This window comes from Hymenobacter fastidiosus, assembly GCF_039539565.1.
Lineage (GTDB): Bacteria > Bacteroidota > Bacteroidia > Cytophagales > Hymenobacteraceae > Hymenobacter > Hymenobacter fastidiosus.
In genome coordinates, this window is record NZ_BAABDJ010000040.1 from 1 (window position 1) to 56,145 (window position 56,145).

General features: G+C 61.4%; 53 protein-coding genes (1 of these 53 only partly in view). 22 read left to right on the top strand and 31 right to left on the bottom strand.

All coding sequences use genetic code 11. The features are described from left to right. Positions 1 to 427: 427 nt before the first annotated feature. The 5 genes from ABD833_RS18055 to ABD833_RS18075 all read right to left on the bottom strand — a co-directional run bounded on the left by ABD833_RS18055 (position 428) and on the right by ABD833_RS18075 (position 4,131). Entirely contained in the window at positions 428 to 1,165 is a 738-nt protein-coding gene (locus tag ABD833_RS18055) for an SAM-dependent methyltransferase (protein WP_345074911.1), read from the bottom strand. A gap of 210 nt (positions 1,166 to 1,375) precedes the next feature. Further along, positions 1,376 to 1,765, bottom strand: a complete 390-nt coding sequence (locus ABD833_RS18060; protein ID WP_345074912.1) for a hypothetical protein — start codon at positions 1,763 to 1,765, stop codon at positions 1,376 to 1,378. A gap of 153 nt (positions 1,766 to 1,918) precedes the next feature. Beyond that, positions 1,919 to 2,569 (bottom strand): hypothetical protein, encoded by a 651-nt coding sequence (locus tag ABD833_RS18065; RefSeq protein ID WP_345074913.1) that lies wholly within the window; start codon positions 2,567 to 2,569, stop codon positions 1,919 to 1,921. A gap of 159 nt (positions 2,570 to 2,728) precedes the next feature. Beyond that, positions 2,729 to 3,589, bottom strand: a complete 861-nt coding sequence (gene nadC, locus ABD833_RS18070) for a carboxylating nicotinate-nucleotide diphosphorylase (protein ID WP_345074914.1) — start codon at positions 3,587 to 3,589, stop codon at positions 2,729 to 2,731. Between the two features lie 143 nt (positions 3,590 to 3,732). After that, the gene (locus ABD833_RS18075; protein ID WP_345074915.1) at positions 3,733 to 4,131 is read right to left on the bottom strand and encodes a DUF4783 domain-containing protein; all 399 of its coding nucleotides are present in this window, start codon (positions 4,129 to 4,131) and stop codon (positions 3,733 to 3,735) included. Between the two features lie 163 nt (positions 4,132 to 4,294). On the opposite strand from ABD833_RS18075, the gene gpmI reads away from it, so the two are divergent. Continuing rightward, complete coding sequence (gpmI, locus tag ABD833_RS18080) at positions 4,295 to 5,854, top strand: 2,3-bisphosphoglycerate-independent phosphoglycerate mutase (protein WP_345074916.1); 1,560 nt, start codon at positions 4,295 to 4,297, stop codon at positions 5,852 to 5,854. Next, the gene (locus tag ABD833_RS18085; RefSeq protein ID WP_345074918.1) at positions 5,847 to 6,419 is read left to right on the top strand and encodes a hypothetical protein; all 573 of its coding nucleotides are present in this window, start codon (positions 5,847 to 5,849) and stop codon (positions 6,417 to 6,419) included. The genes gpmI and ABD833_RS18085 overlap by 8 nt, the downstream gene beginning before the upstream one ends. Before the next feature lie 12 nt (positions 6,420 to 6,431). On the opposite strand, the gene ABD833_RS18090 is transcribed toward ABD833_RS18085, so the two are convergent. From ABD833_RS18090 to prfA, 3 genes are all read right to left on the bottom strand, one after another. Beyond that, a complete protein-coding gene (locus tag ABD833_RS18090; protein WP_345074919.1) occupies positions 6,432 to 6,854 on the bottom strand; it encodes a secondary thiamine-phosphate synthase enzyme YjbQ in 423 nt (140 codons plus the stop codon). A gap of 274 nt (positions 6,855 to 7,128) precedes the next feature. Further along, on the bottom strand, positions 7,129 to 8,616 hold the full coding sequence (locus tag ABD833_RS18095; protein ID WP_345074920.1) for a hypothetical protein: 1,488 nt from the start codon (positions 8,614 to 8,616) through the stop codon (positions 7,129 to 7,131). Positions 8,617 to 8,729: 113 nt separating this feature from the next. Beyond that, on the bottom strand, positions 8,730 to 9,800 hold the full coding sequence (gene prfA / locus ABD833_RS18100; protein ID WP_345074921.1) for a peptide chain release factor 1: 1,071 nt from the start codon (positions 9,798 to 9,800) through the stop codon (positions 8,730 to 8,732). Positions 9,801 to 10,164: 364 nt separating this feature from the next. On the opposite strand from prfA, the gene thrA reads away from it, so the two are divergent. From thrA to ABD833_RS18125, 5 genes are all read left to right on the top strand, one after another. Continuing rightward, positions 10,165 to 12,609: a bifunctional aspartate kinase/homoserine dehydrogenase I gene (gene thrA, locus ABD833_RS18105; RefSeq protein WP_345074922.1), complete on the top strand. Its 2,445-nt coding sequence runs from the start codon at positions 10,165 to 10,167 to the stop codon at positions 12,607 to 12,609. Positions 12,610 to 12,823: 214 nt separating this feature from the next. Further along, positions 12,824 to 13,798 carry a homoserine kinase gene (locus ABD833_RS18110; RefSeq protein ID WP_345074923.1) on the top strand — a complete coding sequence of 325 codons (975 nt, stop codon included), beginning with the start codon at positions 12,824 to 12,826 and terminating at the stop codon, positions 13,796 to 13,798. 49 nt (positions 13,799 to 13,847) lie between these two features. Further along, a complete protein-coding gene (gene thrC, locus ABD833_RS18115) occupies positions 13,848 to 15,143 on the top strand; it encodes a threonine synthase (protein ID WP_345074925.1) in 1,296 nt (431 codons plus the stop codon). 84 nt (positions 15,144 to 15,227) lie between these two features. Next, complete coding sequence (locus ABD833_RS18120) at positions 15,228 to 15,932, top strand: c-type heme family protein (RefSeq protein WP_345074926.1); 705 nt, start codon at positions 15,228 to 15,230, stop codon at positions 15,930 to 15,932. A 313-nt stretch (positions 15,933 to 16,245) separates the two neighbouring features. Then, a complete protein-coding gene (locus tag ABD833_RS18125) occupies positions 16,246 to 17,508 on the top strand; it encodes a protoporphyrinogen/coproporphyrinogen oxidase (RefSeq protein ID WP_345074927.1) in 1,263 nt (420 codons plus the stop codon). Positions 17,509 to 17,551: 43 nt separating this feature from the next. Here the strand turns inward: ABD833_RS18125 and ABD833_RS18130 are convergent, their stop codons facing one another. The 3 genes from ABD833_RS18130 to ABD833_RS18140 form a co-directional block, all read right to left on the bottom strand. Next, positions 17,552 to 18,319 (bottom strand): exodeoxyribonuclease III, encoded by a 768-nt coding sequence (locus ABD833_RS18130; protein WP_345074928.1) that lies wholly within the window; start codon positions 18,317 to 18,319, stop codon positions 17,552 to 17,554. Between the two features lie 154 nt (positions 18,320 to 18,473). Next, on the bottom strand, positions 18,474 to 18,842 hold the full coding sequence (locus ABD833_RS18135) for a hypothetical protein (RefSeq protein ID WP_345074929.1): 369 nt from the start codon (positions 18,840 to 18,842) through the stop codon (positions 18,474 to 18,476). After that, positions 18,839 to 19,216 (bottom strand): carboxymuconolactone decarboxylase family protein, encoded by a 378-nt coding sequence (locus ABD833_RS18140; RefSeq protein WP_345074930.1) that lies wholly within the window; start codon positions 19,214 to 19,216, stop codon positions 18,839 to 18,841. Before ABD833_RS18140 ends, ABD833_RS18135 begins: the two co-directional genes overlap by 4 nt. 229 nt (positions 19,217 to 19,445) lie before the next feature. Here ABD833_RS18140 and ABD833_RS18145 point away from each other — a divergent pair, with 229 nt between their 5' ends. Continuing rightward, positions 19,446 to 20,150: a ComF family protein gene (locus ABD833_RS18145; RefSeq protein WP_345074931.1), complete on the top strand. Its 705-nt coding sequence runs from the start codon at positions 19,446 to 19,448 to the stop codon at positions 20,148 to 20,150. 161 nt (positions 20,151 to 20,311) lie between these two features. Here the strand turns inward: ABD833_RS18145 and ABD833_RS18150 are convergent, their stop codons facing one another. Both ABD833_RS18150 and ABD833_RS18155 read right to left on the bottom strand, forming a co-directional pair. Beyond that, on the bottom strand, positions 20,312 to 21,571 hold the full coding sequence (locus ABD833_RS18150; RefSeq protein WP_345074933.1) for an SUMF1/EgtB/PvdO family nonheme iron enzyme: 1,260 nt from the start codon (positions 21,569 to 21,571) through the stop codon (positions 20,312 to 20,314). A 68-nt stretch (positions 21,572 to 21,639) separates the two neighbouring features. Continuing rightward, complete coding sequence (locus ABD833_RS18155) at positions 21,640 to 22,701, bottom strand: PorP/SprF family type IX secretion system membrane protein (RefSeq protein WP_345074934.1); 1,062 nt, start codon at positions 22,699 to 22,701, stop codon at positions 21,640 to 21,642. A gap of 277 nt (positions 22,702 to 22,978) precedes the next feature. On the opposite strand from ABD833_RS18155, the gene ABD833_RS18160 reads away from it, so the two are divergent. The 3 genes from ABD833_RS18160 (at position 22,979) to ABD833_RS18170 (ending at position 27,818) form a co-directional block, all read left to right on the top strand. Further along, on the top strand, positions 22,979 to 26,059 hold the full coding sequence (locus tag ABD833_RS18160; RefSeq protein ID WP_345074935.1) for an AsmA family protein: 3,081 nt from the start codon (positions 22,979 to 22,981) through the stop codon (positions 26,057 to 26,059). 117 nt (positions 26,060 to 26,176) lie between these two features. Beyond that, positions 26,177 to 27,016, top strand: coding sequence for a DUF4382 domain-containing protein (locus tag ABD833_RS18165; RefSeq protein WP_345074936.1), 840 nt, complete (start codon positions 26,177 to 26,179; stop codon positions 27,014 to 27,016). A 265-nt stretch (positions 27,017 to 27,281) separates the two neighbouring features. Next, positions 27,282 to 27,818 (top strand): DUF4382 domain-containing protein, encoded by a 537-nt coding sequence (locus ABD833_RS18170; RefSeq protein WP_345074937.1) that lies wholly within the window; start codon positions 27,282 to 27,284, stop codon positions 27,816 to 27,818. A 290-nt stretch (positions 27,819 to 28,108) separates the two neighbouring features. Here the strand turns inward: ABD833_RS18170 and ABD833_RS18175 are convergent, their stop codons facing one another. From ABD833_RS18175 to fumC, 6 genes are all read right to left on the bottom strand, one after another. Next, complete coding sequence (locus ABD833_RS18175) at positions 28,109 to 28,738, bottom strand: thioredoxin family protein (RefSeq protein ID WP_345074939.1); 630 nt, start codon at positions 28,736 to 28,738, stop codon at positions 28,109 to 28,111. A gap of 97 nt (positions 28,739 to 28,835) precedes the next feature. Then, positions 28,836 to 29,333, bottom strand: coding sequence for a DinB family protein (locus ABD833_RS18180; protein ID WP_345074940.1), 498 nt, complete (start codon positions 29,331 to 29,333; stop codon positions 28,836 to 28,838). Between the two features lie 91 nt (positions 29,334 to 29,424). Then, positions 29,425 to 29,892 carry a DUF6970 domain-containing protein gene (locus ABD833_RS18185; RefSeq protein WP_345074942.1) on the bottom strand — a complete coding sequence of 156 codons (468 nt, stop codon included), beginning with the start codon at positions 29,890 to 29,892 and terminating at the stop codon, positions 29,425 to 29,427. Between the two features lie 156 nt (positions 29,893 to 30,048). Next, complete coding sequence (locus ABD833_RS18190) at positions 30,049 to 30,438, bottom strand: diacylglycerol kinase family protein (RefSeq protein WP_345074944.1); 390 nt, start codon at positions 30,436 to 30,438, stop codon at positions 30,049 to 30,051. Further along, on the bottom strand, positions 30,431 to 31,027 hold the full coding sequence (locus ABD833_RS18195; protein WP_345074945.1) for a GNAT family N-acetyltransferase: 597 nt from the start codon (positions 31,025 to 31,027) through the stop codon (positions 30,431 to 30,433). The genes ABD833_RS18190 and ABD833_RS18195 overlap by 8 nt, the downstream gene beginning before the upstream one ends. A 143-nt stretch (positions 31,028 to 31,170) precedes the next feature. Next, a complete protein-coding gene (gene fumC / locus ABD833_RS18200) occupies positions 31,171 to 32,577 on the bottom strand; it encodes a class II fumarate hydratase (RefSeq protein ID WP_345074946.1) in 1,407 nt (468 codons plus the stop codon). Between the two features lie 169 nt (positions 32,578 to 32,746). Here fumC and ABD833_RS18205 point away from each other — a divergent pair, with 169 nt between their 5' ends. Next, positions 32,747 to 32,986 carry a hypothetical protein gene (locus ABD833_RS18205; protein WP_345074947.1) on the top strand — a complete coding sequence of 80 codons (240 nt, stop codon included), beginning with the start codon at positions 32,747 to 32,749 and terminating at the stop codon, positions 32,984 to 32,986. A 260-nt stretch (positions 32,987 to 33,246) separates the two neighbouring features. On the opposite strand, the gene ABD833_RS18210 is transcribed toward ABD833_RS18205, so the two are convergent. Beyond that, positions 33,247 to 34,320 (bottom strand): energy transducer TonB, encoded by a 1,074-nt coding sequence (locus ABD833_RS18210; protein WP_345074948.1) that lies wholly within the window; start codon positions 34,318 to 34,320, stop codon positions 33,247 to 33,249. 10 nt (positions 34,321 to 34,330) lie between these two features. Then, the gene (locus ABD833_RS18215; RefSeq protein WP_345074950.1) at positions 34,331 to 34,984 is read right to left on the bottom strand and encodes an RNA polymerase sigma factor; all 654 of its coding nucleotides are present in this window, start codon (positions 34,982 to 34,984) and stop codon (positions 34,331 to 34,333) included. Positions 34,985 to 35,428: 444 nt separating this feature from the next. Between ABD833_RS18215 and ABD833_RS18220 the strand changes: the two genes are divergently transcribed. The 6 genes from ABD833_RS18220 (at position 35,429) to ABD833_RS18245 (ending at position 42,805) form a co-directional block, all read left to right on the top strand. After that, entirely contained in the window at positions 35,429 to 36,235 is an 807-nt protein-coding gene (locus ABD833_RS18220) for a carboxypeptidase-like regulatory domain-containing protein (protein ID WP_345074951.1), read from the top strand. A gap of 592 nt (positions 36,236 to 36,827) precedes the next feature. After that, positions 36,828 to 37,658: a prephenate dehydratase gene (locus ABD833_RS18225; RefSeq protein ID WP_345074953.1), complete on the top strand. Its 831-nt coding sequence runs from the start codon at positions 36,828 to 36,830 to the stop codon at positions 37,656 to 37,658. Between the two features lie 103 nt (positions 37,659 to 37,761). Beyond that, positions 37,762 to 38,934, top strand: coding sequence for a pyridoxal phosphate-dependent aminotransferase (locus tag ABD833_RS18230; protein WP_345074954.1), 1,173 nt, complete (start codon positions 37,762 to 37,764; stop codon positions 38,932 to 38,934). A 76-nt stretch (positions 38,935 to 39,010) separates the two neighbouring features. Beyond that, the gene (locus tag ABD833_RS18235; protein WP_345074955.1) at positions 39,011 to 39,853 is read left to right on the top strand and encodes a prephenate dehydrogenase; all 843 of its coding nucleotides are present in this window, start codon (positions 39,011 to 39,013) and stop codon (positions 39,851 to 39,853) included. A 174-nt stretch (positions 39,854 to 40,027) separates the two neighbouring features. Next, the gene (locus ABD833_RS18240) at positions 40,028 to 41,098 is read left to right on the top strand and encodes a chorismate mutase (RefSeq protein WP_345074956.1); all 1,071 of its coding nucleotides are present in this window, start codon (positions 40,028 to 40,030) and stop codon (positions 41,096 to 41,098) included. 297 nt (positions 41,099 to 41,395) lie between these two features. Next, positions 41,396 to 42,805 carry a lysophospholipid acyltransferase family protein gene (locus ABD833_RS18245; RefSeq protein ID WP_345074958.1) on the top strand — a complete coding sequence of 470 codons (1,410 nt, stop codon included), beginning with the start codon at positions 41,396 to 41,398 and terminating at the stop codon, positions 42,803 to 42,805. Positions 42,806 to 43,042: 237 nt separating this feature from the next. Here the strand turns inward: ABD833_RS18245 and ABD833_RS18250 are convergent, their stop codons facing one another. The 5 genes from ABD833_RS18250 to ABD833_RS18270 all read right to left on the bottom strand — a co-directional run bounded on the left by ABD833_RS18250 (position 43,043) and on the right by ABD833_RS18270 (position 46,263). Then, positions 43,043 to 43,435 carry a helix-turn-helix domain-containing protein gene (locus ABD833_RS18250; protein WP_345074960.1) on the bottom strand — a complete coding sequence of 131 codons (393 nt, stop codon included), beginning with the start codon at positions 43,433 to 43,435 and terminating at the stop codon, positions 43,043 to 43,045. A 22-nt stretch (positions 43,436 to 43,457) separates the two neighbouring features. Next, positions 43,458 to 43,685: a type II toxin-antitoxin system HigB family toxin gene (locus ABD833_RS19415; protein ID WP_425553715.1), complete on the bottom strand. Its 228-nt coding sequence runs from the start codon at positions 43,683 to 43,685 to the stop codon at positions 43,458 to 43,460. A 646-nt stretch (positions 43,686 to 44,331) separates the two neighbouring features. Beyond that, positions 44,332 to 44,961, bottom strand: a complete 630-nt coding sequence (locus tag ABD833_RS18260) for a hypothetical protein (RefSeq protein ID WP_345074963.1) — start codon at positions 44,959 to 44,961, stop codon at positions 44,332 to 44,334. Continuing rightward, positions 44,961 to 45,791, bottom strand: coding sequence for a metallophosphoesterase family protein (locus ABD833_RS18265; protein WP_345074964.1), 831 nt, complete (start codon positions 45,789 to 45,791; stop codon positions 44,961 to 44,963). Before ABD833_RS18265 ends, ABD833_RS18260 begins: the two co-directional genes overlap by 1 nt. Positions 45,792 to 46,035: 244 nt before the next feature. Next, entirely contained in the window at positions 46,036 to 46,263 is a 228-nt protein-coding gene (locus ABD833_RS18270; protein WP_345074965.1) for a hypothetical protein, read from the bottom strand. 445 nt (positions 46,264 to 46,708) lie between these two features. On the opposite strand from ABD833_RS18270, the gene radA reads away from it, so the two are divergent. From radA to ABD833_RS18285, 3 genes are all read left to right on the top strand, one after another. Beyond that, positions 46,709 to 48,094: a DNA repair protein RadA gene (radA, locus tag ABD833_RS18275; protein ID WP_345074966.1), complete on the top strand. Its 1,386-nt coding sequence runs from the start codon at positions 46,709 to 46,711 to the stop codon at positions 48,092 to 48,094. 287 nt (positions 48,095 to 48,381) lie between these two features. Next, the gene (locus tag ABD833_RS18280) at positions 48,382 to 49,851 is read left to right on the top strand and encodes a TlpA family protein disulfide reductase (RefSeq protein ID WP_345074968.1); all 1,470 of its coding nucleotides are present in this window, start codon (positions 48,382 to 48,384) and stop codon (positions 49,849 to 49,851) included. Between the two features lie 171 nt (positions 49,852 to 50,022). Beyond that, the gene (locus ABD833_RS18285) at positions 50,023 to 51,042 is read left to right on the top strand and encodes an SPASM domain-containing protein (protein ID WP_345074969.1); all 1,020 of its coding nucleotides are present in this window, start codon (positions 50,023 to 50,025) and stop codon (positions 51,040 to 51,042) included. Between the two features lie 201 nt (positions 51,043 to 51,243). Here ABD833_RS18285 and ABD833_RS18290 read toward each other — a convergent pair whose 3' ends face one another. From ABD833_RS18290 to rsmI, 5 genes are all read right to left on the bottom strand, one after another. Then, a complete protein-coding gene (locus tag ABD833_RS18290) occupies positions 51,244 to 51,585 on the bottom strand; it encodes a hypothetical protein (protein WP_345074970.1) in 342 nt (113 codons plus the stop codon). Between the two features lie 119 nt (positions 51,586 to 51,704). Further along, a complete protein-coding gene (locus ABD833_RS18295) occupies positions 51,705 to 51,902 on the bottom strand; it encodes a FeoB-associated Cys-rich membrane protein (protein WP_345074972.1) in 198 nt (65 codons plus the stop codon). Between the two features lie 132 nt (positions 51,903 to 52,034). Then, positions 52,035 to 52,847, bottom strand: coding sequence for an inositol monophosphatase family protein (locus ABD833_RS18300; protein ID WP_345074973.1), 813 nt, complete (start codon positions 52,845 to 52,847; stop codon positions 52,035 to 52,037). Positions 52,848 to 53,061: 214 nt separating this feature from the next. Then, positions 53,062 to 54,774, bottom strand: coding sequence for an apolipoprotein N-acyltransferase (gene lnt / locus ABD833_RS18305; protein WP_345074974.1), 1,713 nt, complete (start codon positions 54,772 to 54,774; stop codon positions 53,062 to 53,064). Continuing rightward, a complete protein-coding gene (gene rsmI, locus ABD833_RS18310) occupies positions 54,764 to 55,468 on the bottom strand; it encodes a 16S rRNA (cytidine(1402)-2'-O)-methyltransferase (RefSeq protein WP_345074975.1) in 705 nt (234 codons plus the stop codon). Before rsmI ends, lnt begins: the two co-directional genes overlap by 11 nt. Positions 55,469 to 55,853: 385 nt before the next feature. Between rsmI and ABD833_RS18315 the strand changes: the two genes are divergently transcribed. Beyond that, positions 55,854 to 56,145, top strand: partial view of a transposase gene (locus ABD833_RS18315; RefSeq protein WP_345074977.1) — the 5' portion only. The gene runs 212 nt beyond the window's last position; the window shows 292 of its 504 coding nt (coding positions 1-292); its start codon is at positions 55,854 to 55,856; its stop codon lies beyond the right edge, outside the window.

Genomic DNA, 56,145 nt, shown 5'->3' on the forward strand with positions numbered 1-56,145 from the left:
AATTCAAAACGGCGGATGCCCGCATCAAACTCGCTAAATTATACCCGACCCAATAAGGTTTCTCGACCACTAATGTGGAAATGTGCTGATGGGTTAATGTGCTGATGGGTTAATGGGAATAATGTGCTGATGTGGAAATGTGCTGATGTGGTGATGTGCTGATGTGGAAATGTGCTGATGTGATAATGCGGAAATGTGCTGATTTGCTGCAATGACCGTATCAGCAAGGCCCTGACAAGTTCGTTGACACGTTGACCCGCATCAGCCCATTGTTCACATTGTGCCCAGCGGCCCATTAGCACATTAGCACATCAGCACATCAGCACATCAGCACATTACTCCCATCAGCACATTACTCCCATCAGCACATTACTCCCATCAGCACATTATTCACATTTCCGCATTAGCACATTATTCCCATTAACCTCTATTTCTTCAGCACGAAAATCATGCGGGGGCTGGTGAGCTCGTCGTAGGGTGAGAGGTGGTAGTCGCCCAGGATTTCAGCCAGGCGGAGGCCCGCCATTTGGAAGTATTCCTCGAACTGCTCACGGCGTAAGGCCCGCACCCGCTCTTCAAAGTGGTGCTCCTGCCCGGCCCCATCCGTGAAGCGAATTTCCTTCACAATGAAGTCCTTGTCGAGATGACGGCGCAGGTCGAACTGGATGCCATCGACGACCTTTTCCTCGTGGAGGACCAACCCGGATACCGTCCGCTCGGTGTTCATGAAATCAATAACCATTTTGCCGCCCGGCCGCAAGGCCGCAGCCGCGGAGCGCAGCGCCACCACGTTTTCAGTTTCCTCGGCGAAGTAGCCAAAGCTCGTAAACAGGTTGAAAATCAGATCGAACGGGCCCCAGGGCAGCCCATCCCGCATATCGTGCACCTCGAAATGCAGCTGCGGCTGTTCAAACTGCCGGGCGTAGGCAATGCTCTCCGGCGAAAGATCCACGCCGGTAACCGCGTAGCCCTTTTCACTCAGGTAGATGGCGTGCCGCCCTTTACCACAAGCCAGATCCAGCAGGCGCGCGGCGGGTTTCGGGCGCAGATGCTCCAGTAGCGCGTCGATAAAGCCCTGCGCTTCCTGGTGGTTCCGGTCGCGGTACAGCAGGTGGTAGTAAGGCGAATCGAACCACGTACTAAACCATTCGGTTTCGGTTGGCATCAGCAGGAAATAAGGAAATCGTCAGCTTGTACCGGGCATAACGCCCGCGCTGAGCGGAAAAAGATGACGCGTTGGCGCAACACCGCCAAAAACCAGCGTGGGTTGCGGCCACCGGTCGAACCCGGTAGTGTCAGCCGCCCCAAATGATAGCTGCCGCCGCCCCCGGGCCAACGGCAGCTACAGATAGGTTAACCCGCTAATCGTCAACTACTAGTTCTTTTCCCGTTGGTTGCCCGTAGTGTCAGCGGGCATCTTATTAATTTCGGCTTTGATTTTGGTGGCATCCGAGCCTTTTTTCGTACGCTCCACTTCTTCCGCGTTGGCGCTTATGGTCTGTTCGGCCGCCGGCTTGTTGCGCACGTTCACATCCGACTCATCCACGGCGGTATTGGTGCTGATCGGCTGGGCAATGGCCCCGCCTTTGGCCTGGTGCGGTTCGGAAGCCGTACCATGGTCGTAGTTCTCGGAGCTGCGGGTGCCGGGTGGCACCATGTCGATGGACACTTTCTTATCCGCACGGTAATCCGAAGGTTCGCTGCTGCACGCGTTCAGGGTAAGCGTAGCCAGGGCCAGGCCGGAGAGCAAAAAGTTCTTAGTCATGGGTTGTAAGCAGTTAAACAGCCGTCAGGCGGCCGGGATTGAGGAGCACCACGGGCTGGTAGTGCGCAAAAGTACCCACGGGGAAATAAATACCCCGCCGGGGGGGCCGTCAGTTCTCCCTGAGCAATGGATACCTGCCGACGGCGCTAAAAGTTACGCGGCCGATGGACCACCGGCGGCCGGCCCCGCCGCAGCGGGAGCCTCCAGCGCGGGCAGCAGATTTTTGCGCCGCAGCATCGAATCGAACAGCTTGATGTCGTTGGGCGAGTTGAAGATGCGCAGGGGCAGGTGCAGGAACACCGGCACGGTGAACGTACGGCCCAGCCAGCCCCGGAAGCCTTTCAGGTCTTCGGCCGCCGCGGGCGGCTGGAGCCAGAGCAGGTAGGCATCAGCATCGCGGCGGGCTTTGCCGATCATGTCCCAGGTGAGGCCCATGCCTTTGGTTTCGTTCAGGCGCAGTAGAATCTGGCGGTTGTCTATTTCGTAGTTCATGCGCTCAAACAGGGCTTTACTCTGTTCCATCTGAGCCACGCCGGTGATCTGGGCCGACCGGAGCAGCACGTACAGCAGCGTGAGCAGCAAAGCCAGCCCCAGCCACCACCACGAAGGCCAGATGGCGGCCGGTAGCAGGCCCACGGCAAAGGGAACAAGGGCGTACCACCATTCTTTTTTCCACACCTGCGTCATGGCCATCCGCGTGTAGGTATCGGTGCTGAGCTGGTATTTTTTGGTCCGGATGGCCATCGGGGTTGGACCCTGGCCCTGTGCCTGGCGGTAGCCCCCGCGTTGATTAGGTTGTTGCATTGAACTGTAATGTGCTGATGGGGGAATGTGCTGATGTGCTGATGGGGCAGAATGTGCTGATGGGGCAGAATGTGCTGATGGGGGAATGGCTTTGTTTTTTCCACAAGCACATTCAATCACATTTCCACATTAGCACATTCTACCCCATTGAAAACATCTTTAAAAGGCTTTCAGGCTCAGGTCCAGGCTTTTCACGGAGTGCGTCAGGGCTCCCACGGAAATGAAGTCGACGCCGGTGCTGGCTACTTCCGCAATGGTCTGCTCGGTGATGCCGCCGGAGGCTTCCGTCGGGAAACGCCCCGCAATCAGGCTCACGGCTTCACGCAACCGCGCGGGGGCCATGTTATCGAGCATAATCCGGTCGATGCCGCCGGTATCCAGCACCTGCTGTACTTCGGCCAGGGTACGGGTTTCCACTACGATGGACAGTTGGCGGCCGGTGCGGGCCAGATAGGCCTGGGTCGCGTCGATAGCCGGCCGGATACCGCCAGCGAAATCGACGTGGTTGTCCTTGAGAATGATGCCATCGAAAAGACCGTAGCGGTGATTTACGCCGCCGCCAATGAGCACGGCCCACTTCTCGCAGAGGCGAAAGTTAGGCGTGGTTTTACGGGTATCGAGCAGCTTGGCTTTGGTGCCGGCCAGCAGGCTGGTGAGGTGGGCGGTGGCCGTGGCAATGGCGCTCATGCGCTGCATGCAGTTGAGGACCAGCCGCTCAGCAGTCAGGATGCTTTGCGACTTCCCTTCCACGATAAAGGCGACATCGCCGTGCTGTACGCGGACTCCGTCGGTGAGGTGCTGCTCCACGCGCAGCGCCGGATCTACTTCGCGGAAGATGAGGTGGGCCAGCTCAACGCCGGCCAGTACGCCTTCGCCTTTCACTAAAAGATGGGCGCGGTTGCGGGCCCCGGCAGGGATGGAAGCCAGCGAAGAATGGTCGCCGTCGCCGATATCTTCGGCCAGAGCCGTACGAATAAAGGTAGAGAGAGCTTCCGGGGTTAGGTAAGGAGCGTTTTGCACAATGCAAAAATAGACAAAGGCCCCGACTTGCGCCGGGGCCTTTGGGAAGAAAGCTGAAATGCGGGAGTTCTAACCCGAGGCAACCTATGTAGAAGAAGGCCTGGTAGCCAACGGCCAGCGGTATCCGCCAGTCGGGCAAATGCTTATTCCTTGGTGAAATCGATGGTGTCCACTACCAGGGCGCCCTTCGCCGACTTCATCTTGACGAACATGCGGTAAGCGCCGCTTTTGCTCACGTACTTGCCTACCGCGTAGGGGGTACCTTCATTGCTGCCCCCGTAGTGTACGAAATCGAAGCTGGCGGGGGCTTGCTTGGCAAAGAAGTCCTTCATCACGAACTCCGCCTGCGTGGCGCTGTAGCTCTGCTTGTCGCCGTCGAAGCTCAGCTCTACGGTAGAGCCGAAATACTGCGCCAGCTCCCTGGAAGAGCCGCCCCGGATAGCGTTGCGCACCGGAGCGAAAGCCTCCCCCTGGGCGCTTACCGTCAGGGAAAGAAGCATGAGCCAGACCAGGGCCAATGCGTGAAGGAAGTTACGTTTCATACTAGAGTAAGGAATGCCTGATCCTGTTTGCTAAAACTATGCCAAGAGAGCCCTAAGAATAAAACATTCCGGCGGCTGAACCGCCCAGGGGTCAAGATAACGTAAATGAACACAAACTAACTAAATGCGTACGTTCCGGGCCTTGGCCCCTATCTTTGCCGCTATGAACAAACAGGTAGTGTTGGTGATTCTGGACGGTTGGGGTTTAGCGCAGAACAAGGACGTGTCGGCGGTAGACAAAGCGCAGACCCCCTTTGTGGATTCGCTCTTCCAACGCTTCCCGCACAGCAAGCTGCAGGCTTCGGGCGAAGCCGTGGGGCTGCCCGACGGTCAGATGGGCAACTCCGAAGTGGGCCACATGAACATCGGGGCCGGCCGGGTGGTGTACCAGGATCTGGTGCGCATCAACAAAGCCATCCGCGAGCGGAAGCTGGGCACCATGCCCGCGCTGGAAAAGGCGTTTGAGTACGCCCGGGTCAATGGCAAGAGCGTCCATTTCATCGGCCTGCTCTCCGATGGCGGCGTGCATTCCCACATCGACCACCTCGAAGCCCTCTGCACCCTGGCCCACGACGCCGACGTGCACAAAGTGTTCATCCACGCTTTCACGGATGGCCGCGACACCGACCCCAAGGGCGGCGTGAACTATGTGAATGATCTGGAGCAATACCTGGAACGCAGCGGGGCCAAGATTGCCTCCATCGTGGGCCGTTACTATGCCATGGACCGCGACAACCGCTGGGAACGGGTGAAAGTGGCTTACGACCTGCTGGTAAACGCCCAAGGTACGCCCTCGCAGAACCTGATTCAGAGCATGCTCGATTCCTACAAGGAGGGCGTGACGGATGAGTTTCTGAAGCCCATCGTGAAAGTCGGAGCCGATGGCCAGCCGTTGGCCACGATTCAGGAAGGCGACGTGGTCATCTGCTTCAACTTCCGCACCGACCGGGGCCGGGAAATCACTCAGGCCCTGACGCAGCAGGATTTCCACGCCTTCCAGATGCACCGGCTGAACCTGCACTACCTCACCATGACGAACTACGACGCCACGTTTGTGGGCGTCACGCCGATATTCGACAAAGACAACCTGACCAACACCCTGGGTGAAGTGCTGGCCGCCCACGGCAAGACGCAGATCCGGATGGCCGAAACGGAAAAGTACCCCCACGTCACGTTCTTCTTCAGCGGCGGCCAGGAAACCGAATTCGCGGGCGAAACCCGCATCATGCGGGCCTCCCCCAAAGTAGCCACCTACGACCTGCAGCCCGAAATGAGCGCCTTTGACCTGCGCGACGCCCTGGTGCCGGAACTCCAGGCCCGGTCGGCCGACTTTATCGTGCTCAACTTCGCCAACCCCGACATGGTGGGCCATACCGGCGTGTTCGACGCAGTAGTGAAAGCCGTAGAAACGACCGACACCTGCGCCCGCGACGTGGTAGAGGCCGCCCTGGCCAACAACTATGCCTGCATCATCATTGCCGACCATGGTAATGCCGAGGTGATGCTGAACCCCAACGGTACGCCCAACACGGCCCACACCACCAACCTGGTGCCCTGTATCCTGGCCGACAACGACTACCAGGGCACCCTGGCCGATGGTAAGCTCGGCGACATCGCGCCCACTATTCTGGAGCTGATGGGCATTGCCCAGCCCGCCGATATGACGGGCCAGTCGTTGCTGCACGCCGATGCGGCCCTGGCCAATACCCCGACGAATGCGTAGCCGCTGGCTGGCGGCAGGCCTGCTGGTAGTAGCCGGAGCCTGCGGGCCGGATAACGCGGCGCGGCCGGGGCAGCCAGTTCGCAAGCCCCTTTATTTCGACGTGAAAGGCCTGCTCGATGTCCAAACGGCCTTACTGAAGCAGCAGAACCCAGCGGTGGAAAAGCAGGTGCAGCTCCGCGACGGTCAGCCGGAAACCGCCCGCGTGCCGCGCGTCGACTGGAGCAAGGAGCTGCAGATTTTCTACCAGGCCGACATCAACAAGTCGGCGCTGCGGGGCGCTTACTCGGTTTTGCCGCCCGTGCAGACTGCCCAGGGCACGCAGCAGACCTACGTGCGCAAGCCCGGCATTGAGAATGCCGTGGAGCGGCTGGCCGTGATTTTCAGCGGCCCGGCCGTGCGGGAGATATCCGCTGTTCTTACCCAGGACAACCCGCTGTTCTTCTCGCGCAAAAAGCTGGTTTTCACCTGCCTGGCGGGCAAGCTCCGCAGCTACCGGGTCGAGGGCCTGCAAAAGCTGGTGCTGTTCGATACCCTGCGCTACTCGGCTACGGCACGGGTGCTGTAAACGCTCAGCCGGCTACTCCCCCATGAGCGTGACGACCACCCAGCGCCGGCCGCCGTGGTTGCGGTGCTCCCCCAGGTAGATTCCCTGCCAGGTGCCCAGCGCCAGCTCTCCATTCGTAATCGGGATGGTGACGGATGCGCCCAGCAGCGCCGCTTTCAGGTGCGCGGGCATATCATCGGGGCCTTCCTGGGTGTGATGGAAGTAAGGGGCATTCTCGGGCGCGGTACGGTTGAAGAACTCCTCGAAATCGTGGCGTACCGTGGGGTCGGCATTTTCATTCAGGCTGAGGCTGGCTGAGGTGTGCTGAATGAAAAAATGCGCCGTGCCCACCTTCAGCTGCTCCAGCTCGGGCAGCTCGGCTACCAGCAGATCGGTGATGAGGTGAAAGCCCCGCCGCACGGCCGGCAGGCGCAGGCGTTTCTGAATCCAGGTCATTTTGGTGCTTAGTGTTTGGTGCTTGGTGCGTAGTGCCTCGTTTTTTGTCGTTTGTCATCCTGAGCAAAGCGAAGGACCTTCCCCGGAGTGAAGCGCACACCTCCTAAAAGGAGCAAAGCAGCTTGTCCGTCGGGCGGACAGGAAAGGCATTGAGCAGGGCCTGGCATTGCTGAAGAGGAAGGTCCTTCGCTCTGCTCAGGATGACAGACGACTTAACCCACCGCACCAGCACCAACCACCCACAACCAGGCACCAAGCACCAAGCACCAGACTATTACGGGTTTTTGCGTTCGTAAGCGCCCAGGTCAGGCGCCGGGCCGCGCTCCACATTGCGCAGGTCGTAGTCGAGCCGGGCGCCGCGGGCGGGCCGGTTGCTGGCCGGGGAAAGAGTATCGAGGCGGTAGTCGAACCGGTTGGCAAAGCCCCCGCCGGCGGGCCGCTTAAACTTGGGGTCGACGTTGATCAGGTTGTCGTTGACGTTCAGCGTGGTGCGGTAGGCCTTGGTGCGCAGGATGCTGTTCTGAATAGCAATCGGGTACCGGGTGCCGTTGTTCTCAAACACCAGCTCGTCTTCTATCGAACCCCAGACAATGGAGTTCTGAATCGTGACGCTGGTCTGAATCGGGTTGGCCAGGGTCGACCGGACGGCTTCGTTGGTGAAGGCCAGGGAGTTGGTTTCGCGCCGGAACTGGGGCGTGTAGTTGGCAATGGTGCAGAAGTTGAGGTCGTAGCGCCCCCCGCCAATGCCCCGGATGGCATACTCCCCGCAGTTGGTCAGCAGGCAGTTGCGCAGCACGAAATCCCCGGAGAAGCTGAAGATGCCGGCGCCGTCGAACCCCTGCCCTCCGTTGGCGAAGGAGATAGTGGCCCCGGAAATATTCCTGATCACCGTATTCTCCACCGTTACCGAGGGGCGGGGCTCCTGGTTGCCCGGATTGTAGACCAGCAGGCCAAAGGAGGCATTCTTGATTTCGGCGTAGCGCACCACGTTGTTGCGGCTGGTCGAATCGAACTGGATGCCGGCCCACTGGCCCGGCACCTCGTCGTAGAACGGCTCCAGACGGTCGGCGGCAAAGCGCACGATATTGCGGTCATCGGCCTTCAGCTCGCTGGTCGGCTTAAAATCCGGGTTCACGCGCAGCGTCCCCTTCACGATGATGGCGGCCCCGGCGTGCGAGTACACCCGCGTGCCGGGCAGCATGGTGAGGATGCACCCTTGCTTGACCAGCACCGCGCCGAAGATGACGTGGGGCTTGTCGTTTTTCCATTCCCCGATGCAGGGCAGCACCTCGTTGCGGTGGAAGTAGGCGTCGCGGCCGTAGGAAATCAGCCGCACGGCCTGGTCGTTGCCGTTGGTGCGGAACTTCAGCTGGTCTTCCACCAGAAATGGCTTATCCTGGGTTTGCTGGCCCGGGCCGAGCCGGGCGCGCACCAGAATCTGCAGACTATCCCCGCCTTTAATTTCCACGTTGTTGGCCGCCGGTCCTTCGTCGCCAGCGATGACGAGGGAATAGGGGGAGCCGCCGGGATTCGCCAGCGTAATCTGCTCCACCTTCACGGCCCGGCGGTTGCGGTTGTATACCCACAAGCGCTTCGTTACCGTACCCACCTGCGTGAAAACAGTATCGAACAGGACCGTGTCGCTCGAAAACTCCAGCGTGGCCCCCGGATCCGTCGTCAGCAGGTTTTCCTTGGGCTCGCAGCCCGGCAGCAGCGTGAGCAGAGCCGACAACACGAGCAGCAGGGGTAACAGGTAGCGCATAATTGGTTTCTGGTGGGTGGTTTTTGGTTTGTGGCCCGTCGCCCGGGCGGGCCGTTTACTCCGGTCACCCTCAACGACGAAAAACCAAAAACCAATCACCAAAAACGAATAGATTACGAAACGCCTTCCTTCAGCCGCTCCGCGCTTTCGGCGATGCGCAGCTGCTCCACGAAGTCGTCGATGTTGCCTTCCATCACGCTGGCCAGGTTGTGCACCGTGTAGCCGATGCGGTGGTCCGTCACGCGGCCCTGGGGGTAGTTGTAGGTGCGGATTTTGTCGCTGCGGTCGCCGCTGCCGATCATGCTCTTGCGCTGGGCTCCTTCGGCCTCGTTTTTCTTGGCCAGCTCAATTTCGTAGATGCGCGAGCGAAGTACCTGCAGGGCTTTATCGAAGTTTTTGAGCTGCGACTTCTGGTCCTGGCACTGGGCCACAAGGCCGGTGGGCAGGTGAGTCAGGCGCACGGCCGAGTAGGTCGTGTTGACCGACTGCCCGCCGGGGCCCGACGACATAAACAGGTCCTTGCGCACGTCGTTCATGTCGATCTGCACGTCCAGCTCCTCCGCTTCGGGCATCACCACGATGGAGGCCACCGAGGTGTGAATGCGGCCCTGGGTTTCGGTGGCCGGCACGCGCTGCACGCGGTGCACGCCGCTTTCAAACTTGAGCTTACCGTACACATCCTCGCCCTTCACGGCCAGGATAATTTCCTTGTAGCCGCCGCTGGTGCCTTCGGTAGCATCAATCAGGTCCATCTTCAGGCCCTGCTTTTCGGCGTAGCGCATGTACATGCGCTGCAGGTCGCCGGCGAAAATAGCCGCTTCGTCGCCGCCCGCGCCGGCCCGGATTTCCATGATGATATCCTTGGAGTCGTTGGGGTCGCGGGGCAGCAGCAGGTCTTTGATAACGGTTTCGAGGCGCTCCTGCTCGGGCAGCAGGCCTTCCAGCTCGTCCTTGGCCATCTGGCGGAAGTCTTCGTCCTTCTCGGTGGAAATAACTTCGCGGGCGCCTTCAATATTCGACAGCACCTCCTGGTAGCGGCGGTACTCCACCACGATTTTGCCGAGGTCCTTGTATTCCTTGTTCAGAGACTTGTAGCGCTTCATGTCGCTCATGGCCTCGGGCTGCATCAGCTGTTCGTTGACGTCTTCGTAGCGCTGGCGAATGGCTTCCAGTTTATCTAGCATCTTGCCTTCAGAGAGTTGTATTAGAGCCCAAAGATACGGAATCTAACACCACGAAACCGGCCCCGTATTCCGGCCAGTTAGCTGCCGGCCCACGGTTATATTTGCTCAGCACTGGCTTGGCCAACATATTTTACTACTTTGGCGGTCTAACCCCCGCGCAGATGCCTCAGCCCGCCGCCAGCCGCTTTCCCCTCGCCCTGACCGCTACCGCCGCAGTCCCGCCCACACCCATGGTCACGACCCGGTAGCGGGCTGCCCAACCTTCGCCTCTTCTTTTTCGAGTCAGCAGCCCGCCGCCCCCCGCATTCTCAGGAATGCGGCCGGACGAAGCGGGCTTTTTCATGCGCTTTTTACATCAGCGGTTATGCAGGTCTTAAAATTCGGCGGTACTTCCGTCGCCAACGCGGCGGCTATCAATCAGGTAATTGACATCGTGGCCACGGCGGCCCGGCACGATACCGTCGTCGTCGTGCTGTCGGCCCTGGGCGGCATCACCGACGCCCTCATCGAAGCCGGACAGCTGGCGGAAGCCGGCAACGAAGCCTACCAGGACCGCCTGCGCCACATCGAGCAGCGCCACCTGACGGCGGTGCAGGAGCTGATTCCGGTGGCTACCCGGAGCGCGGCCCTGAGCCAGATCAAGCAGCGCTGCAACGAGCTGGAGGCCATTTGCGACAGCGTGTTTGCCCTCGGGGAGCTGTCGGCGCGCACCCTGGACCGGCTGATGAGCTTTGGGGAGCTGATGTCGTCGCAGCTGGTAACGGAGCGGCTCCGGAGCCTGGGCATCGCCCACGCCTGGCAGGACAGCCGGCAGCTGATCCGCACCAACTCCCGCTTTGGCTTCGCCGAGGTCGATTTCGATACGACCAATCAGCAGATCCACGACTTCCTGGCGGCTACGCCCGCGCCTATCTACCTAGTGCCGGGCTTTATTGCCGCCGATGCCAGTGGGACCACCACCACGCTGGGCCGCGGCGGCTCCGACTACAGCGGGGCCATTTACGCGGCAGCGCTCCGGGCCCGCCGGCTCGAAATCTGGACCGACGTGAGCGGGATGATGACGGCTGACCCGCGCCTGGTGCGCCACGCCCGGCCCATTCCGCACATTTCCTACCAGGAGGCCATGGAGCTGTCGCACTTCGGGGCCAAGGTGCTTTATCCGCCCACTATTCAGCCGGTGATGCACCAGGGTATTCCCCTCTGGATCAAGAACACCTTCGCCCCCGCCGACCACGGTACGCTGGTAGAAGTGGCTCCGCCCCAAAACCACGATGTGGTCCGCGGCATTTCCAGCATCAGCAACCTGACCATGCTCAACCTCGAAGGCAGCGGCATGATCGGCATTCCGGGGTTCTCCAAGCGGCTGTTTGGGGCCCTGGCCGGGGAAAGAGTCAACGTCATCCTCATCACCCAAAGCTCGTCGGAGCACTCGATTTCGGTGGCCGTGGGCGCGGCTGATGCCGCCAGAGCCAAAACGGCAGTGGACGGCGAGTTTGCCCACGAAATCGATATGCGGCGCCTGGAGCCGCTGCGGCTGGAAACCGGCCTTGCCATCGTGGCGCTGGTGGGGGAAAGCATGAAAAACCACCCCGGCATCAGCGGCCGCCTGTTTGGGGCCCTGGGCCACAACGGGGTAAACATCCGCGCCATTGCCCAGGGCTCGTCGGAGAAGAATATCTCGACCGTGATTCAGGCCGCCGATGTTAAAAAGGCCATCAACGTGCTGCACGAAGCCTTCTTCGAGGTAGAGTATAAGCAGGTGAACGTGTTTGTGGTGGGCGTGGGCAACGTGGGCCGCAAGCTGCTGGAGCAGCTCCGGCAGCAGCAGCACTACCTCCTCGACAAGCTCCAGCTCCAGCTGCGCGTGGTGGGCCTGGCCAACAGCCGACAGTTCGTGCTGGACCCCAACGGCCTCGACCTCACTACCTGGCCGGAAGAGCTGGCCCGGGGCGAAGCGTTCCGGCTCGACCAGCTGGTGGAACAGATTCACGCCCTGAACCTGCGCAACTCGGTGTTCGTGGACGTGACGGCCAGCGCCGAGGTAGCCGGCTGCTACGCGGCGCTGCTGGCGAAAAGCGTGGCGGTAGTGGCCTGCAACAAGGTGGCCTGCTCGTCGGCCTACAGTACCTACGCCCGGCTGAAAGGACTGGCGCGGGAATTCAACGCCAACTTCCTGTTTGAAACCAACGTGGGAGCCGGCCTGCCCGTCATCGGCACGCTCAACGACCTGCTGCGCAGTGGCGACGTGGTGCAGCGCATCGAGGCAGTGCTCTCGGGGACGCTCAACTTCGTGTTCAACCACTACGATGGCCGCCGGCCGTTTGCCGAAGTAGTGCGCCAGGCGCAGGACGAAGGCTACACCGAGCCCGACCCGCGCCTCGACCTGAGCGGCACCGACGTAGCCCGCAAGATTCTGATCCTGGCCCGCGAAGCCGGGGTGGCCCTGGAAATGACGGACATCCAGAACACCTCTTTCCTGCCCGCGTCCTGCCTGGAAGGCGACGTAGCCGCGTTTTATGAGCAGCTGGCCGCGCACGAAAGCCACTTCCGCCAGCTCTACGACGAGGCTACGGCGGCGGGCAAAAAGCTACGTTTCGTGGCCCGCTACGCGGGTGGTCAGGCCGCCGTGGGCCTGCAGGCCGTGGGCCCCGACCACGACCTGTACACGCTGAAGGGCAAGGACAACGTGGTGCTCTTCTACACCAACCGCTACCCCGAACAGCCGCTGGTGATAAAAGGAGCCGGAGCCGGGGCCGACGTTACGGCTTCGGGCGTCTTCGCCGACATGATGCGCGCCGCCCGGGTTTAATTGAACTTTCCAATAAGACCGTCATGATCTGCTGTTGAAGCAGTTTGGAAAGTCGGTTTTTCTAAGCGTTTGTCATCCTGAGCTTGCGCAGGTCCTTATCCCGCCTGGTAGTTCAGCGAGCGGGTAGCGTTCAGCCGGGATAAGGTCCTGCGCTCTGCTCAGGATAACAGACTGCCTGACTTTCTAAACAGCTTCATTACCTGTATTTCCGCTTATGAATCCTGCTTCCTTTTCCGCCGAAACCATCACCATTCTGGCTCCCGGAACGGTGGCCAACGTCGTCTGCGGCTTCGACGTGCTCGGCTTCGCCCTCAGCCACCCCTACGACACCATGAAGATGCGCCGGACAACTGAGCCGGGCGTCGTCATCATCAACCGCGACGACTACAACCTGCCCACGGAGCCGACGCGCAACGTGGCCGGCGCGGCGCTGCTGGCTTTGCTGCGGGCCGTACCCGACGACGTGGGCTTCGAGGTAGAGATTACCAAGGGCATCAGGCCCGGCAGCGGCATTGGGTCCAGCGCCGCCAGCGCGGCCGGGGCCGTAGTGGGGGCCAACCGGCTGCTGGGCAATATATTCTCCCCGGCCGAGCTGGTGGAATTTGGCACCTACGGCGAGGAAGTGGCCTCCGGGGTGCGCCACGCCGACAACATCGCGCCCTGCATCTACGGTGGCGTCACCCTGATCCGCTCCACCACCCCGCTCGACATCATCCCGATTGCGGCCCCGCCGCTGTTCGTGACGGTGGTGCACCCGCAGATTGAGGTGAAAACTTCCGATGCCCGCCAGATTCTGAAAAAGCAGATTCTGCTCCGGGACGCCATCATCCAGTGGGGCAACGTGGGGGGCCTGATTGCGGGCCTGCTGCAATCGGACTACGACCTGATTGGCCGCTCCCTGCAAGACGTGATTATCGAGCCCGTGCGCAGCATTCTGATTCCGTGCTTTGCCGCCGTGAAAACCCGGAGCAAAGCGGCCGGAGCGCTGGGTGGCGGCATTTCCGGTTCGGGCCCATCCATCTTTATGCTGAGCCGGGACGAAGCCACGGCGCAGCGGGTCGAAAGCGTGATGCAGGAAATATACCGCGCGGCCGGCCTCGACTTCCACACCTACGTGAGCACCATCAACCCCGACGGGGTCCGGATTCTGCCCGCGGAAGCCGCCGTGCCGGTGGCTTCTTCCTTCTAAACGACCCTCGCGCTGCGCCTGGCGCAGCACGAGGGTCAGCCTTTCTGCTATGCTCTACTACAGTCTTCGCCACGCAGCGCCCCCGGTTGATTTTCGCCAGGCCACTGTTGCCGGCCAGGCCCCGGATGGCGGCCTGTACTTCCCGGCAACCATTCCGCGCTTCTCCCCTGATTTTCTGCGCGAGCTGAAAACTATGGATAAAGCCGCCGTGGCCTTTGCCGTAATGCAGCCCTACGTGGGCGACACTATCCCGGCGGACGTGCTGCGGCGGATCTGCGCGGAGGCCGTGGACTTCGATTTTCCGCTGGTGGAGGTGACGGCCCGCACCAGCGCCCTGGAGCTGTTTCACGGCCCCACCCTGGCCTTCAAGGACGTAGGGGCGCGGTTCATGAGCCGGTGCCTGGGCTACTTCTCCCGGCAGGGTCAGGCGCAAGTCACGGTTCTGGTAGCCACGTCCGGCGACACCGGCGGGGCCGTGGCCAGCGGCTTTCTGGGCGTGGCAGGCGTCGAAGTCATCATCCTGTATCCGGCGGGCAAGGTCAGCCCGGTGCAGGAGCTGCAGCTCACGACGTTGGGCCGGAACATTACGGCCCTGGAAGTGCAGGGCACCTTCGACGACTGCCAGCGGCTGGTGAAGCAGGCCTTTACGGACGCGGACCTGGCCCGCCGCTACGTGCTTACCTCGGCCAACTCCATCAACGTGGCCCGCTGGCTGCCCCAGCAGATTTACTACTGCTACGCCCTGCAGCAGTGGCCCCACATTGAGCCGCCGGTTTTCTCCGTTCCGAGCGGTAATTTCGGCAACCTCTGCGCCGGGCTGCTGGCCCACGTTTCGGGGCTGCCGGCCCGGCACTTTCTGGCCGCCTGCAACGCCAACGACGCCGTGCCGGACTATCTGCGGAGCGGGGAATTTACGCCCAAAGCGGCCGTGGCCACCATTTCCAACGCCATGGACGTGGGTCACCCTAGCAACTTCGCCCGCATTCTGGAGCTCTTCCAGCACGATTATGAGCCCATCCGCACCACCGTCAGCGGCTACTCCGTGACGGATGCCGCTACGGCTGCCACCATTCGGGCGGTGTATGAGCAGCACCACTACCTGCTTGATCCGCACGGGGCGGTGGCGTACGCGGCTTGGCAGCAGTATCTGGCGGAACACCCGACGGCGCGGGGCATCGTGCTGGAAACGGCCCACCCGGTGAAGTTCTACGACGTGGTGGAGCCGATTATAGCGGCCAAAGTACCCGTACCAACAGCCCTGGACGGACTGCTGACGCGCCAGAAGCAGAGCGTAGGGCTGGCGGCTGACTTCGCGGCGCTGAAGGAATACCTGCTGGGCCGATAACCCCCGGGCCCGGACGCGGGTTTATCTTTGAGCCTGGCCCGCGTTGGGTGTCTTTTTCGATTGGGCTTCTTTTTCCTGCTTCCTATGCGTTTCCGCTTTCGGGCCCCCGGCCCTGCGTTCAGTACCGTCGCCTTATTGCTGTTGCTGCTGCCGGCCTGCCGCCCCGACCAGATTGAGCACATCAAAAATGGGAAGCAGATTGCCACCACCCTCGAAAACATGGTGGTGAAGCGCATTCTGCCCGCCGCCCTGCTCCGTGCCGCCCGCTGGGCCGGCGACTCGCTGACCTACTCCGCCGACCGGGAACTGCGCCGCCAGCTCGCCACCCGGCTGCAAGCCGGGGGCGTAGCCGCGGCCCTCCCCTACTGCCGGCCCGAAGCCTACGCCTCCACCGATTCGCTGGCCCGCATCCTTAAAGCCACCCCGCGCCGCCGGACCAGCCGCCCCCGCAACCCAAACAACCAGGCCCGGCTCACGGCGACCCAGCTGCGCCCCGACACGACCACGGCCCACCTGGTGCGCCGCCTCGACGCCGAAACGTTCAGCTACCAGCGCCCTATCACTCTCAGCGATGCGCTGTGCCTGCGCTGCCACGGCGAAGTGGGCAAGGATATTTCGACGGCCGACTACGCGCTTATTAAGAAGCAGTATCCCGCCGACCAGGCCACCGGCTACCGGCTTGGCGAGGCCATGGGCGTGTGGCAGGTAAGCCTGCAGCGCGACGGTGTAGCCGAGCTCTACACCATGAAAACGCGCAAGGTGATGAAGAAGCGCAAGCCGCTGTTTTAACCGGCCTGGCAAGCAGGCCCGACCTTCCGCGCTTCAGGCGGCGTCAATCCGTCGTCTGCAATGGGTCTGATTTCTTTTTATGCTCCTCGCGAAGTGGTTCGCGAAAAGCAAGTAGGGTGCGGGGCTGGCCCCCGCCCGTCGTTGGACGAGCCACCAAGAGTTCGTGCAACGACGGGCGGGGGCCAGCCCCGCACCCTACCGCGACGAGTATAGCAGCCGGGCTTTCGGCGTTGCTCCGAACGAATTGCTTCGTCCCCGCAATGACCTTGCAATCTGCCGTAACCCTGCGCCTGGGTTTGCGGTTTGCCAGAGCATGACTGCTTCCGTTTCGCAAAAACCCATTATCATCATCGGGGCCGGCATGGCGGGCCTCACCTGCGCCAACTACCTGCACCGGGCCAGCCGGCCTATCCTGGTGCTCGACGCCGCCGATGCCGTGGGGGGCCGGGTGCGCACCGACGTGACGCCCGAAGGCTTCCGCCTCGACCGGGGCTTTCAGGTGCTGCTCACCAAATACCCCGAAGTGCAGCGTCTGCTCGATTATGGCGCCCTGAACCTGCGGGCCTTCCGCTCCGGGGCCGTTATCCGGCTGGAGGATGGCCGCGAAACCACTTTGCAGAATCCACTGCAGCAGCCCACGGCAGCCTTCACGGCCCTCACGGCTCCCATCGGCACGCTGGCCGATAAGCTTCGGATTCTGCGCTTCGTACTTAAGATCCAGCGCCGGACCAGTGCGCAGCTCCTCAGCCACGCTTCGGTAGACACGCTCACCTACCTGCGCCGCTATGGCTGGAGCGAGCAGATCATCAACCGCTTCTTCCGCCCCTTTTTTGGCGGCGTATTCCTGGACCGCGACCTGACCACGGCCAGCAACTTCTTCGAATTCGTGTTCCAGCAGTTCGTGCGGGGCGAGGCGGCCGTGCCGGCCCTGGGTATGCAGCAGATTCCCGAGCAGCTGGCCGCCCGCCTGCCCGCCGGGGTCGTGCGCCTGAACACCAAAGTAGAGGCCGTCGATGGGCTGACTGTCCGGCTGCCTAACGGCGAAACGCTGGAGGCCGCCGCGGTGGTGGTAGCCGTAGATGGGGAAGCGGCGGCCCGCCTGCTCCCGGCATCCCGGCAGCTGATTTCCACCGCCTGGCGGCGCACCACCTGCACCTACTTCGCCGCCGGCCACTCCCCCGGCCGCGCCGACAAGCTGCTGCGGCTCAATGCCGCGCCCCACAGCCTGGCCCACAACGTAGCTTTCCCCAGCGACGTAGCCCCGGATTACGCCCCGGCCGGCCGCGCCCTGATTTCCGTCAGCACCCACGGTTCCCAGACGCTGACAGATGACGAGCTGACGGCGCGGCTGCGCCCGGAGCTGACGGCCTGGTTCGGGGCCGAAGCTGCGCAGTGGCAGCATCTGCGCACCTATCACCTGCCCCACGCCCTGCCCACCTATGCCGCCGGGCAGCCCGCGCACCAGCCCCTGCAGCTTACCGATACGCTTTTCCGCTGCGGCGACTACACGGCTTACCCGTCGTTGAATGCAGCTATGGCTTCGGGCCGGGAAGTGGCGGAGCTGCTGCTGAGCTAAAAACAGAACGCTCTATCAGGCACAGCACGACGTGCCAAGCTTTCTATTCGCCCAGCTCTACGAACACCGGACAGTGGTCGGAATGCACGGCGTCGGGCAGGTGGCCGGCGGCGGTGATGCGCGGCTGCAGGCCCGAGTCAACCAGCAGGTGGTCGAGGCGCCAGCCCACGTTGCGGGCGCGGGCCCCGGAGCGAAACGTCCACCAGGAATAATGCCCCACGGCGTCGCCGTGGTGGTGGCGGAAGGCGTCCGTATAGCCGTCGGCCAGCAGGTCGGCGAACCAGGCGCGCTCCTCGGGGGTGAAGCCGGGGCTGTTCTGGTTGGCTTTGGCGTTGTGCAGGTCAATATCGCGCTGACAGCAGTTGAAGTCCCCACCGATAACCAGGCCGGGGACCGTAGCCTGCAGCTCCCGCACGTAGGCGCGGAAAAAGTGCAGCCACCCGATCTTAAATGCCTGCCGCTCCGGCCTACTCGTACCCGAGGGCATGTACGTATTCAGCACCGAGAAATCGTCGAAATCCAGGCGCAGCACGCGGCCCTCCGAATCGTAGCATTCCGTGCCGCAGCCGACAACGACGGCTTTGGGCGTGAGTTTGGTGAAGGTAGCTACCCCGCTGTAGCCGGGCTTGGCCGCCGGGTGCAGGTAAGCCTGGTAGCCCAGGGCTTCAAACCCCGAAACATCGAGCGGAGCCGTGCCGGCCTTTATTTCCTGCAGACAGAGCACGTCCGGGTCGGCTTCCCGCACCCAGTCCAGCAAGCCTTTGCTGAGGGCAGAGCGCAGCCCGTTGACGTTGTAGGTAATGATTTTCAAAAGCGTTGATTTTTCAGCCGGGATAAAAGGCCGGTCATCCTGAGCAGTGCGAAGGACCTTATGCCGGTTGAACGAGTCGTCCTTACGCCATAAGATCCTTGCGCTGCTCAGGATGACCGACGACCCAGGAGGTGAGGCGGGTTAGGCTACAGGGTTACTCTTCCTGCATAAAAGCGTCGAAGTACTCCAGGATGTGCCATTTCAGCATCCGCTCCTGCTCTTTGAGGTTGGCAAAAGGCACGGGGCGCACGAGCTGATAGTGGGGCCAGCCTTCGGCATCCACGCTGGCCAGCGCATAGTGGCCCGAGAGGCTGAACAGGCGGCAGGTGGCAATGTGCATCAGGTCCTGCTTCTGCTCCTTGGTGAACGGGCCGGCGCCCTGGCCCAGCTCCTGCACCCCAATGAGGAGCAGCAGCGCGTTCAGGTCGGGCTTTTTGCCAAAGCGTTCCTTCAGCTGGTTCATCAGCTCCCACCAGCGGGCCTCAAACTGGGCTTCGCTTTCGTCGACGTGGAGCTGGCTCATGCGTCGTGGTGATGCTCGGGGGCGGGCGCTACGGCTTCGTCCTTCAGAATTTCCCAGTACTCCACGGCGCGGCGGAAGTGGGGAATCACGATGCTGCCGCCGATGAGGTTGGCAATGGCGAAGACCTCGTAAATCTCCTCGTCGGTGAGCTTTTCCTCGAAGCACTTCCCGAGGTGGTACTTGATGCAGTCGTCGCAGCGCAATACCATGGAGCAGGCCAGACCCAGCATCTCCTTGGTTTTTACGTCCACGGCCCCGGCCTGGTAGGTGTTGGTGTCGAGGTTGAAGAAGCGCTTGATGACTTTATTATCGGCCGCCATGATCTTCTCGTTCATGCGCTGGCGGTACTCGTTGAATTCCGTAACCTGAGACATTGGTGCTGTATTGAGTTGTGAAGGCGGGAGCCGAACAGATCGGGCTACCCAAAGAAATGTAAGCCGGGCGGAGCTGAAGCAGTCCGGTCCGGCTTGGCGAAGTCGCGTTAAAACCTTAAAATTAAGGAGAAGTTCCGCGCCGTCCTGCCTGCGCTCTTTCCTGGAGCCGCTATCTACCTGTTGCTACGCCCGAATCGATTCCTCACTATGGTCTTGACTCCGCGAAGCTATGCTTATTCCGGCGGCGCTATCCGACTTCGTCTCCCTGATTTTTCCCCGCACCTGCCTGGCCTGCGTCGAGCCGCTGGCGCGGGGGGAGGACCACATCTGCACCAGCTGCCGCGCTCAACTGCCCTACACCGACTACCATAAGCTGCCGGAACCGGAAAATCCCCTGGCCCGCCGCTTCTGGGGCAAGCTGCCCGTCCGTCACGCCCTGAGCTACCTGCGCTTCCTGCGCCACGGCCGGGTGCAGCGCCTGCTGCATCAGCTCAAATACCAGGGCCAAAGTGAAGTAGGGCTGGTGCTGGGCCGCTGGTACGGGGCCGAATTGAGCAGCTATGGCCTGGCCGCTGATTTCGACCTGATCGTGCCCGTGCCGCTGCACTGGAAAAAGCTGGCCAAGCGTGGCTTCAATCAGGCCGACAGCTTTGCCGAAGGCTTGTCTACGGGCCTGGTAGTGCCGTGGCGCGCCCACGCCCTGCGCCGTACCGAGCATACCGCCTCTCAAACCCGAAAAACCCGCACCGAGCGGTGGCTGAACGTAGCCACCGTTTTCGAGGTAGCTGAACCGGCCGCGGTCATCGGCCAGCGGATATTGCTTGTCGATGACGTGCTGACCACCGGGGCCACGCTCGAAGCCTGCGCCATCGTGCTGCTGGCCGCCGGCTGCGCCGAAGTCAGCGTCGCCACCATCGCCTGCGCGGATCGCTGATTTCCACTGATTGGATTGATTTCCCTGATTTTTGACGCGACCGAGAAACCCATCCATGGATTAGGGTGTAAGGGCCGGCACAAAAAAAGCCGCCCGGCAAGGGCGGCTTCTTCATTAAAATCAACTCAGTGAAATCAACTCAATCAGTCAAAATCAGTGATTTACTTGTTCGAGCCGGCGTTGATCATGGCGCAGCGGAAGCCGATAGCGGCCGTAGCCGAGTCTTCGGCCATGAACCGACGCGTACCGGGCGACAGCCAGTAGGCTACGTCGCGCCACGAGCCGCCTTTGTAGACGCGGACGTGGTCATCGATCAGCGACTGGTAACCTTTCTTGTCGTACTTCTCGGCCGGGTCAAGATAGCCGTTCCGACGGAAGGGGTTCAGATCTTCCACGTCGTCGAAGGAGAGCGGGCGGTAGATATCCTGTACCCACTCGTTCACGTTGCCGGCCATGTTGTAGAGGCCGTAGTCGTTTGGCGGATAAGCATAGACGTACTCCGTAATCATGGCACCGTCGTTCAGGCTACCGGCAATACCGGCGTAGTCACCGCGGCCGCGCTTGAAGTTGGCGAGGAACGTGCCCTGGCTCTTGCCGTATGGGTTCCGCACCTGACGACCATCCCAAGGGTAAATGCGCTTGTTCTCCTGGTTTTCGTTGCCCGTTTCCTGAGTTCCGATGAGAGCCTGCGCGGCATATTCCCATTCGGCCTCGGTGGGCAGCCGGTAGTTGGGCAGGGTGTTGCCATTCTCGATGGAGATTCTGGTCTTGCCATCCCCATCAGCACCTTCGGCGGCATCAGGGGCGGCGTTCTTGCTCTTTCTTTTGAACAGCCCGCCGCCACCGCTGCTGCTGCTGCCGCTGTCATCTCCGTCACCGGCCAGCTTCTCGTTCACCTTAGCGGTCCGCCAGGTGCAATAGTCGTTGGCCTGCAGCCAGCTCACGCCCACTACGGGGAAGTAGCGGAAGCCGGGGTAACGCAGGTAGTAATCCACGTAAGGGTCGTTGAACGACAGCTCGCGGGCCCACACTGTGGTGTCGGGCAGCGCCGACTGGTAGAATTCCTCCGAGGAGTCTTTCCGGGCATAGTGCAGGTATTCGAGCCAGTGAATGTTGGCCACTTCGGCTTCGTCCATGTAGAACGAGGCGATGGTCACGGTACGCTCAATGTTGTCGTGCGTCATCGTCACGTCTTCCTCCTGCGAACCCAGCACCGTACGGCCGCCTTCGATGAAGATCAGACCGGGTCCTTCCGGAATACCCTGATAGTCGGCCACTTTCTGGCCTTCCTCGGTATTGTACTCCAGACCCGTAGTCGAGCTGTACTTACCGGGTTTGGTGGCCGTCGGTGGGCCACCTTTACACGAAGCCAGCGCACAGGCCCCTACTACCGCAAAACGCAGGTACTTGGAAAAATTCATGATCAAGTTGAAACTACCTGAGAGAAAATGATTTAGGAAAGGCAATTTGGATGCAAGTATACGCAAATTCAGAAGGCTGGGCAAGGTATTGACGGGTAATTCCGGCGTTTTAACCGCCGCCAGGCCGCTTCCAGCGCATTGAACTGCCGCAGGCTGAGGGATAATTCGTGAGCGCCGCCCAGGTCAGCACTTAGTTGACTCAGGCTCATATCGTAGCTGTAGCCGAGCCGTAGCGGCCCCACGCTAAGGCCCGCCACCGCCGTCAGAATTTGTTGCGGCTGCAGCGAACCGGGTAGTGGCACTCCCCGATAAACCACCCCCACCGTGAGAGGCGTTATGGTACCATAGAGCCCAACTTCGGCCCGTTGAGAGCCGCCCTGGCGGGTGTAGCTGCCGGTGGGGGAGAGGCTGATTTCGCGGTACACTTGTTTCTCGGTCTTTTGCACGAAGTAATGCTTGACGCCCCCGTTAAAGTTCAAGCGCAGAGGAAGTTTCGTTTGGGTGGCAAACCCCAGATCCGGCTGATTGACGTGGTGGGCCGCCGCGCCCACCCAGAAATTATCGTTGTACACCAGCAGGCCCGGGCTTATGGTAAGGTAATTCACCGGCTTGAAATCGAACCGCTCAGCCGACTGCCCGCTGACGCTTCCATCGTCGGACAGCTGGTCGCCGAAGATGAGGTTGCCGTAGCTGATGCGCTGGTTGCCGTAGCCGGCCTGCAGGGCTCCGCTCAGACTCAGCTGCTCGGTGAGGCGGGCGTGGTAGGCGTAGATTCCGCTGACTTCGAGCCGGGTGTAGCCGATTTCCCCGGCCCGGTCAGCATTGAGCAGCAGGCCCACGGCACTGCGCTGGTCGGCGAAGCGGTAGTCGGCTGCCAGCTGGCTGGTCTGGAACGTGCCGGCCAGGGTGGGAAACTGGTTGCGGTAGCTAAGCGTGAGGCTGTAGTCGTCGAGCAGGCCGGCGAAGGCGGGGTTGGTGTGCAGACGGGTGGCGTAGGGCTGGGCAAAGTATAAGTCCTGGGCCTGCGCAGCCGGCGGCCGGGCCCCGCCCAGCCCGGCGACCAGCCCCACGAGGGCCAACCGCCGACTCCGCCGGGTCAGGCATCGGGAAAGTATAACAGGAACAGACACGTACGGAGGCATAGGCTGATTCACTAACGCGGTTGACCGGGCGTTTGGTACGTTGGCGGCAACCAGCACCAGAGGTAAACGGCAGCCTTCTCTTCTATTCTAAACTACCCGCGGCCTTTCGGCAGCTAAGATAACAGTACATCACTACCATCCGGGGCGTTGTACGAGCGGGCTGGTGGTGCTGCCCCCGATATCTATTCTACTTTTGCCGGGCTGCCAGACCGTGGTAGTCACGCTTCAGAATTCGACTTTCCTCTTCGCCTTACCTTTTACTACGATGCGCAAATTCTTCCTGGGTCTGCTGATTTTTCTGGTGGTGCTGGTCGCGGCCGTGGCCTTGACTCCTGTTCTGTTCAAGGACAAGATCAAGCAGACGCTCGACCGGCAGCTGGCCCAGCGCGTGGCCGCCAGGGTGGAGTACGACCCCGGCAAAGTCAGCCTGAGCCTGTTCCGCACTTTCCCCGATCTGGCGCTGAGCATCGACGAGCTGCGCGTTATCGGCGTCGACTCTTTTTCCCGCGACACGCTGGCTTACCTGCCTTCCTTGCGGGTGGGGATGGATCTGATGAGCGTGATCCGGGGCGAGCAGATCCGGATCAAGTCCATTGAGCTCGACCAGCCCGACCTAAGTATCAAAGTGCTTAAAAGCGGGCGGGCCAACTGGGACATCATGATTTCGGACTCGGCGGCCGCGGCCAGGGGCCAGGATACGAGTCAGGTAAGTCTGGCCATCAAGGGCTGGGAAATCAAGAACGGCCGGCTGCGCTACGACGACCGCACCATCCCGTTTGCCATGCAGGCCCGGGGCGTAAACCACACCGGCTCCGGCGACTTTGCGCAGAACATCTTCGACATGGTGAGCCAGACCACGGCCGAGAGCTTCACCATGAACTACGCCGGCGTGGACTACATCAGCAACAAGAAGCTGGACGCGGCCGTGACGGTGGCCATGAACCTGGAGAAGATGCTCTTCACCTTTAAAGACAACCAGGTGAAGCTGAACGACTTTCCGGCGTCTTTCCAGGGTACGATTGGCCTGCCCAACGCGACCGACATCACTTACGACCTGACCTTCAAGGCCCTTGAAACCGACTTCAAAACCATCCTGAGCCTGGTGCCCGGCGTGTATACCGCGCAGTTCAAAGACGTGGAAGCCGACGGAAAAGTGGCCTTCGACGGCTACCTGAAAGGCGTGCAGAACGAGCTGCGCATGCCCGGTTATGGCGTGAACCTGCAGATTAGCAACGGCATGTTCCACTACCCGCAGCTGCCCCGGGCCGCCCGCAACATCAATGTAGACCTGAACGTGGACAACCCCTCGGGCTTTACCAACAACGTGAAGGTGAACGTGAAGCGGTTTCACCTCGACCTGGGCAAGAACCCTATTGATGGCAACGTCTTCATCGACGGGCTGGAGCCGATGAAGGTGGACGGCCGGGTGAAGGCCAACGTGGACCTGGCCGAGATGATGACGGTGTATCCGGTGCCGGACATGGTGCTGCGCGGCCGGCTCTTCGTGGATGCCACGGCTAAGGGCATCTACTCCAAAACCCGGATGCCCGTGGTGAATGCCCGGCTGAACCTGACCAATGGTTACGTGAAGAGCAGGCTGTTCCCGGCGCCCATCGAAAACCTGACCCTGAATGGCACCGTGGTTAACACCACCGGCCAGGTCAACGACACCCGCATCGACATTCCGCAGTTCCGGATGCTGCTCGACGGCGAGCCGCTGGAAGGCCGGGTGGCGGTGCAGAACATCGATCAGCCCGTATTCGACGCCAACGTGAAAGGCATCGTCGACCTGACCAAAATCACCAGGATATTCCCGCTGGAAGGCATGACCGTGACGGGTCGCCTGAACGGCAACGTGGCCGCCCAGGGCCGCATGGCCGACATTGAAGCCGGGCGCTACCAGAGCGTGGTGGCCTCGGGCACGGTGAACGCGCAGAACGTAACCTATAAAAGCCCGGACCTGCCCCAGGGCATGAAGGTGACGAAGGCCACGGCCACGTTCAACAACGACCAGATCGTGCTCCGGAACCTGAGCGGCTTCGTGGGCTCCAGCGACATTGCCGCTTCGGGCACCATCAGCAACTACCTGGGCTACCTCTTCACCCCCGGCCAGCCCCTGCGGGGCACCTTGAGCGTGAATTCGCAGCGCTTCAACGTGAACGAGTGGATGGTGGATGAGGTGTCGGCCCGGCCCACGGCCGGGGCCACCGCGGCGGCCAAAGCTCCCGCCGCCGCTACCAAAGCCGACGGCGTACTGCAGATTCCGAAGTTCTTCGACCTGACCCTGAACAGCACCGTGGGCCAGGTGGTGTACGACAACCTGAAGCTCGACAACGTGAAGGGCATCGTGACCGTGCGCGATGAAACCGCCAGGCTCAGCAACCTGACCTTTAACACCCTCGGTGGGAATTTCGCTACCAATGGCTCCTACAGCAGCAGGAACCTGGCGCACCCCAGGTTCGACTTCGGACTCAACATCAGGAACCTGAACTTCCAGAACGCCTTCGCCGCCTTCAACTCCATCAAGACCCTGGTGCCGCTGGCCGACAACCTGGAAGGCGTGTTCTCCACCAACTTCACCGTGAGCGGCGAAATGGGTCCCGACATGATGCCAAACTACAGCACCCTCACCGGCAAGGGCCTGTTTGAGGTGGTGCGGGCCGTGGTGGGCAACTCGCCGGTACTCAACAAAATCAGCACCCTCACCCAGTTTCAGGAGCTGAAGAGCTTTGTGGTCAACAACAAGGACGTGGCCGCCGAAATCATCAATGGCAACTTCATCGTGAAGCCTTTCGACCTGACGGTGGGTCAGATCAAAATGACCGTGGGCGGCTCGAACAACATCAGCAGCGGCGGCCTGGAATACGTGACGGCCCTCGACGTGCCCACCGGCAAAGTGGGCAGCGCGCTGAACAGCAAGCTCACCCAGCTCACCGGCGTGCAGAACATCAAGGGCACGGAGCGGGTGATGCTGGGCCTCAACATCGGCGGTACGGTAACCAACCCGCAGGTGAAGCTGACTTCCGGCGGGGCAAAAACCCAGGCCAAGGACCTGGCCAAAAGTCTGGTGCAGCGCGTAGTCCAGAGCAAGGTAGATGACGCTAAGCTTAAACTCGCGGCCAGGTCGCAGGTGGCCCAGGACAGCCTGAAGGGCGAATTGCAGCGCCAGCAGCAGGAGCTGGCCGGCAAAGCCCAGCTGGAAATCGAAAAGCGCCGTCTCGAAGCCCAGGCGAAATTGAAAGCCCAGGCCACCCAGGGCTTGAACAACCTGTTTGGCGGTAAGAAAAAGGCCCCTGTCAAAACGCCGGAGCCGACGCCGACCGACAGCACAAAATCCGGGCAATAGAACTTAATAAAGTAAATCAGCCAAAAAGTGGCCGAATAATTGCTCAAAACGAAGAGGCCGGGCTTAGGCCTGAGCCCTGCCTCTTCGTTTTTCACCACTTTCTAATTTTTCCTTCGGATGAAACTCAACCACTTCCTCTCTTTTGCCGCGCTAACCGCCCTGGCTCTTACTGGGTGTAGTAAAGACCCTGAATCCGACAACACCGCCAAGCTGGAAGTGCGCCTCACTGATGCGCCCGGTGACTTTCGGGCCGTGTCGCTGGACGTTCGCCAGATTGAAGTGCATCTGAAAGACGAGAAGGAGCCTGATGGCTGGCAGTTCCTGACGTTCAACCCGCAAATGGTTAACATTCTGGACTACGTCAACGGCAAGTCGGCACTGCTGGTCAGCACGGATTTTGCCCCCGGCGACATCAAGGAAATCCGTCTGATTTTGGGTCCCAACAGCACCGTGACGGGTACCGACGGCTTCGTCTACGACCTGAAAACCCCCAGTGGCGAGTCGTCCGGCGTGAAGCTGAAGCTGGATAAGGTAACGTTGCGTCAGAACGAAACCTTCCAGCTCCTGCTCGATTTCGATGTGGCCAGGTCCATCAAGGAGCGCGGCAACTGGGACAAGAACAAGAAGAAGCAAGAGCGCTACATCCTGAAGCCGGTTATCCGCTTAGTGGCCCAGGCGTTGTCGGGCGGCCTGCGCGGCACCGTGATGCCGGCCGCCGCCCTGCCGCAGATTCTGGCCATCCGCTCGTCGCTGACGCCCGCGGATACGTTCAGCACCGCCGCCGACGCCAGTGGGGCTTTCCGCCTGTTGGGGCTGCCTTCCGGCACGTACCGGGTCGAACTATACCCCACAACTACGGCACCGGCAAATGAGCCGGCTTACCGCAATGCGGTGCGCGCCGGCCTGGTTGTAACCAGCAACCAGGAAACGGTGCTGGCCCCGGTTTCTTTGAATTAATTCTTCTTGATTGTCTGCCAGCCAGAGATTCCCGTTCGTGTACGGGCGTCTCTGGCTATTTTTTAATCCAAACGGAATCATATAACCACGGAGAAATATTACCTTTGATAGCCTCATATAGCCCTGATCACTAGAAGGCTAACCGAAAATATTTTTCCCTAAGATTATTGATTGTTGGTAGGAATTTTCTAAGTTTGGATTGTCAAATTCTCGTCTTTCTCACCTTTGCACACTTTACATGAAAAATCACTTACTCTTGTCCGGCTTGCTAGCAAGCAGTTTGTTTTTTGTAGGCTGCCAAGATGCCCTGCAGGATGTAACCGTTCAGACTCAGACGGCGGCTTCCGACGCCAAGAAGAAAATCGAGACTTATCAGGCGGTAAACATTGACCTGCTCCGGGTAGAAGTAAGTCAGGCTGATGAGGAAAACGGCAATTGGACGTCGCTAACGGATGTATCGCCGGGAATGCGCAACCTGCTCCAGACGGGCAACGCCTCCACCCCGCTATTTACCAGCTCGCAATTTCAGGCCGGTACCCTGAAGCAGGCCCGGTTGGTTCTAGGTCCCAACAGCACCATACTGCTCTCTGATGGCCGCCTGCTGGCATTGGATACGCCCAGCGGTCAGACTTCCGGTTTAAAAGTGAAAGTAAATGCGCCGGTACTGGGCAACCAGGCCCAGTCCGTGCTGGTCACCATCGACCCCAACTGGCAGGTAGTAGCCCGCGGAAATGGCACCTATGGCCTCAAGCCGGTACTACAGGGTACCATTGCGACGGGGAATCCGTCAGGCGGCGGGTGATGGGATTATGCAATCCGGTACTACAAGGTGCCGTTGCGACGCCCCCAATCAGCAATGGATAGACCAAGCGAAGCAGCCAGCACTGAACGAGCAGAACCCTGGCCCGGCAACATCGGTCAGGCTTGCTTCCGGCAACACCTTCAGCTTACTGTGAGCTTAACTGCACACATCGGACCTACCTCCTACCAGAAAGGGCTTCTCCAAATGGGGAAGCCCTTTCTGGTAGGAGGCAAAGTAGCGTAGCTGAGTAGATACAGGCACAAACACCGGTCACCACGCACCCGGGCTTCCTACTCCGTTGCGGCCAGCACCTGCACCAGCCCCAGCAACTCATCCTGGATAGTTTGGGTTTTATCCTTGGCATACCAGCCGTGAACCTGCTCGGCATACTCCTCGTGGGTGGCGCCCTGCGCTTTCAGGTCGAGCAGCAGCTGTTGGGCGGGCACCGGGCGCGGGCCCCATTGGGCTATTTCCAGCAGTGTATCGGGGTTTAGCACGACCAGCTTGGGAACAGAGCGGGCCCCGTTGGTGAGGTAGCGGTCCATCAGGACCGGGTGCTCGTCGCGCAACACGTAATGGGTAGTGATTTTTCCGCCCGACGCCTGGGCCAGGGCTTCCAGCACCGGCACAATCTGGGAGGCGTCGCCGCACCAGCCTTCGGTGATGATGAGCCACGCGTAGCGCTGCTGCAGACCGTCCAGCGCCGCTTGCAGGGCGGGGAGCAGGTGAATTGTTTTGTCGAGCCGACGCATGCGCTGCACGTTCAGGCGGGTGTAGTTGGTCAGCAACTCCGACTGCTGCGGGCCGGTGGTCATATCCTGAGCCAGCAGGTCGTCGATGAGCTGACGGTACGCCGGGTAGGAATAGGCCGCCGCCAGCTGCGCGGCGGAGATAACGGGAACGGGGCTGGAAGATGACATGGGGCTAAAAAATGGTGGGAGTTCAGAGCCCTGTTAACCCCAAAAACCCCGGCCGGGTTGTGCCCGTCGGGGTTTCAGAGTAGGCTCGCTCCGATGCTTACAGGCTCACCGCCTCCTGGCCGGCCGCCGACAGCTCACGGCAGTAGGTGATGTAATCGGTGTTGACCGGCTCCAGCCCCTGCTCCCGCAGCTGGATGGCGACCTGACCCCGGTGGTAGTTGGCGTGAATGGGCAGGTGGGTGAAAATATCGGATACCTGGCTCGTAAAGGCTTCGCCTACCGAGTTGGTATAGCTGATCAGGCGGTGCAGTTCGTTTTCATCCGCCTCAATGGCCATCCGATACACCCGCCCCGTCGACTGCTCGTGCCAGTAGCGCAAACCCGCCAGGTCGTGTTCCTGCCATACTTTCACCGGGCTGGGCGTGTTGGTCAGGCGGCCAATCCAGATGGACTGGGCATTGAGCACGTGGCTGAACAGGCGCAGGACGTTGGCCGGAATAGGAGCCCCGCCGGCTTCCAGGCCGTCGAAGTGCTGGAGCAGCGTATCGTTGGCCCACACGTTGTAGGCCCCCAGTTTTTCAATCGTGTTAATCATTACTTGGGTATTCGGGTTTCAAGTCGTAGAAAGCGTTAGCGCGGATTCGGACGGGAAAATCGGGAGTATAACCGCGCAACGGCCGGATCTTCTACCGCGGGTCTTGCCAGACCAGCATTTCGCCGGTTCTTTTCTTAATAAAGTCCGCGCAGTTCCCGTCGCCGCGGCCGGTGATACCACCGTCGGGGTGGCAGAGCACTTTGCCCTTGCGGTCATACACCGTGCTGAACTGGTCGCAACAGGGGGCCGTTTCGAAATATACCACCTGGTTGTTGTACTGGTAGCGGTAGACGTGAACCGGTGGGTTTTGCTTCCGCTCGGTCAGGTGGTTCTGGATGCGGGTTTGCAGCCAGCCGGGTCGGGCCGTGGTATCGAACGTGGTGGCGCGGTTACGGGTCAGATTAGTCGTGTTGGCGCTGGTGGGGTTGGGCGTATGGGTACCACTCACGCTGCCGGTTACCGGCGGGTCGGTGGGCGTCGTCACCGCCACGTTGCGCTGACAGGCACCCGCAAGCAGCAGAGCAGCCGAGAAAAAGGCGAAAAACGGGGCAGAACTCATGAGGTCAGAGGTGAGAGGTCGATTAACAATTAACAATGAGCAATTAACAGTGACTCCATCGGAACCGGGAGCCGCTGGTCGTTGCTCAATCAGTTTACGCCGGGCCAAACCAATTGTTCCTGACGGGTCACGTTCCTCATTGGCAATTGTTCATTACTAATTGATCATTGCAACCAGCGGCGGGCCGAAGACCAGCAGCCCTACGACCAGCGCCGCCAGGGCCACGACCAGCACGGCCCCGGCCGCTACGTCCTTAGCCCGGCCGGCCAGCGGATGATACTCCGGCGACACCAGATCCGTCAGCGCCTCCAGGGCCGTGTTGAGCAGCTCCGCTGACCACACCGCGCCAATGGCCAGCGCTACCAGCGCCCACTCCAGCCGGGAAATGCGCAGGTAAAACCCCAGCCCTACCGCCGCCACCGTCGCCCCGGCATGGAAGCGCAGATGCACTTCCGAACGCAGGGCCGCCGCCACGCCCCGAAAGGCATGGCCGAAGCTGGCGACGCGGCGGCGCAGCGGGCTGGACTGGGGAGCAGGCTCAGCCACGGGCGTCGAATTCGCGGAACACGCTCAGAAGCAGCCCGTCCCATTCCGGTTTCAGCATACCGAAGTACACCGAGTCGCGGCGCCGCCCGCCCTGGGTGAGGCAGTGGCTGCGCAGGGTGCCTTCCTCCGTGGCCCCCATGCGCTGCAGGGCCTCGCGCGACTGCCAGTTGCGGGCGTCGGTTTTGAGCTCTACCCGCTCGCAGCCCAGCTCGCCAAACGCGTACTGGAGCAGCAGGTGCTTGGCCGCCCGGTTGAGGCCGGGGCGTTGAAAATCCCGGCTAATCCACGTCCCGCCGGTTTCCAGGCGCTTATCTTCCACAGCGAAGCTGCCGTAGCTGGTGCTGCCCACCACCCGGCCCGAGGCCCGGTCGATGATGGCGAAGGGATACCGCACCCCTTTTTCCCGGGCCTGCCCCGCCTCCGTCAGATAGGCCGCCAGGCCCACCGCGTCGCCGGGGGAAGGCGTGATGGTATAGCGCCAGATTTCCGGATCGAAAATGACGGCCTGCCGATCTTCGAAGTCCGTTGGGGCCAGCGGCCGCAGCCGCACGCGGCTGTTTTTGAGGGTAATGCAGCGGGAACAGTCCATTAGGAGCGGGAAGGTAAAGGGGCGGCGGTCAGGCTGAGCTGGTCGAAGCATCTCGCGGGGCGGTGTCAGGTTGCTAATCCCACAGCAGCACGCGAGATGCTTCGACCAGCTCAGCATGACGACCCGGTGAGGTAGCCGCTCAACTACTTCTTAATCTCCCCTACCATGTCCTCGGGCTTCAGCCACTCGTCGAACTCGGCTTCGGTGAGGTAGCCGAGCTGCAAGGCCGTTTCCTTCAGCGTGCTACCGTTTTTGTGGGCGGTCTGGGCTATTTCGGCGGCTTTGTAGTAGCCGATGTGGGGGTTCAGGGCCGTGACCAGCATCAGCGACGAATCGACGTGCTTCCGGATGTTGGCTTCGATAGGCTGAATACCCTCGGCGCACCGGTCGTTGAACGACACGCACACGTCGCCGATGAGGCGGGCCGAGTGCAGGAAGTTGTAGATCATCATCGGCTTGAACACGTTCAGCTCGAAGTGGCCGTTCATGCCACCGATGTTGATGGCCACGTCGTTGCCCATCACCTGGGCCGCTACCATCGTCATGGCCTCGCACTGGGTGGGGTTCACCTTGCCGGGCATGATGCTGGATCCGGGCTCATTATCGGGGATGTGCAGCTCGCCGATGCCGGCGCGGGGCCCCGAGGCCAGCAGGCGGATGTCGTTGGCAATCTTCATCAGCGAGGCCGCCACCGTTTTCAGGGCCCCGTGCGACTCTACAATAGCATCGTGGGCGGCCAGGGCCTCAAACTTGTTTTCGGCCGTGATGAAGGGCAGGCCCGTCAGGTCGGCAATGTGCCGGGCGACGTTTTCGGAGTAGCCGGGCGGGGTGTTGATGCCCGTGCCCACGGCGGTGCCGCCCAGGGCCAGCTCGCTCAGGTGGGCCAGCGTGTTGTGGATGGCGCGCAGGCCGTGGTCAAGCTGCGACACGTAGCCCGAAAACTCCTGCCCTACCGTCAGCGGCGTGGCGTCCATGAGGTGGGTGCGGCCAATCTTGACCACGTGCATGAACTCCGCGCTCTTGCGCCGGAGCGTGTCGCGCAGCTTCTCGAGGCCGGGAATGGTCACTTCCACCAGCGTTTTGTAGGCCGCGATGTGCATGGCCGTGGGGAAGGTATCGTTGGAGCTCTGGCTCTTGTTTACGTCGTCGTTGGGGGCCAGCACCTTCTTCTCATCGCTCAGCTTGCCGCCCTGCAACACGTGGCCGCGGTAGGCTACTACCTCGTTCACGTTCATGTTGCTCTGGGTGCCCGAGCCGGTTTGCCACACTACCAGCGGAAACTCCTGGTCCAGCTTGCCTTCCAGAATCTCGTCGCATACGCGCCCGATCAGCTCAGCTTTTTCGGCCGTCAGAATGCCGGCGTCGCGGTTGGTGAGGGCGGCAGCTTTCTTCAGATAAGCAAAGGCGCGGATGATTTCCTTAGGCATCCGGTTGATATCCCGGGCAATCTGGAAGTTATCGATGCTGCGCTGGGTCTGAGCGCCGAAGTAGGCGTCGGCCGGCACCTGCACGGTGCCCATGGTGTCTTTCTCGGTGCGAAACTGCGTCATGCTTCTGGGAAGGGAGAAGAGAATAAGGTAACAGGAACGGGGGCCGCAAGCCGGCACGCCCCAAAAGTACGCAACTACACCCCGTACGCCAGAGCTACCCCAAAATTCTGCGACATCCCCGGCCAGAGCCGCCCCGTATAGCCCCTTACCTCACCACCTCCGCCCGACCATGAAAAAGACCTTCGAAGACGAATCCGACGCCCTGTCAACCCGGCCCGACCAGCCCACTACCGCCCAGCCGGCTACCACCACCGCGCCGGCGGCCGACGCCCCCGCGGTGCCCAATGCCGGCAACGGCGCCCCCGACTACAGCCAGGTTCAGCTGAACACTCAGCCCGACCTGCCCCGCGACGTGGCGCCCGGCGGTAGCGCCACCGAGCCCGAAAGTGGCGGGGGCTACAGCGGCTAACGTAGGTTGTGCCAACAGCAGAAAAGCCGCCCGGTACCGGGCGGCTTTTCTGCTGTTGGCACAACCTCCTAAGGACGGGGGCTAGTGGTCTACCAGCATCCATCGACCAAACCGCCTAAAGCCCGGACGAAGGCTTGGGCCTGGCTAGTGAAACCACTGGCTCCCATTCTCTACCAGCCCATTCCGGCCGGGGCAGGAGGCTGGCTCCATCAACGAGCCCGGTGTTCCTGGCGTCTGCCGTTTCCGTCCGGGAGTAGCGCCTAGAAGCTGATGCTGATTTCCACTACCTGGTCGGCCCGGCGGCCGTTGGCTACTCCGGCCTGCCAGGCGGGGCCTTCACAGATCAGGCGGATGGCTTCGGCATCATAGTCGGCCCGCATGCCTTTCACCACCCGGAAGTTTTCCAGCTTGCCCGCCGCCGTCACCGTGAACTTCAGCCGCACCGCTCCCGGTAGCTGTCGGGCGGGGGACTCGGGAATAAATTTGTTTTCGCGGTTCAGGTACTCGCGCAGGGCCCGGTAGCCGCTCACCGGCTGCGGGCTGATGGTAAGGGCCGGGGGCAGGTTGGCTTTGCGGGCGGCTCCTTCCCCGGCCAGCGGCTTAGCCCTGGCGGCCGATACTACGGCGGTGTCGGCCGGAACAGGACTAGCCGGGCTCGCCCCCATATCGGCGGTCGGTGCCGCTGCCGGCGCTACTGTATTGGCGTCCGGGGCTGGCTGTCCGGCCCCGATCATAGCTGTTGCTGCCGCCGACTGATCCGGTGCTGTAACCGGAGCGGAGCGAGTTGGGCGCTTGGCTGCCACCGCCCGCTGCCGACCAACCCGTCGGGCTGCTACCGGGGCCGAAGCCCCGGTAGGCCGGTCAGGCGGGGTTAGTTCGGCTGAAGCAGCGGTGGCTGCCGCCTGGTTCGCTTCCACCGCTACGGGAGCCGACATCTTTGGCGCGACGCGACGCGGGGCCGCGGGCCTTGTCAGCGCTACTTGCTTACTCCCGACTAGCTCAGGGGTCGGCCGCAGGCCAAACCAGGCCATGGTGCTGAGCCCCAACAAAACCAGCACCGCGGCCATAGCCCGCCAGGCAATTACCTTGTCCCGGGGCGCGGCTTCCTGCGCGAGGCGCTGGTGCAGGCGCGTGCGCAGCGTGGCCAGGGCGGCATCGGTGGTAGCGAGGTCGGAAACGGCGAGGCCCTCGAGTACCTCAGCACAGCGGGAGCAGCTTTGGGCGTGGGCTTCGATGCGGTGCTGCCCGGCGGCCGGCAGCGTGCCGGCCACGTACTCCCGCAACACGGACAGCGGCAGGTGCCCGGCCGCATCGGCGGCAGGTAGCAAAGGCACGGGAGGCTGATTAGCGGCTGGCATTCGGGTTGGGAGCTGAGTCGAGGTGGCGTTTGAGGTTGCGGCGGCCGTTTTGCAGGTGGCTTTTCACGAGGCTGGGGTCGAAACCGGTTTCCCGGGCAATATCCCGGTAGCATTTTTTTTCGAGGTAGAATAGCTCCAGGCAGCGACGCTGGGCGGCGGGCAGGTCGGCCATAGCCTGCTCCAGGGCCTGCAAACGCGCTTCCGTGAGTTCCTGATCGGCGGCATCATCGGTCAGATGCGCGGGGCCTACCCATTCCACACCGGCGGCGGCGGGGAAATGCACTATCAGCGGGCCACTTTCCGGCCCGGCCCGCTGCCGGGCCCGCAGAATCATCAGGCAATGGTTGCGGGTGGTGGCGTGCAGCCAGGCCGGGAAGTTGTCGACCTCGTGGCGGCGCAGAGTGTCGAGCAACTTTTCGAACAGCTGCATCACGGCATCCTGGGCGTCTTCGTCGGGGCGCAGGTACTTGCGGCAGATGGCAAACACCGTGGGCATGTGCCGCTCGTAGAGCACGCCCAGGTCGGCCACCGCGCCCAGCTGGCGGTAGCGCGTGAGCAGCTCCGCATCGGAAAGCTCGGTGGGCGACGGAGGGCGGCGGTTGAAAAACATGAGCACGGGGCAGAGTCGAAATGTACGCATTTGACTGGGCCAACGCCCCAGGATCAAAGCAGCAATGCCCGTTTCCAAAGCCCATAGCGCGCTCAGGTCCCACGTCAGCTCCGTTCCTACCAACGCTGAAACCGGCCGGGGACAAAATATTTTCAACCGGTCTTGTGGAATGCAGCTGCCGGGGGCATCAGGCTTGTGCAACTCCGCCTCCTTCCCTGGGATCAGGCAAGAAACTATTTACCTCAGCGTTACCCCGGTCGCTACCGCCCGGCGGCTCACCAGCCGGCGCCCCCGGGGTCAGCCGGTTAGTCCATCGGCGGGGAGGCTGCGGATCGAGAGAAACCACCCGGCGCGGGCTGTTGCAGCAGCCGCGGCGACTGGCTCCGCACCTCCCCGCCCTGGCCCGGGCCACCGGACTATCAGGCATCTCTGGCTCTGATTCTGCTATTCCCCTCCTCTGTCTCCTGCCGTGCTATGCGTACTGCTTCCCTTCAAATTCCCACGCCCTGCGCCGAATCGTGGCCGGCCATGACGCCCCAGGGCGCAGGCCGGCATTGCGCCAGCTGCCAGACGGTCGTTATTGACTTCTCCCGGAAAACCGACGCCGAGATTCTGGCGGTTCTCAGCACTTCGGCGGGCCGGGTGTGCGGCCGCTTTGGGGACCGACAGCTGAACCGTACCCTCCGCCACCCCGAAGCCAGCGGCCGGGCCGGCTGGTGGCGGGCGGCGGTAGCGGCTACCGTGGCCCTGCTGGGTCTGCGCGAGCTGGTTGCCCCGGCCCCGGCCCGCGCCCAGACCCTCACAACTCAGCCCCCGGGTTTTGGACGTCACTCGCCCGAGCCGGAATTTGTGGCGCCCAGGCCCGCGCCGCAGCCAGACGCCGTTAGAATGGGTAAGGTTTCGTCGGCAATGGCAGGCGGCCATATTTCGCGTACCCAGATCAGCGGCAAGATAATAGATGGGAAAACCGGGGAGGGACTGCCCGGAGTAACCGTGCTTCTGCAAGGAACGCAGCACGGCGTTTCCACCAGCTTCGATGGCAGCTTTACCCTATCAGTAGAAAAATCGGAGCGGCACTGCGCCATTATGGTCAGCTCCATTGGGTACATCACTACCAGTATTCCACAGCCTACCGATAATCAGCCAGTACAGGTTGGTTTGGCGCAGGATTACAAGGAGCTTAGCGGGTTGATAATAGTTAATTGGCCTATCTACACCCCCCGCGGCGTGTGGGGCCGGTTGCGCAGCATTCCGCACCACCTGGCCAACCTGGTCCGGTAGGGCCAAAGCAGAACGTATGGCGCGGTGGTGCCACGACTTTTTGGTCGTGGTACCACTATCGGGGCTGGTGCCCGCCAGTCGAATAACGATAAATACCCATCCGACCCACACTCGGCTGTCCTTTCCCGGCACAGCCAGTCGTTCAACGATAGTGGTACCACGACGGAAAAAGTCGTGGCACCACCCCCACGTCAGCCCGGCGAAATTTATTTTCCCGGACTAACGCTTGTTATCCAGCAATCCTTTTTGACCTTTGGCTCGTTAAACGCCTAAACTTCCGATGCGCACTTCCCCGGCCCAGTATTACTTCAACTACTACTTTTTCTACGCCACCGCGTAGAACCGAGGCCGTATGTAGCATCCCAAGCATACTTCGAAAGAGCCTCTCGTACCCCGGGAGGCTCTTTTTTTACCCTTTTACCCCAAGCCCAAATGTCCGCTCCGCGCTGCTTTTTTTACGGGTATTACTCCTTCTGCTATCAGCAGCAGCCGCGGCCCCATTGCTTTGCCTGACCACCTCAGGACTCCCAGCAAACTACCAGGGCCCCACACAACGGAGGCCCTTTTTTAATGCCCTTGTCCATTTTCAGTTATGTCATCTTCCGTCGCCATTCAGGGTTTTGCCGGCAGCTTCCACGAAATAGCGGCCCGCCACTACTTCGGCCCCGCCACCCGTACCGCGCCCTGCGCCACGTTTGGGGAAGTGGTGCGCCAGGTAGCCGAGGGCACGGCGGGCAGCGGACTAATGGCAATTGAAAACTCCATTGCCGGCAGCATTCTGCCTAATTACACCCTGCTGCGCCAGGCTGATCTGCGCGTCACCGGCGAAGTGTACCTGCACATCCGGCAGCATCTGCTGGCTTTGCCCGGCCAGCGCCTGGCCGATATTGAAGAAGTTCACTCCCACCCCATGGCCCTGCTCCAGTGCGCCGATTTTCTGAACCAGCAGCGGCACTGGCGGCTGATCGAAACGGAGGATACGGCCCTGAGTGCCCAGCGCATCCGGGAAGGTAACCGGGTCGGCATTGCCGCCGTGGCCGGGGCCCGGGCCGCCGAGCTGTTCGGCCTTGAGATTCTGGCGGCCGACATTCACGCCGAACAGCAGAACTACACCCGCTTCCTGGTGCTGGCCCGGCCCGAAAACGCCCGCGCCGAAGCCCGGCCCAACAAGGCGTCGCTCTACTTCCACACCGTCCACACCCAGGGCAGCCTGGCCCGGGTGCTGGTGGGCATTGCCGAGCAGGGCATCAACCTTTCCAAGCTGCAGTCGTGCCCCAAGCCCGGCGGCACCTGGCACTACTACTTCCACGCCGACCTCGAATTCGACGACCCCGCCCAGCTCGACGCCGCGCTGCGCACCCTGCAGCCCCTGACGGAAATGGTGCAGGTGCTGGGCCGCTACCGTAAGGGCGAAACGCATTAGGGGCAATTAACAATTATCAATGAGTAATTATTAATGAGCAATGCCCCATACGAACAACAAAAGCACCAGGCACCAAATCCTAAGCACCAGATCCTAAGACCCGATGAGCATTTCCGTAGCCAGCCGCCTGCAGCATACCAGTGAGTACTACTTCTCCCGCAAGCTGCGCGAAATAGACGAGCTCAATAAAGCCGGGGCCCGGGTGATTAACCTTGGCATCGGCAGCCCCGACCTGCCGCCGCACCCGAGCGTGGTAGCGGCCCTGACCACGGCGGCGCAGCTGCCCGATACCCACGCCTACCAGAACTACAAAGGAGTGCCGGCCCTGCGCCAGGCCATGACGGCCTGGTACCAGCGGCAGTACGGCGTGACGCTGGACGCTGACGCCGAAATTCTGCCCCTGCTCGGCTCCAAGGAAGGCATCATGCACGTGAGCATGACGTTTCTGGAAGCCGGCGACGAAGTGCTGATTCCCAACCCCGGCTACCCGGCCTACCGCGCCGCCGCCCAGCTCAGCGGCGCCACGCCCGTCGATTACGACCTGACGGCAGCCAACAACTGGCTGCCCGACCTCGACGCCCTGGCCCAACGGGACCTGAGCCGGATGAAGCTGATGTGGGTGAACTACCCGCACATGCCCACCGGCACGCCCGCCGAGCCGGCGTTCTTCGCCCGGCTGGTCGCCTTTGCCACGGCCCACGACATCCTGCTGGTCCACGACAACCCGTACAGCTTCATTCTGAACAACGACCCGCCGCAGAGCCTGCTGGCGGTGCCGGGCGCCCGGGAAGTTGTGCTGGAGCTGAACTCGCTGAGCAAGTCGCACAACATGGCGGGCTGGCGCGTGGGTATGCTGGCGGGCCGCGCCGACCTGTTGCAGGAGGTGCTGCGCTTCAAGAGCAACCTCGACTCGGGCATGTTCCTGCCGGTGCAGCGGGCCGCCGTGGCCGCGCTGGCGCTGGACGACACGTGGTACGCCGAGCTGAACGCGCACTACCGGGCCCGGCGGGAGCTGGTGTTTGAGCTGCTGGAAACCATCGGCTGTACCTTTGCCCGCCAGCAGGTCGGGCTGTTCGTCTGGGCCGCCATTCCAGCCGGCTACGCCGATGGCTACGCCCTGAGCGACGAGCTGCTGCATCAGGCCAAGGTATTCCTGACGCCCGGCGGCATCTTCGGCTCCAACGGCAACGGCTTCATCCGGGTGAGTCTGTGCCAGACGACGGAGGTGCTGGAGGCCGCGCTGGCGAGGATTAAGAGTCAGATTGTGAAGTTGTGAAGTTGTGGGCCATTGCCCTCCCCTGCCACCTACCCCTTCTCCAAATTCACAACTTCATCACTTCACCACTTCACCTATGGTTGTCACGATAATCGGCCTCGGCCTGATTGGCGGCTCCCTCGCCATCAGCCTGAAAGAAAAAGGCCTCGCCACGCACTGCATCGGCGTAGACCTCAGCGCGGAAAACCGGCAGAAAGCCCTGGCCCTGCACCTCGTGGATGAAGCCAGCGCCGACCTGGCCGCCGCCGTGCGCCGCGCCGACCTGGTGGTGGTGGCCGTACCCATGGATGCCATGCTCACCGTGCTGCCCCAGGTGCTCGACGTAGTGGACCGGCAAGTGGTCATCGACGTAGGCTCCACCAAATCGATGCTGCTGGCCCGGGTGGCCGACCACCCGCAGCGCGGCCGGTTCGTAGCCGTCCACCCGATGGCGGGAACCGAGTTTTCGGGCCCGGAAGCGGCGGTGGCGGAGCTATTCGACGATAAAACCCTGGTCATCTGCGACGCCGACCAGAGCGACGCCGACGCCGTGACCCAGGTGGAAGCGCTGTTCCGGCTGCTCAACATGCGCCTCGAATACCTCGATGCCGCCGCCCACGACCTGCACACGGCCTACGTATCGCACATTTCCCACATCACCTCCTTTGCCCTGGCCCTCACGGTGCTGAAAAAGGAAAAGGAGGAGCAGCAGATTTTCGCGCTGGCCAGCGGCGGCTTTGCCTCCACGGTGCGCCTGGCCAAAAGCTCACCGGATATGTGGGTACCAATTTTCCGCCAGAACCGCGTAAACGTCCTCGACGTGCTCGACGAACACATCAAGCAGCTCCAGCACCTGCGCCAGCTCATTCATGCCGAAGACTTCGCCGCCGTGTACCAGCAGATTGAGCAGGCTAACCTGATCGGTAAAATCCTGAAGTGACCACAACGAAATAATCAGGCCGTCATTCCGAGCGAAGTCGAGGAATCTCGCGTGCTGATGTCTGATTGCTAATCTAACGACACCACGCGAGATGCTTCGACTTCGCGGACGCTAGATCAAGCATGACGGACGAATTTTTCCAACCAACCCGCAAAACTCAAACCCCCAATACTCATGCAATCCGCCCTTTTCAACCGCCAGCCCGACGACAAACCCTACCTGATTGCCGGGCCCTGCTCGGCCGAAACCGAGGAGCAGGTCCTCGATACCTGCCAGCGCCTGGCCGCTACCGGCAAGGTGCAGGCCCTGCGCGCCGGCATCTGGAAACCCCGCACCAAGCCCGGCGGCTTCGAGGGCGTGGGCACCAAGGGCCTGCCCTGGCTCAAGAAAGCCAGCGAGCTGACCGGCCTGCCCATTGCCGTGGAAGTAGCTACGGCCAAGCACGTGGAAGACTGCCTGGCCTTTGGCGTCGATATTCTGTGGGTGGGTGCCCGCACCACCGGCAACCCGTTCTCGGTGCAGGAAATTGCCAACGTACTGCGCGGTGTGCAGGTGCCGGTGCTGGTCAAGAACCCCATTCACCCCGAGCTGGAGCTGTGGGTAGGCGCCGTGGAGCGGCTGCAAAAGGCCGGCCTGGAGCAGGTGGGGCTCATTCACCGGGGCTTCAGCTCCTACGGCAACACCGACTTCCGCAACGCGCCCATGTGGCACCTGCCCATCGAAATGAAGCGGCGCCACCCCGATATGCCGATGCTCTGCGACCCCAGCCACATCTGCGGCCGCCGCGACACGCTGTTCACCGTGGCCCAGCAGGCCCTGAACCTGGGCTTCGAGGGCAACATGATTGAAAGCCACCAGGACCCCGACGCCGCCTGGAGCGACGCCAAGCAGCAAATCACCCCGGAAGTGCTGCGCGACCTGATTGAGGGTCTGGTGTGGCGGCACGAAACCACCAACCAGCGCGAGTTTCTCACGGCCCTGTCGGGCCTGCGGGAGCAGATCAACCAGATTGACGCCGAAATTATCCAGCTGCTGGGCCGCCGCATGGGCGTGGCCGAGAAAATCGGGCAGTACAAAAAGGAAAACGACATTACCATTCTGCAAACCAGCCGCTGGAACGAGGTGCTGGAGCGCGCCCAGCGCCAGGGTTCCTCGGTGGGCCTCACCCACGGGTTCGTGGAGCAGTACCTGGCCGCCGTCCACCTGGAGTCCATCAACCGCCAGAACAGCGTGATGGAGCAGTAGGCCTTTTTATAACGCCGGTCGTGCTGTGTAGCTGTCATCCTGAGCGGCGCGCAGCAAAGCGAAGGACCTTCCTCTTTCACCCCGGCAACCTCATTTCAATGCCCACAGCCCTTTACCGTTGCAGGGGTAAAGGGCTGTGGGCATTGAAATAGCGTCTCTGCTTAACTGAAGAGGAAGGTCCTTCGCTTTGCTGCGCGCCGCTCAGGAAGACCGACACAAAGGATGACCGACACACAGGAGGATAGAACGAATGTGCTCCCGGTTGCCCGTTTGTAAGGTTTGGCCGTACTTAGCCGCATGCTCTTCTTTACCGTTATGAAGCCCGTGGTGCAGGTGGCGCTGCGCGTGTTCTTCCGCCGCCTCGAAATCCGCCACCGCGAGCGGCTGGATCTGCCCGGGCCGCTGCTGCTGGTATCGAACCACCCCAACACGCTGATGGACCCGCTGGTAGTGGCGGCCAACCGGCGCGCGCCCATTGCCTTTCTGGCGAAGAGCACCTTTTTCAAGAACCCGGTTTCGCGGGCCATCTTCACCTCCGGCAACTGCATCCCGATCTACCGCCGCCAGGATGCCGAAAGCGACGCCACCGTGACGCCCGAGGAGCTGGCCCGGCGCAATGAGGCCGCCTTCGGGCAGTGCTACGACTATTTCGACCAGGGCGGCAGCATCCAGATTTTCCCCGAGGGCACCAGCGTGAGCGAGCGGCGGCTGCGTCCCCTCAAAACCGGGGCGGCCCGCATTACCCTGGGCGCCGAAGCCCGCCACGACTTTCAGCTGGGCCTGCGCATTCTGCCCATCGGCATCAACTATTTCGACCCCAGCCGCTTCCGCTCCGACGTGTTCGTGAACGTGGGCCAGCCCATTGTGGTAGCCGACTACGCCGCCGCCTACCGCGCCGACCCCGAAGCTGCCACCGACGCTCTGACCGAGGAAATCCGGCGGCGGCTCGAGCAGCGCCTCGTCATCACCCGCGACGCGGCCGAGGACGAGCTGGTGCTGCAGGTGGAGCGCACCTTCGGTGAGCACCTCATTCCCGACGACGAGGAAACGCTCTACGACAACTTTCAGCTGAGCCGGACCCTGCTCGAAGCGGTGCTCTACTTTGAGCAGCACGCCCCCGTCCGCCTTACTGAGCTGCGCGGCAAGCTCAACAACTATCTGCTCGACCTCGACCGCCTGCGCCTGACCGACAAAGACCTGGAATCGGGCCAGGGCCCGGGCCACCGCTGGACGCGGGCCACGGTATCGGGAATCAACCTGGGGCTGGGCTTTCCGCTGTATCTGTATGGCTTGGTCAACAACTATATTCCCTACATTCTGCCCTCCCTCATTGCCCGGCGCGCCACCAAAGACCTGGAGTTCGTGGCCCCCATTATGATGGTGACCGGCATGCTGACCTTCGGCTTCTGGTATGCCGTGCAGATCGGGCTGGTCCACCATTTCACCCAAAGCTGGGGCTGGACGGCACTATATGCGCTGAGTCTGGCGCCGGCGGGCTTCTACGCCCTGAGCTACTGGAACAACCTGGCCGCCCGCCTGCGCCGGCTGCGGGCGCTGAAGCTGCTGCGCACCGAGCAGCCTGCCATGGAAGGCCTGCTGCGCCAGCGCCACGATATTCTGCTTTTGCTCAGCGAGTTACGGGAGGCCTACCGGGTGGGCCTACCGGGCCTTATCCCCAACCCCTCTCCCGGGGAGAGGGGAGCCTGATGGCACAAACGGGCAAAAGCCCCTGCTTTGCCGCTCTTGTCCTTACCCAAAACTCAAAAGCCCTTCCGGCCAGGTAGCTGGCAGGGCTTTTTGTATGATTTCATCCCCGGTTTATTTCTTGTTAGGCAGCGCTAATTGCTAGCAAACACCCTTTTAGGCCCTGGAGGAAGCTGGAAAAAGATTTGGGGAAGGACAGGCCGGTAAGGGCTGGGGCTTTTGAGATGGAGCGTCCTGCTGCTATTGCAAGCTCAAAAGCTCGTTTGCTGGGATATGCAGCTCAGTGTGCATCTTTTTAACCAGTTCCAAGCTAGGAGTCCGTTTACCGCACAAGATTTCGCTTAAGCGTGATTCAGGGATACCCAGAATTACAGCCAGTTGTTTTTGCTTTAGGCGATGCTTGAACATTTCAAGTTCCAAGCGGCCAGCGTACGAAGTTGGAAAAGCAGGTTCGTGGCCCTGGGCATTTTCGTACCCGTCAATTGCATTGCGCAGTTCAATCAGACGCAGCATGTTTTCCTTTTGGCCGGCAAGAGCAAGTTGCTCAAACTCGGCAAGGGCAACATTGTAGTCGGAGGTGGAGGCGATGTTCATTTTTCCTTTGTTACGTGTTGGGAAGATTTCGGGAAGCAAAGCAAGCAGGCCAGTGAGTGGCCTATAGGGTGGGGAGCCGGGGGCGGAGTTTATCGTATTCGGGATGGGTCATGATTCTGCGAATAAAGATGGTTCGCACATCAAAAAACACCATAGCCAGCACTCGAAAGCTTTTGACGTTGAACACAAACCGGTCATTGCCGATATAGTCCGCATCGGGCATATCCTCTCGCAGTGCATTGAAGTCTTTCCAGTCGGCCAGCTTGACGATGTGATACCAAGTATTCAATGGCTCAGTGGAGGCGGCGTGCTTCAGGGCAAATTAATTGATTGCTGTTTTGGACAGGGTTACCATAGCTCAAAGGCAGATAAGTAGGTGGCGAAAATCGTTTTGCATTAAAAAGAACGTCATGCTGAGCTTGTCGAAGCATCTCTACCGCACACTAAACCAATCGTTTAACGACTAGTTAGAGATGCTTCGACAAGCTCAGCATGACGTTCCAAATAGGTCAAACTAATTCTTGTTGGGTACTTAAGGCTATTACATAATCTGTAATTTTATTACAAATTATGTAATAATAAGGTTTCTAGGAAGTAAAAAAAGCCCCGCCTCAGTTTCTTGTTCTTACCCAAAACTCAAAAGCCCTTCCGGCCAAGTGGCTGGAAGGGCTTTTTGTATGATTTCATTCCCGGTTTATTTCTTGTTAGGCAGCGCTAATCGCTAGCAAACACCCTTTTAGGCCCTGGAGGAAGCTGGAAAAAGATTTGGGGAAAGACAGGCAGCTGGTGGCTTTTGGGTTCTTCCGAATTCAACAAAGTTCTCTCGTCGGTAGCAGCTTGGGCGAGAGCCGACGTTGCGCTGCAAATCGTCTGCCTCCCCTCTCCTCGCGATAATGCGGATAAAGCATTTGCGGGCCGGGAATGAGGCCAATCGGCTAAAAATCGGCTTTTACACCGATGGCCAGCGTCAGCACCTGCCCAAAGCTGAGGCCTTTTCTGTTCTGGGCGTAGCTGATCAGGTACAGATCGTTGGAACCCAGCTCGTAGTAGAGCGATACGGCCTTGGGGGCGGAGCCATTGCGCCCCGGCCGCAGGTACGACAGGCGGCTGCCCGCCAGCGGACCGTAGCGCGTATCGGTCGAAAACCAGTAGTAGTCCTTCGTGTACTGCCCGCGCTCCTCATCGTTGAGGGTCCCGTGGGTATAGCTCAGATAGGCTCCTACCGTCAGCGGCTTAACCTGCCACTGGTCGGTGATGCGGAGGGTGAAGGGCGAATACAGCAGCTTGACCGAGGCCAGCGACAGCGTGGAGCCGGCAAAGCGCTTGGGCACGTAGCCCAGCAGGATGTCGGTTTCTACCTTATTGTTGGCATAGCTGTAGCCCGCGCCAACGGCAACCATGCCGAGGCCGCCGCCGGTTTGCACCATCAGATGGCGCGGCCGATACCAGGGGTGGGCGGCTTTAGCCTTGGGCGCCGGGGCCACCTCCGGATCAGAGGCCTGCGCGGCAGGAGCCGACAGCAGCGTGACGACGGCAGCGCAAAGAAGGGGTAAAGACCGTAGCATTAGAATTTCACTTGTTTGAGGCGGAACTCCTTATCACCCCAGACGGTCATCACCACGTAGGCCCGCTCCGAAAAGGCGTAGGAATTGATGTAAGTGACGCCGTCGTTGAAAGGCTGGCCGATGCTGAAGCTGTGGCGGTGGCCATTCATCTCGAAGGCCAGTTTTGGAGCTTCGCGCAGGGCTCCGGCGTAGCTGTCGCGCAGAGCCGGGTCGAAATCTGCATCCTGGGGGGGCACGTGCGAAATGATGATCTGGCGGCGGGCCCCGCTCAGGTCGGCGAGCTGCTGCCGCACCCACGGCATATTGGGCGTAGAGCCGTCGAAATTGGCTTCGCGGCCGTTGGTGTCAGTCATAATAAACTTCGTGTCGCCGTACACGAAGGAGTAGTTCAGGGCGCCGAAGATGTGCTGATAGGCCTCGCGGCCATTGCCGATGGCGTCGTGGTTGCCGATAACGGTCACGTAAGGCATCTTGAGCGTGCGCAGCTTGTCATCTACCCAGCGCATCTCCCGGCCAAAGCCGAAGTCCGAAATGTCGCCGGCCACCACAAACAGGGAGATACCCGCAAGCTGGTTCACACTGGCGACGAGGTCGTCGGCTTCGTCGTAGAACCGCTGGGAGTCGCCGGTAAAGACAAACCGCAGGGTGTCGCCGGCGGGCAGGGGCTGCTGGCGCAGGCGCGCCAGATTTTTCGCCGTCAGGTCGGTTTGCGCCTTGGGGGAGCGGTAATCATTGGGGCTGAATTCCAGCATCTCGCAGCCCCCCAGGGAGAGGACCGTAACGGCGGCAAGCAGGAAGTTTCGGGGGCGGAAGCGTAAACGGTTCACCATTCTCTCGGCACTAAAAGCAGCTGACAATCCCTCCTACGCGGACGGGTTCGGCGCTTTATACCGCTTAGCGGGCCCGGGTGTTTTTGGCAGAAGTCGCTGGCTGCTGTTGTGTTTCCAGTCAAAACCTGCTTCACAAGCCCGTAAAGCAGGTTTTTGAGGCGAAAGTAATGCTGATTTATTTCTGAGTTTCCACCACCGAATCAGCGCGGCGGCCGCCTGAGTACGGGCGACCGTCCCTTCACCACTATTCGTCCAGGTACTGATGCACGAACTTGATGGCCATGCTGCCCTCGCCTACCGCCGAGGCGCCCCGGGCCATGGTGCCGGCGGCGGAGATACCGGGCACGCAGGTTTCGAGCAGCAGCGGTTCCCGGGTATGCTTCCGGCTGGTGGCACAGCGCGGGTCGGCCCTCAGGTAGCAGCCGGTGAGCAGGACGCCTTTGCCGTCGCAGAGCACGTGTTGCAGATCCACCCGGGGCTGGGCCGGGCCCCGATGAACACAAACAGGGCGCGGGCGGGCCGGGCTTCGGTCTGGCCACGGTTATTGAGCACCACTTCCTCCAAATGGTCCTGCCCCGCACTTCAACTACCTGCGCGAACGGCAGAATTCCGATGGTGGCCGTCCGGGCAATCTGCTCGATCAGGTAGGCCGACATCGACGCCGCCAACGACTCAGTGCGGATGACGACGAACACCCGGCGGGGGTAGAGCAGCGGGCATGGCGGACGGGGGTTGGAGACCGGGATATAAAGCAAGCGCCCCGGGGCCGGCGCCGGTTTACCGGCCTACGATCACCCGCCGGTACCCAATAGCCCGCTTCGAAAAGGCAAGCGGGGTGGGGAGCCCCGCAAAAACCCGTTTCTTGCCAAACTTTTTAGCCCGGCCCGGCATTCTTTAGTTTCTCCTTTCTACCATTCATGGCCAAGCTCAAGACCTTATATCTCTGCCAGAACTGCGGCGCCCAGTCGGCCAAGTGGATTGGCCGCTGCCCCAGCTGCGGCGAGTGGAACACCTACGTGGAGGAAGTTATTCAGAAGGACGACACCCAGGCCGCCGGCTCCTGGAAACCGCCCACCACCGGCCCCGGCACCAAAGCCGTGAGTAAGCCGCGCGTCATCGGCGAAATCCATTTCGAGGAAGAGTCCCGGTTCGACACCAACGACGGCGAGCTGAACCGGGTGCTGGGCGGCGGCCTCGTGCCGGGCTCTCTGGTGCTTATCGGCGGCGAGCCGGGCATCGGCAAAAGCACGCTCATGCTGCAGATTGCCATGAGCCTCAAGCAGATGAAGGTGCTTTACATTTCGGGCGAGGAAAGTGAGCAGCAGATCAAGATGCGGGCTGAGCGGCTCGGGCCCCAGCACCCGCAGTGCTACATCCTGACCGAAACCAACACCCAGAACATCTTCAGGCAGATCGACCAGCTCCAGCCCAACGTGGTCATCGTCGACTCCATCCAGACCCTGCACTCGGGGCTGGTCGAGTCGGGGGCGGGGTCGGTGAGCCAGGTGCGCGAGTGTACCGCCGAGCTGCTCAAGTACGCCAAGGAAACCGGCGTGCCGGTGCTGCTCATCGGCCACATCACCAAGGACGGCTCCATCGCCGGCCCCAAGATTCTGGAGCATATGGTCGACACGGTGCTGCAATTTGAGGGCGACCGGCACCTCTCCTACCGCATTCTGCGCACCACCAAAAACCGTTTTGGCAGCACCTCCGAGCTGGGCATCTACGAAATGCAGGGCACGGGCCTGCGGCAGGTGAGCAACCCCTCCGAAATCCTGCTCAGCCAGCGCACCGAAAGCCTGAGCGGCATGGCCATCGGGGCCACGCTGGAAGGCAACCGGCCCCTGCTGGTGGAAGTGCAGGCCCTCGTGACCCCCGCCACCTACGGCACGCCCCAGCGCAGCGCCACCGGCTTCGATGCCAAGCGCCTGAACATGCTGCTGGCCGTGCTCGAAAAGCGCAGCGGCCTGCGCCTGGGCCAGCACGACGTGTTCCTCAACATTGCTGGCGGCCTGCGCCTCGACGACCCCGCGCTGGATGTGGCCGTATGCGCCGCCGTGGTATCGTCGCTCAATGACCTGCCGATTCCCGGCGACGTGTGTCTGGCGGCGGAAGTGGGGCTGAGCGGGGAAATCCGGGCCGTGAGCCGGCTCGACCAGCGGCTGAGCGAGGCCGAGAAGCTGGGCTTCAAGGAAATGTACATCTCCCAGTTCAATGCCCGGGGCCTGGACCTGGCCCGCTATGGCATCCGGGCCCAGCCGGTCGGACGGCTGGACGAGGTGCTGAGCGGGTTGTTCGGATAGAATTTATAGATGATTATGGGGCAGCTTAGGAACCTGTCTCCACCGTCGGTTAGCCCGATGGCCGGAGGCTTTTTTCTTGCCGATAAGTGCCTCTAAAACAGCGCTAACTCACATTAAGGGTAGCGGTTACGAAAAAAGACAAAATCCGGATTGGTCAACCTACAGGCGAATGCCGTATCTTCGGTAACCAATTTGGCTTTTCCCGCGAATAACTTGCCATCCTCGTTGGAACTGGCAAAGCGGATAAGGCAGCCCGTTTGTATCCGTACCGACTGACTTTTCTTCTGATGGCATATTCTATTCGTATTCCGGGCCTGGTGGTGGCCGTGCTGCTGGCCACCGCTCCCCTGGCCAGCCGCGCGCAGGGTACCGTGACCCTGACGGGCAAGGTCAGTGGCAAGACGGCCGATTCGGTGGCTGTCTCCATCCGGGAAAATCTACTCGATCCTAAAGAGCACATCATCTACGCCGCCGTAAGCGACCGGGGTGAATTCCGGCTGGCCGTGAAGGTGAACGGCCCCACCCGCGCCGACCTGGTGTATGACGACGACGTAGCCGACCTGTTTCTGGAGCCCGGCATGGCCCTGGAAATCAAATTCAAGGGCAATGACCTGGCCGCCACCATTCGCTACAAAGGAAAAGGCGCGGAGCCCAATACCTACCTGGCCGACGTAGACGAGCGGTTCAACCAGATTGATGGGTTTCAGGTGCTGCCCGAAAACATCATGTTCTACGAACCCGGTTTTCTGACCTTCCTCGATTACCGGCGCAAAGAGCAGCGCAAGTTCTACGAAAGCACCGTCGACGGTGAGTCGTATTCCCGGGCGTTTCGCGACTACGCCACGGCCGAAATCGATTACAGCTACGCCAACGACCGCCTGACTTACCAGGATCTGCGCGAGCAGGTGGTAGCCACCGAGGGCCGGCTGAAAATGACGCCCACCTACTACGATTTCCTCAACGAGAAAACGCTGATCAACAACCCGGCCGCCCTGAACAGCGAGCTGCACCAGGAGTTCCTGCTCAATTACGTGCATTACATGGTCACGACCAGTGGCCGCCCGCGCACCGACCCCAGCTTTTATCAGGCCTGCTACGACCTGGCTAAAAGCCAGCTTACCGGCCCTACCCGACCCATCGTCATGGGGCGGGTGTTGCAGGAGTCGTTCCGCTTCGGCCACGTGAAGCAGTCGGCGGCAATGCTGCAGGATTTCCGCGCGGCCGACCCCAGGAATGAGTACTACCCGGTGCTGACGCAGGATTTTGAAACGCATAAAGCCTTCGCCATTGGGGCCCCGGCCCCCAACTTTCACTTCCTCACCGCAACCGGCGACTCGGTTTCGCTGCAAAGCTTCGCCGGCAAGCTGATCTATATCAACTTCTGGCGCACCACCAGCGGCCTGGCCCTGCGTGACCTGCCCTACGCCGCGGATCTGATCAAGAAATTCGACGGCAAGAACATTGTGTTCCTCAACGTGGCCCTCGATGAAAACGAGCCGGCCTGGAAGCAGCTGGTTATCGGCAAAAAGCTCCCCGGCATCCACGTGCGGGCCGCCGGCGGCATGCGCTCGGCCATGGCCAAAGCCTACGCTCTGCAGGACGTGCCGGCGTATTTTTTGCTGGCTGAAGACGGCACTTTCCTGAACACCAAGCCCAAGCGCCTGAGCAGCCGCGCCGCCGTCGACGAAATCAAGCAGTCGTTTGGCAAGGCCAGCACCTACAGCAGCACCATGCCCGCTGCGAACGAGCGGAAGTAGCCCGGCTCGATCCGTCTAAATCCGTATAAAGAAGTGCCGGCCAGATCCTCTGGGCGGCACTTTTATTTGTAAGCCACTGGCTGTTAAAGCCTAGTGACGGGGACTAAACTCTTTGGCGCGCCGCCGGGTTACGAACCGCACTTCGCCGCCTATTGCCGACCTTTGCTCCCCATGGCTTCCCTCCTGACCGACGGTCTGAATTTCGTTTCCAAGCTTACTCCGCTTCGCGCCCTGAATGCGGCGCAGGTAGTGGGCAGCTACGCCCTGAGTAAGGTAACCGGCCAGGCCCGGCACTGGGGCCTGCCGCTGGCGCTGAGCTTCGAGCCCACCACCAGCTGCAACCTGCGGTGCCCGGAGTGCCCCAGCGGCCTGCGCTCCTTCACGCGCCCCACCGGCATGCTGCCCGACGCACTATTCAAGCGCACCATCGATGAGCTGCACCAGCGGCTGTGGTACCTGATCTTCTACTTTCAGGGCGAGCCCTACCTGCACCCGAATTTCCTGGACCTGGTGCAGTACGCCGCCGATAAGGGTATCTACACCGCCACCAGCACTAATGCCCACTACCTCAACGACCACAACGCCCGCCGCACCGTGGAGTCGGGTCTCGACCGGCTGATCATTTCCCTCGACGGCACCACCCAGGAAGTGTACCAGCAGTACCGCGTGGGGGGCAAGCTGGATAAGGTGCTGGAGGGCACCCGCAACGTGGTGAAGTGGCGCAAGGAGCTGAAGTCCAGCACCCCCCGTATCGTGTTTCAGTTTCTGGTCGTGCGCCCCAACGAGCACCAGATCGAGGAGGCCAAAACCTTAGCGAAGGAAATGGGCGTGGACGACGTCTGGTTCAAGACGGCCCAGATCTACGACTACCAGAACGGCTCCCCCCTCATTCCCACCATCGACTACTACTCGCGCTACGAGAACAACGGCGGGACCTGGAACATTAAGAACAAGCTGCTGAATCACTGCTGGAAAATGTGGCACAGCTGCGTCGTCACCTGGGATGGCCTCGTGGTACCGTGCTGCTTCGATAAGGATGCTGAGTACCGGCAGGGGGATCTGAAAACCGAAACCTTCCGCCAGCTCTGGCACGGCCCCCAATACCGCGGCTTCCGCGCCTCCCTGCTCAAAGGCCGCGACCAGATCGACATGTGCCGTAACTGCACCCAGGGCACCAAGGTGTGGGGGTGATATTTAATTAGTAATGAATAATTAGTAATTAAGAATTGGCTGCCCCGGCATCCAGTCGATGGACATCAGAACAGCCAATTCTTAATTACTAATTCCTAATTAGTAATTAAGAATTGGCTGCCCCGGCATCCAGTCGATGGACATCAGAACAGTCAATTCTTAATTACTAATTCCTAATTAGTAATTAAGAATTGGCGCAGCCTACTTGTGGGCTTTCTTCAGGTTCTTGCCCAGGTCGTCTACTTTCTTCAGGAAATCGTCGGTGTTGGCGTCAGCGTAGGTGCCGAACGAGTTGGAGATAGTGCCGCGCACCCCGTCGGCGCACTCGATAGCGTAGAGAATGGACATGTCATCCGGGTCGCTTTCCCCTTCGAAGCGGTAGAAGTCCACGATGGTAACATCCTCGGCGCCGTAGCTCTTTTTCGAGTCGGTGCTCATGGTTTGCAGGCGGCCGTCGCACACGTTGAAGTCCTGCGTAAAGCCGTCACTGCTCAACTTTTTCTCGACGTTAATCAGCGAGCGTTCTTCTTCTTTGTCTTGCATTGTAGTAGTGTTTGGGGTAGGGAGCTGGGAGCAGCGGGGGCCCAAAATAAAGCCCCCAGACCGGCTATACGCAGCCGGTACGGGGGCAGGTTGTCGGAAGTTTGCCGGGGGTCCGGGCGCTACTGGGCGCCGGCGCGGGCCGCGGCCGTTTCAATGGTGCGTTGCAGCCGATCTACGTCGATAGCACCGCAGGCACTGCCGCAGCCTTTAGCGCAGCCGCTGGCCGTTTTGACGAAGAATGCCCGCCAGAAGATCCGGCCCACGTAGAACGTGGCCGCCAGGAACAGCAGGCCGATGATGAGGTATTGGAAGATCATAACGCAGGGAAAACTAACGTCGGCCAGGAAAAGTTTGCTGGTCCGCAACCGTAACGCGAAGTTTCACTTCGCGTTACGGTTGCCCGATAATCGTTGCCCCGGCACCGGCGACCCGCGAAGTATCGCTTCGCGCTACGTCCAGAACTCCCGGATGAGGCCCTGCATTTCCCCGTGCAGGGGGCCGTTGGAAGCGACTACCTCGCGCCCGAACACCGGGTCGCCGTCGTGCAGAAACTGGGTGACGTGGCCCCCGGCTTCGCGCACCAGCAGGATACCGGCCGCCACGTCGTAGGAGTTGATGTTGAACTCGAAGTAGCCATCGAAACGACCGGCGGCCACCCAGGCCAGGTCCACGGCGGCTGAGCCTACGCGCCGCACGCCGTTGGTACCGCGCATGAACTCCTTCAGAATAGCCAGGTAGGCATCAACGCGGTGGAAGTTGCTGTAGGGAAAACCCGTGGCTATCAGCGACTGAGTTAACGCCGGTGTAGCCGACACGCGAATGGGCTGCTCGTTGCAGAAGGCCCCGCCGCCGCGCACGGCCCGGAAGCACTCGTCCAGGTTCACCTCATACACCACGCCAATCACCAGCTCCGTGCCTTCCAGCAGCGCCACGCTCACCGAATAGCAGGGCAGGCCATGGACGAAGTTGGTGGTGCCGTCGAGGGGGTCGATAATCCAGGTCAGCGCGGTGCCGGCACTGGTAGCCTGACTGTCGCCGCCGGTGGTCCCCTCTTCGGTGATGAAGCCGGCCTGGGGCAGCAGCTCGCGCAGCCCGGCCACCACTATCCGCTCCGACTCCTGGTCCACGTACGAGACCATGTCGTGCAGGCCCTTGTGCTCGATGCGGCCCCGGTCGAAGGTGGCGGCTTCCTGACGGATGAACTGCCCGGCCCGGCGGGCCACGTCGGCAACCTGAAAGCTGAGGGGAGTGAAGTCGGTCATGGGCTTAACTGTTTATTCCTGTCATCCTGAACGCAGCGCAGCGGAGTGAAGGGCCTCCCTCTTTCAGCCCTGAAGATCTTCTTTCACTGCTCTACCGGCTTTCCCCGGGGCTCGATGAAAGGCTTTGCATATTGAAAGGGGGTTGTACGGGCGAAGAGGAAGGTCCTTCACCCCGCTGCGCTGCGTTCAGGATGACAGACGATTTATTTGGGTATTAAGAAGCAAACCGCCGGTTCAGCCCGCGCACCAGCACGAAGGCCAGCAGCAGCACGGCCAGCCCCTGCGCCCCGCGGCCAATCAGCTCGCCGTAGCGGACGTAGAAGGTAATGCCCGTATTCAGATGCACCGTGCCGCGGGCGGCGGCGGGTACCCACCACCCGGTTTGTTGGGTGATTTCGCCCTTCTGGTTGATGTAGGCCGAAATCCCGGTGTTGGCCGAGCGGGCCACGTCGCGGCGGGTTTCAATGGCCCGCAGCGTGGCGTACTGCAGGTGCTGCTGGTGCCCGGGCGAGTCGCTCCACCAGCCGTCGTTGGTGATGATGCCGATAAGCGTGGCCCCACCCGTCACGTAGTCGGCCACGAAGTCGCCGTACACCGACTCGTAGCAGATAACGGGGGCCACGCGCAGGGCGGAGTCGGTGGTGGTGCGAAACACGGTGCGCTCGGCCTGACTGCCGAGGCCGCCGGCCGCGCCGCCCAGATCAATCACGAAAGCCGACAGCCAGTGCGGCACGCCTTCCACCCCCGGCACCAGCCGCGACTTATGATAAAACGTGGCCGGCGTGGCCGGGCCGGGGAAGTGTACGGCCGTGTTAAAGAAGTCGTAGTAGCCGATGTCGTCGCGGAAGCGGGCCGATTGGCTGGCGGTTTCTTTGCTGGGGTAGGTGGTCAGGGTAGTGGCGCCCGTCACGAGCTCCAGCCCGGGGTGGCGGGCCAGGAAACCCTGAATCTGGACGGCCTTGGGGCTGGAGTTGAAGGTGGCTTCCCAGTTGTTTTCCTCCAGCGACGTTTCGGGCCACAGTACCAGCCGGGTTTGCGGGGTCAGATTTTGCTCAGTGAGCTGGAACATGCGCCGCAGCTGCTCCTCGTAAGGAATGAACTTGTCGCCGCCCTCGAACTTTTCCGTGAACGGGTCGAAGTTGGGCTGAATAACCAGCACCTCCGCCGGGGTACCCTGCTCCCGGTAACGGCTACCAATCAGGGTAGACAAGCCGATGGGCAGCAGGATGGCCACTAGCGTGGCAATTAGTAATTGATAATTAGTAATTAAGAATTGGGGACGCGGCGTTTTTGCATCCGCCGAATTATTAATTACTACTTGATAATTACTAATTAACCTGAATACCAGCAGGTTCGTCACCCAGATCCAGACCGAGCCGCCCAGGAAGCCGGTGTATTCGTACCACTGCACCCACTGGTTGGCGGTGGCGAAGCCGTTGCCGAGCGTCAGCCAGGGCCAGGTGAAGTCCCAGTGCAGGTGGAGCTGCTCGAAGGCAATCCAGTAGATGGGCAAGGACACGTAGCCCAGGCGCGGCCCCGCCAGCCGCTTGGTGTGGTAGAACGCCATGGTGGGCAGGCACATCAGCAGGGCGTTGAGCACCACGGCCGTGATACCGCCGGCCAGGGTACTGTAGCTCACCCACCAGGTGGTGAAGGCGTTCCAGAGTACCAGCGTGAGGTAGGAGTAGCGAAACACTTTCCAGCCGCTGGCCCCGCGCCGTACCAGCATGTCTTCCAGGTATAAGTACGGCACCCAGCCCACCAGCAGCAGCAGCGCCAGCGGAGCCGGATGCACCGGCCAGCCCAGCCACAGCAGCCCGGCACTCAGCAGCGCCAGCAGCGCGGGCGGCCAGGACGCCGGGCGCGTCCAGGTGAAAGCCGCGGCGGGGAGGACGGGGGATAGGTCAGCGGCAGGTTTAGTCAGCACGACGCTCTTCTTTATGCCCCTGTACGACAAGGACGATTTCTCCTTTGATGCTGGTACGTCCCGCGAAGTTGGCGGCCAGCTCCGGCAGCGTGCCGTTCACGGTTTCCTCAAACAGCTTGGTCAGCTCCCGGCTTACGGACGCCAGCCGCTCCGGCCCCAGCACCTCGGCCAGCTGCTCCAGCGTTTTGACGATGCGGTGCGGCGACTCGTAGAAAATCATGGTGCGGGTTTCGGCGGTCAGCTCCCGCAGGCGGGTCTGGCGGCCTTTTTTCACCGGCAGAAATCCTTCGAACGTGAACCGCTCGGCCCCGAAGCCCGACTTGAGCAACGCCGGCACGAAGGCCGTAGCGCCGGGCAGGCACTCCACCTTCAGCCCCTTGGCCAGGCATTCGCGCACCAGCAGAAAGCCGGGGTCCGAAATACCCGGGGTGCCGGCATCCGACACCAGGGCCATCTTTTCCCCTTTCTCCAGCCGATCCAGGATGCGCTGCACGGTCTGGTGCTCGTTGTGAAGATGGTAGCTGAGCAGGGGCTTTTTCAAGCCTAGGTGCTGCATCAGCCGGCCGCTGGTGCGGGTGTCCTCGGCCAGCACCACGTCCACTTCGCCCAGTATCCGGATGGCCCGCAAGGTGATATCTTCCAGGTTGCCGATGGGCGTGGGCACGAGGTACAAAACGGTAGGCGCGTCAGACATAGGGCAAAGGTAGCAGACGACCAGCGGAAGTCGGAAGCCGCACCCCGTCCGGCACGACTTCCGGCAGCGGACGTGCGGCAAGTCTCCCGACTTGCCGCACGGGGCCAGACAGCATCGGTATATCGGCTGCGGGCAGCAAACCAGCCGTTCGGTCAGTCTGGCGACTGGCTTCGTGTTCGGGGCGGGCAGTCGTACCCGCGGCTTCCGGCTTCCGCCAGCGCCCCAGCGCCACGTATTCTTTCTGTTAGCTTCGGGGTATGAAAACAGCGTTGTTATCGTTGTGCCTGGCTTTTTTCTTCGGTGCTACCGCCGCCATGCCCGCTGGAAATCAGGCGGAACTCTGGCCGCGCAACGACTAGTGGTTGAAAAATATTGTTTTGTCGGCATGTTTTCCAAAGAAATCCGCGATTCGGACTACGTGCGCCGGGGCGGGGTGGAGTTTTTCGTCGCCACCGAGCCGCTGCGGGGCTGGCGCTGCCTGAGCGTCGAGGCCGACCACAAGGCCGCCACCTGGGTCCGGTTCGTCGCCCGGCAGATGGATACTACCTACCGCGAGGCCAAGAAGGTGCGCTGGGTGATGGACAACCTGAGCACCCACAAGCTCAGCTTTTTCTACGCCCACTTTCCACCCGCCGTGGCCCAGGCCTATCTGCGGCGGATGAAAATCACCTACACCC

Coding starts and splice junctions, on each gene's coding strand:
- ABD833_RS18055 (WP_345074911.1), bottom strand. CDS start 1,165: ATGCCAACCGAAACCGAATGGTTTAGTACGTGGTTCGATTCGCCTTAC.
- ABD833_RS18060 (WP_345074912.1), bottom strand. CDS start 1,765: ATGACTAAGAACTTTTTGCTCTCCGGCCTGGCCCTGGCTACGCTTACC.
- ABD833_RS18065 (WP_345074913.1), bottom strand. CDS start 2,569: ATGCAACAACCTAATCAACGCGGGGGCTACCGCCAGGCACAGGGCCAG.
- ABD833_RS18075 (WP_345074915.1), bottom strand. CDS start 4,131: ATGAAACGTAACTTCCTTCACGCATTGGCCCTGGTCTGGCTCATGCTT.
- gpmI (WP_345074916.1), top strand. CDS start 4,295: ATGAACAAACAGGTAGTGTTGGTGATTCTGGACGGTTGGGGTTTAGCG.
- ABD833_RS18085 (WP_345074918.1), top strand. CDS start 5,847: ATGCGTAGCCGCTGGCTGGCGGCAGGCCTGCTGGTAGTAGCCGGAGCC.
- ABD833_RS18090 (WP_345074919.1), bottom strand. CDS start 6,854: ATGACCTGGATTCAGAAACGCCTGCGCCTGCCGGCCGTGCGGCGGGGC.
- ABD833_RS18095 (WP_345074920.1), bottom strand. CDS start 8,616: ATGCGCTACCTGTTACCCCTGCTGCTCGTGTTGTCGGCTCTGCTCACG.
- prfA (WP_345074921.1), bottom strand. CDS start 9,800: ATGCTAGATAAACTGGAAGCCATTCGCCAGCGCTACGAAGACGTCAAC.
- thrA (WP_345074922.1), top strand. CDS start 10,165: ATGCAGGTCTTAAAATTCGGCGGTACTTCCGTCGCCAACGCGGCGGCT.
- ABD833_RS18110 (WP_345074923.1), top strand. CDS start 12,824: ATGAATCCTGCTTCCTTTTCCGCCGAAACCATCACCATTCTGGCTCCC.
- thrC (WP_345074925.1), top strand. CDS start 13,848: ATGCTCTACTACAGTCTTCGCCACGCAGCGCCCCCGGTTGATTTTCGC.
- ABD833_RS18120 (WP_345074926.1), top strand. CDS start 15,228: ATGCGTTTCCGCTTTCGGGCCCCCGGCCCTGCGTTCAGTACCGTCGCC.
- ABD833_RS18125 (WP_345074927.1), top strand. CDS start 16,246: ATGACTGCTTCCGTTTCGCAAAAACCCATTATCATCATCGGGGCCGGC.
- ABD833_RS18135 (WP_345074929.1), bottom strand. CDS start 18,842: ATGAGCCAGCTCCACGTCGACGAAAGCGAAGCCCAGTTTGAGGCCCGC.
- ABD833_RS18140 (WP_345074930.1), bottom strand. CDS start 19,216: ATGTCTCAGGTTACGGAATTCAACGAGTACCGCCAGCGCATGAACGAG.
- ABD833_RS18145 (WP_345074931.1), top strand. CDS start 19,446: ATGCTTATTCCGGCGGCGCTATCCGACTTCGTCTCCCTGATTTTTCCC.
- ABD833_RS18150 (WP_345074933.1), bottom strand. CDS start 21,571: ATGAATTTTTCCAAGTACCTGCGTTTTGCGGTAGTAGGGGCCTGTGCG.
- ABD833_RS18160 (WP_345074935.1), top strand. CDS start 22,979: ATGCGCAAATTCTTCCTGGGTCTGCTGATTTTTCTGGTGGTGCTGGTC.
- ABD833_RS18165 (WP_345074936.1), top strand. CDS start 26,177: ATGAAACTCAACCACTTCCTCTCTTTTGCCGCGCTAACCGCCCTGGCT.
- ABD833_RS18175 (WP_345074939.1), bottom strand. CDS start 28,738: ATGTCATCTTCCAGCCCCGTTCCCGTTATCTCCGCCGCGCAGCTGGCG.
- ABD833_RS18180 (WP_345074940.1), bottom strand. CDS start 29,333: ATGATTAACACGATTGAAAAACTGGGGGCCTACAACGTGTGGGCCAAC.
- ABD833_RS18185 (WP_345074942.1), bottom strand. CDS start 29,892: ATGAGTTCTGCCCCGTTTTTCGCCTTTTTCTCGGCTGCTCTGCTGCTT.
- ABD833_RS18195 (WP_345074945.1), bottom strand. CDS start 31,027: ATGGACTGTTCCCGCTGCATTACCCTCAAAAACAGCCGCGTGCGGCTG.
- fumC (WP_345074946.1), bottom strand. CDS start 32,577: ATGACGCAGTTTCGCACCGAGAAAGACACCATGGGCACCGTGCAGGTG.
- ABD833_RS18205 (WP_345074947.1), top strand. CDS start 32,747: ATGAAAAAGACCTTCGAAGACGAATCCGACGCCCTGTCAACCCGGCCC.
- ABD833_RS18215 (WP_345074950.1), bottom strand. CDS start 34,984: ATGCGTACATTTCGACTCTGCCCCGTGCTCATGTTTTTCAACCGCCGC.
- ABD833_RS18220 (WP_345074951.1), top strand. CDS start 35,429: ATGCGTACTGCTTCCCTTCAAATTCCCACGCCCTGCGCCGAATCGTGG.
- ABD833_RS18225 (WP_345074953.1), top strand. CDS start 36,828: ATGTCATCTTCCGTCGCCATTCAGGGTTTTGCCGGCAGCTTCCACGAA.
- ABD833_RS18230 (WP_345074954.1), top strand. CDS start 37,762: ATGAGCATTTCCGTAGCCAGCCGCCTGCAGCATACCAGTGAGTACTAC.
- ABD833_RS18235 (WP_345074955.1), top strand. CDS start 39,011: ATGGTTGTCACGATAATCGGCCTCGGCCTGATTGGCGGCTCCCTCGCC.
- ABD833_RS18240 (WP_345074956.1), top strand. CDS start 40,028: ATGCAATCCGCCCTTTTCAACCGCCAGCCCGACGACAAACCCTACCTG.
- ABD833_RS18245 (WP_345074958.1), top strand. CDS start 41,396: ATGCTCTTCTTTACCGTTATGAAGCCCGTGGTGCAGGTGGCGCTGCGC.
- ABD833_RS18260 (WP_345074963.1), bottom strand. CDS start 44,961: ATGCTACGGTCTTTACCCCTTCTTTGCGCTGCCGTCGTCACGCTGCTG.
- ABD833_RS18265 (WP_345074964.1), bottom strand. CDS start 45,791: ATGGTGAACCGTTTACGCTTCCGCCCCCGAAACTTCCTGCTTGCCGCC.
- radA (WP_345074966.1), top strand. CDS start 46,709: ATGGCCAAGCTCAAGACCTTATATCTCTGCCAGAACTGCGGCGCCCAG.
- ABD833_RS18280 (WP_345074968.1), top strand. CDS start 48,382: ATGGCATATTCTATTCGTATTCCGGGCCTGGTGGTGGCCGTGCTGCTG.
- ABD833_RS18285 (WP_345074969.1), top strand. CDS start 50,023: ATGGCTTCCCTCCTGACCGACGGTCTGAATTTCGTTTCCAAGCTTACT.
- ABD833_RS18290 (WP_345074970.1), bottom strand. CDS start 51,585: ATGCAAGACAAAGAAGAAGAACGCTCGCTGATTAACGTCGAGAAAAAG.
- ABD833_RS18295 (WP_345074972.1), bottom strand. CDS start 51,902: ATGATCTTCCAATACCTCATCATCGGCCTGCTGTTCCTGGCGGCCACG.
- ABD833_RS18300 (WP_345074973.1), bottom strand. CDS start 52,847: ATGACCGACTTCACTCCCCTCAGCTTTCAGGTTGCCGACGTGGCCCGC.
- rsmI (WP_345074975.1), bottom strand. CDS start 55,468: ATGTCTGACGCGCCTACCGTTTTGTACCTCGTGCCCACGCCCATCGGC.